This window comes from Streptomyces sp. NPDC052701 (genome assembly GCF_040678355.1).
GTDB lineage: Bacteria > Actinomycetota > Actinomycetes > Streptomycetales > Streptomycetaceae > Streptomyces.
Window position 1 is genome coordinate 111,802 of record NZ_JBFATO010000012.1, and the last position, 55,825, is coordinate 167,626.

At 74.4% G+C, this 55,825-nt stretch carries 50 protein-coding genes, 2 pseudogenes and 1 riboswitch (2 of these 53 running past the window's edge); of the genes and pseudogenes, 21 read left to right on the top strand and 31 right to left on the bottom strand.

Annotation, left to right across the window (positions count from 1 at the left end; genetic code table 11):
- On the top strand, nt 1-321 hold the 3' portion of the coding sequence (locus tag AB0L29_RS16395) for an ATP-binding protein (RefSeq protein WP_365827596.1). It extends 138 nt beyond the left edge of the window; 321 of the gene's 459 nt are visible here — the last part of the coding sequence; its start codon lies beyond the left edge, outside the window; the stop codon is at nt 319-321.
- 708 nt (nt 322-1,029) lie between these two features.
- Here AB0L29_RS16395 and AB0L29_RS16400 read toward each other — a convergent pair.
- Nucleotides 1,030-1,503: a C40 family peptidase gene (locus AB0L29_RS16400; protein ID WP_365827598.1), complete on the bottom strand. Its 474-nt coding sequence runs from the start codon at nt 1,501-1,503 to the stop codon at nt 1,030-1,032.
- Between the two features lie 3 nt (nt 1,504-1,506).
- A riboswitch (cyclic di-AMP (ydaO/yuaA leader) is annotated at nt 1,507-1,713 on the bottom strand.
- Nucleotides 1,714-2,204: 491 nt separating this feature from the next.
- On the opposite strand from AB0L29_RS16400, the pseudogene AB0L29_RS16405 reads away from it, so the two are divergent.
- Nucleotides 2,205-2,940, top strand: a pseudogene (locus AB0L29_RS16405) (urease accessory protein UreD).
- 130 nt (nt 2,941-3,070) lie between these two features.
- Entirely contained in the window at nt 3,071-4,672 is a 1,602-nt protein-coding gene (locus AB0L29_RS16410) for an alpha/beta hydrolase (RefSeq protein ID WP_365827600.1), read from the top strand.
- Between the two features lie 163 nt (nt 4,673-4,835).
- Here the strand turns inward: AB0L29_RS16410 and AB0L29_RS16415 are convergent, their stop codons facing one another.
- Complete coding sequence (locus AB0L29_RS16415) at nt 4,836-5,561, bottom strand: lysophospholipid acyltransferase family protein (protein ID WP_365827602.1); 726 nt, start codon at nt 5,559-5,561, stop codon at nt 4,836-4,838.
- Nucleotides 5,562-5,873: 312 nt separating this feature from the next.
- Here AB0L29_RS16415 and AB0L29_RS16420 point away from each other — a divergent pair, with 312 nt between their 5' ends.
- Nucleotides 5,874-6,329, top strand: a complete 456-nt coding sequence (locus AB0L29_RS16420; protein ID WP_365827604.1) for an RpiB/LacA/LacB family sugar-phosphate isomerase — start codon at nt 5,874-5,876, stop codon at nt 6,327-6,329.
- 250 nt (nt 6,330-6,579) lie between these two features.
- On the opposite strand, the gene AB0L29_RS16425 is transcribed toward AB0L29_RS16420, so the two are convergent.
- The 4 genes from AB0L29_RS16425 to AB0L29_RS16440 all read right to left on the bottom strand — a co-directional run bounded on the left by AB0L29_RS16425 (nt 6,580) and on the right by AB0L29_RS16440 (nt 11,966).
- Nucleotides 6,580-9,033, bottom strand: coding sequence for a SpoIIE family protein phosphatase (locus AB0L29_RS16425; protein WP_365827606.1), 2,454 nt, complete (start codon nt 9,031-9,033; stop codon nt 6,580-6,582).
- Between the two features lie 249 nt (nt 9,034-9,282).
- A complete protein-coding gene (gene rocD, locus AB0L29_RS16430; protein WP_365827608.1) occupies nt 9,283-10,509 on the bottom strand; it encodes an ornithine--oxo-acid transaminase in 1,227 nt (408 codons plus the stop codon).
- Nucleotides 10,506-11,414, bottom strand: a complete 909-nt coding sequence (gene ddaH / locus AB0L29_RS16435; protein WP_365827610.1) for a dimethylargininase — start codon at nt 11,412-11,414, stop codon at nt 10,506-10,508. Before ddaH ends, rocD begins: the two co-directional genes overlap by 4 nt.
- 48 nt (nt 11,415-11,462) lie before the next feature.
- Entirely contained in the window at nt 11,463-11,966 is a 504-nt protein-coding gene (locus AB0L29_RS16440) for an Lrp/AsnC family transcriptional regulator (RefSeq protein WP_365827612.1), read from the bottom strand.
- A gap of 122 nt (nt 11,967-12,088) precedes the next feature.
- On the opposite strand from AB0L29_RS16440, the gene AB0L29_RS16445 reads away from it, so the two are divergent.
- The 4 genes from AB0L29_RS16445 to AB0L29_RS16460 are packed head-to-tail and all read left to right on the top strand — an operon-like array spanning nt 12,089 to nt 16,168.
- Nucleotides 12,089-12,859: a LytTR family DNA-binding domain-containing protein gene (locus AB0L29_RS16445; protein WP_365827614.1), complete on the top strand. Its 771-nt coding sequence runs from the start codon at nt 12,089-12,091 to the stop codon at nt 12,857-12,859.
- 11 nt (nt 12,860-12,870) lie between these two features.
- Nucleotides 12,871-13,230, top strand: coding sequence for a hypothetical protein (locus AB0L29_RS16450; protein WP_365827616.1), 360 nt, complete (start codon nt 12,871-12,873; stop codon nt 13,228-13,230).
- Nucleotides 13,231-13,253: 23 nt separating this feature from the next.
- Complete coding sequence (locus AB0L29_RS16455) at nt 13,254-14,966, top strand: cation acetate symporter (RefSeq protein ID WP_365827618.1); 1,713 nt, start codon at nt 13,254-13,256, stop codon at nt 14,964-14,966.
- Nucleotides 14,963-16,168 carry a histidine kinase gene (locus AB0L29_RS16460; protein ID WP_365827620.1) on the top strand — a complete coding sequence of 402 codons (1,206 nt, stop codon included), beginning with the start codon at nt 14,963-14,965 and terminating at the stop codon, nt 16,166-16,168. Before AB0L29_RS16455 ends, AB0L29_RS16460 begins: the two co-directional genes overlap by 4 nt.
- A gap of 3 nt (nt 16,169-16,171) precedes the next feature.
- Here the strand turns inward: AB0L29_RS16460 and AB0L29_RS16465 are convergent, their stop codons facing one another.
- The 5 genes from AB0L29_RS16465 to AB0L29_RS16485 all read right to left on the bottom strand — a co-directional run bounded on the left by AB0L29_RS16465 (nt 16,172) and on the right by AB0L29_RS16485 (nt 20,780).
- Nucleotides 16,172-16,339: a hypothetical protein gene (locus tag AB0L29_RS16465; protein WP_365827622.1), complete on the bottom strand. Its 168-nt coding sequence runs from the start codon at nt 16,337-16,339 to the stop codon at nt 16,172-16,174.
- Nucleotides 16,340-16,418: 79 nt separating this feature from the next.
- Nucleotides 16,419-17,369 (bottom strand): cytochrome c oxidase assembly protein, encoded by a 951-nt coding sequence (locus AB0L29_RS16470; RefSeq protein ID WP_365827624.1) that lies wholly within the window; start codon nt 17,367-17,369, stop codon nt 16,419-16,421.
- A gap of 155 nt (nt 17,370-17,524) precedes the next feature.
- A complete protein-coding gene (locus AB0L29_RS16475) occupies nt 17,525-18,550 on the bottom strand; it encodes a 6-phosphofructokinase (protein WP_365827626.1) in 1,026 nt (341 codons plus the stop codon).
- Between the two features lie 242 nt (nt 18,551-18,792).
- Nucleotides 18,793-19,521, bottom strand: coding sequence for a glutamine amidotransferase (locus AB0L29_RS16480; RefSeq protein ID WP_365827628.1), 729 nt, complete (start codon nt 19,519-19,521; stop codon nt 18,793-18,795).
- A gap of 20 nt (nt 19,522-19,541) precedes the next feature.
- Nucleotides 19,542-20,780 carry a MurT ligase domain-containing protein gene (locus tag AB0L29_RS16485; RefSeq protein ID WP_365827630.1) on the bottom strand — a complete coding sequence of 413 codons (1,239 nt, stop codon included), beginning with the start codon at nt 20,778-20,780 and terminating at the stop codon, nt 19,542-19,544.
- A gap of 152 nt (nt 20,781-20,932) precedes the next feature.
- On the opposite strand from AB0L29_RS16485, the gene def reads away from it, so the two are divergent.
- Nucleotides 20,933-21,472, top strand: coding sequence for a peptide deformylase (def, locus tag AB0L29_RS16490; RefSeq protein ID WP_365827632.1), 540 nt, complete (start codon nt 20,933-20,935; stop codon nt 21,470-21,472).
- 70 nt (nt 21,473-21,542) lie between these two features.
- Here def and AB0L29_RS16495 read toward each other — a convergent pair whose 3' ends face one another.
- Complete coding sequence (locus AB0L29_RS16495) at nt 21,543-22,184, bottom strand: TetR family transcriptional regulator (protein ID WP_365827634.1); 642 nt, start codon at nt 22,182-22,184, stop codon at nt 21,543-21,545.
- A 174-nt stretch (nt 22,185-22,358) separates the two neighbouring features.
- Between AB0L29_RS16495 and AB0L29_RS16500 the strand changes: the two genes are divergently transcribed.
- Together AB0L29_RS16500 and AB0L29_RS16505 are read left to right on the top strand one after the other, a co-directional pair.
- Nucleotides 22,359-23,585 carry an acyl-CoA dehydrogenase family protein gene (locus AB0L29_RS16500; RefSeq protein ID WP_365827636.1) on the top strand — a complete coding sequence of 409 codons (1,227 nt, stop codon included), beginning with the start codon at nt 22,359-22,361 and terminating at the stop codon, nt 23,583-23,585.
- 51 nt (nt 23,586-23,636) lie between these two features.
- The gene (locus AB0L29_RS16505; protein ID WP_365827638.1) at nt 23,637-24,302 is read left to right on the top strand and encodes a transcriptional regulator; all 666 of its coding nucleotides are present in this window, start codon (nt 23,637-23,639) and stop codon (nt 24,300-24,302) included.
- A 62-nt stretch (nt 24,303-24,364) separates the two neighbouring features.
- Here AB0L29_RS16505 and AB0L29_RS16510 read toward each other — a convergent pair whose 3' ends face one another.
- From AB0L29_RS16510 to AB0L29_RS16530, 5 genes are all read right to left on the bottom strand, one after another.
- Nucleotides 24,365-24,601 carry a DUF6213 family protein gene (locus AB0L29_RS16510; RefSeq protein ID WP_365827640.1) on the bottom strand — a complete coding sequence of 79 codons (237 nt, stop codon included), beginning with the start codon at nt 24,599-24,601 and terminating at the stop codon, nt 24,365-24,367.
- 25 nt (nt 24,602-24,626) lie between these two features.
- Nucleotides 24,627-26,012 carry an NADP-dependent succinic semialdehyde dehydrogenase gene (locus AB0L29_RS16515; protein ID WP_365827642.1) on the bottom strand — a complete coding sequence of 462 codons (1,386 nt, stop codon included), beginning with the start codon at nt 26,010-26,012 and terminating at the stop codon, nt 24,627-24,629.
- A gap of 76 nt (nt 26,013-26,088) precedes the next feature.
- Entirely contained in the window at nt 26,089-26,553 is a 465-nt protein-coding gene (locus AB0L29_RS16520; RefSeq protein ID WP_365827644.1) for an NUDIX domain-containing protein, read from the bottom strand.
- Between the two features lie 10 nt (nt 26,554-26,563).
- Nucleotides 26,564-28,102, bottom strand: coding sequence for an ATP-dependent DNA ligase (locus AB0L29_RS16525; RefSeq protein WP_365827646.1), 1,539 nt, complete (start codon nt 28,100-28,102; stop codon nt 26,564-26,566).
- 28 nt (nt 28,103-28,130) lie between these two features.
- Complete coding sequence (locus AB0L29_RS16530; protein ID WP_365827747.1) at nt 28,131-29,066, bottom strand: NAD(P)/FAD-dependent oxidoreductase; 936 nt, start codon at nt 29,064-29,066, stop codon at nt 28,131-28,133.
- 100 nt (nt 29,067-29,166) lie between these two features.
- Here AB0L29_RS16530 and AB0L29_RS16535 point away from each other — a divergent pair, with 100 nt between their 5' ends.
- The 6 genes from AB0L29_RS16535 (at nt 29,167) to AB0L29_RS16560 (ending at nt 34,416) form a co-directional block, all read left to right on the top strand.
- Nucleotides 29,167-29,739 carry an XRE family transcriptional regulator gene (locus AB0L29_RS16535; RefSeq protein WP_365827648.1) on the top strand — a complete coding sequence of 191 codons (573 nt, stop codon included), beginning with the start codon at nt 29,167-29,169 and terminating at the stop codon, nt 29,737-29,739.
- Between the two features lie 99 nt (nt 29,740-29,838).
- Nucleotides 29,839-30,807 (top strand): NADPH:quinone oxidoreductase family protein, encoded by a 969-nt coding sequence (locus AB0L29_RS16540; protein WP_365827650.1) that lies wholly within the window; start codon nt 29,839-29,841, stop codon nt 30,805-30,807.
- Nucleotides 30,804-31,985, top strand: a complete 1,182-nt coding sequence (locus tag AB0L29_RS16545) for an acyl-CoA dehydrogenase family protein (protein ID WP_365827652.1) — start codon at nt 30,804-30,806, stop codon at nt 31,983-31,985. The genes AB0L29_RS16540 and AB0L29_RS16545 overlap by 4 nt, the downstream gene beginning before the upstream one ends.
- Complete coding sequence (locus AB0L29_RS16550) at nt 31,982-33,073, top strand: acyl-CoA dehydrogenase family protein (protein WP_365827654.1); 1,092 nt, start codon at nt 31,982-31,984, stop codon at nt 33,071-33,073. The genes AB0L29_RS16545 and AB0L29_RS16550 overlap by 4 nt, the downstream gene beginning before the upstream one ends.
- Nucleotides 33,074-33,245: 172 nt before the next feature.
- Nucleotides 33,246-34,109, top strand: coding sequence for a phosphatidylinositol-specific phospholipase C/glycerophosphodiester phosphodiesterase family protein (locus tag AB0L29_RS16555; protein WP_365827656.1), 864 nt, complete (start codon nt 33,246-33,248; stop codon nt 34,107-34,109).
- A 112-nt stretch (nt 34,110-34,221) separates the two neighbouring features.
- Nucleotides 34,222-34,416, top strand: coding sequence for a hypothetical protein (locus tag AB0L29_RS16560; protein ID WP_365827658.1), 195 nt, complete (start codon nt 34,222-34,224; stop codon nt 34,414-34,416).
- A gap of 2 nt (nt 34,417-34,418) precedes the next feature.
- Here AB0L29_RS16560 and AB0L29_RS16565 read toward each other — a convergent pair whose 3' ends face one another.
- The 5 genes from AB0L29_RS16565 to xylB all read right to left on the bottom strand — a co-directional run bounded on the left by AB0L29_RS16565 (nt 34,419) and on the right by xylB (nt 39,600).
- The gene (locus AB0L29_RS16565) at nt 34,419-35,603 is read right to left on the bottom strand and encodes a phosphodiester glycosidase family protein (protein WP_365827660.1); all 1,185 of its coding nucleotides are present in this window, start codon (nt 35,601-35,603) and stop codon (nt 34,419-34,421) included.
- 380 nt (nt 35,604-35,983) lie between these two features.
- Entirely contained in the window at nt 35,984-36,124 is a 141-nt protein-coding gene (locus AB0L29_RS16570; protein WP_365827749.1) for an NUDIX domain-containing protein, read from the bottom strand.
- Between the two features lie 51 nt (nt 36,125-36,175).
- Entirely contained in the window at nt 36,176-36,565 is a 390-nt protein-coding gene (locus tag AB0L29_RS16575) for a luciferase family protein (RefSeq protein WP_365827662.1), read from the bottom strand.
- A 237-nt stretch (nt 36,566-36,802) separates the two neighbouring features.
- Nucleotides 36,803-38,011 carry an ROK family transcriptional regulator gene (locus AB0L29_RS16580; protein ID WP_365827664.1) on the bottom strand — a complete coding sequence of 403 codons (1,209 nt, stop codon included), beginning with the start codon at nt 38,009-38,011 and terminating at the stop codon, nt 36,803-36,805.
- Nucleotides 38,012-38,154: 143 nt separating this feature from the next.
- On the bottom strand, nt 38,155-39,600 hold the full coding sequence (gene xylB, locus AB0L29_RS16585) for a xylulokinase (protein WP_365827666.1): 1,446 nt from the start codon (nt 39,598-39,600) through the stop codon (nt 38,155-38,157).
- Nucleotides 39,601-39,741: 141 nt separating this feature from the next.
- Here xylB and xylA point away from each other — a divergent pair, with 141 nt between their 5' ends.
- Nucleotides 39,742-40,908 carry a xylose isomerase gene (xylA, locus tag AB0L29_RS16590; protein WP_365827668.1) on the top strand — a complete coding sequence of 389 codons (1,167 nt, stop codon included), beginning with the start codon at nt 39,742-39,744 and terminating at the stop codon, nt 40,906-40,908.
- Between the two features lie 620 nt (nt 40,909-41,528).
- On the opposite strand, the gene AB0L29_RS16595 is transcribed toward xylA, so the two are convergent.
- Both AB0L29_RS16595 and AB0L29_RS16600 read right to left on the bottom strand, forming a co-directional pair.
- Nucleotides 41,529-42,824 (bottom strand): SWF or SNF family helicase, encoded by a 1,296-nt coding sequence (locus AB0L29_RS16595; RefSeq protein ID WP_365827670.1) that lies wholly within the window; start codon nt 42,822-42,824, stop codon nt 41,529-41,531.
- Nucleotides 42,821-45,703 (bottom strand): SNF2-related protein, encoded by a 2,883-nt coding sequence (locus AB0L29_RS16600; RefSeq protein ID WP_365827672.1) that lies wholly within the window; start codon nt 45,701-45,703, stop codon nt 42,821-42,823. The genes AB0L29_RS16595 and AB0L29_RS16600 overlap by 4 nt, the downstream gene beginning before the upstream one ends.
- Nucleotides 45,704-45,984: 281 nt before the next feature.
- Between AB0L29_RS16600 and AB0L29_RS16605 the strand changes: the two genes are divergently transcribed.
- A complete protein-coding gene (locus AB0L29_RS16605) occupies nt 45,985-46,167 on the top strand; it encodes a hypothetical protein (protein WP_365827674.1) in 183 nt (60 codons plus the stop codon).
- Nucleotides 46,168-46,171: 4 nt separating this feature from the next.
- Here the strand turns inward: AB0L29_RS16605 and AB0L29_RS16610 are convergent, their stop codons facing one another.
- The 3 genes from AB0L29_RS16610 to AB0L29_RS16620 form a co-directional block, all read right to left on the bottom strand.
- Nucleotides 46,172-47,563, bottom strand: a complete 1,392-nt coding sequence (locus AB0L29_RS16610) for a tannase/feruloyl esterase family alpha/beta hydrolase (protein ID WP_365827676.1) — start codon at nt 47,561-47,563, stop codon at nt 46,172-46,174.
- 457 nt (nt 47,564-48,020) lie between these two features.
- Nucleotides 48,021-48,905: a hypothetical protein gene (locus tag AB0L29_RS16615; protein ID WP_365827678.1), complete on the bottom strand. Its 885-nt coding sequence runs from the start codon at nt 48,903-48,905 to the stop codon at nt 48,021-48,023.
- 136 nt (nt 48,906-49,041) lie between these two features.
- Nucleotides 49,042-49,338 carry a hypothetical protein gene (locus AB0L29_RS16620; RefSeq protein WP_365827680.1) on the bottom strand — a complete coding sequence of 99 codons (297 nt, stop codon included), beginning with the start codon at nt 49,336-49,338 and terminating at the stop codon, nt 49,042-49,044.
- 96 nt (nt 49,339-49,434) lie between these two features.
- Between AB0L29_RS16620 and AB0L29_RS16625 the strand changes: the two genes are divergently transcribed.
- Nucleotides 49,435-50,331 (top strand): oxygenase MpaB family protein, encoded by an 897-nt coding sequence (locus AB0L29_RS16625; protein ID WP_365827682.1) that lies wholly within the window; start codon nt 49,435-49,437, stop codon nt 50,329-50,331.
- A gap of 360 nt (nt 50,332-50,691) precedes the next feature.
- On the opposite strand, the pseudogene AB0L29_RS16630 reads toward AB0L29_RS16625, so the two are convergent.
- A pseudogene (locus tag AB0L29_RS16630) lies at nt 50,692-51,285 on the bottom strand (class I SAM-dependent methyltransferase); the annotation flags it as partial.
- Nucleotides 51,286-51,379: 94 nt separating this feature from the next.
- A complete protein-coding gene (locus AB0L29_RS16635) occupies nt 51,380-51,808 on the bottom strand; it encodes a PPOX class F420-dependent oxidoreductase (protein ID WP_365827684.1) in 429 nt (142 codons plus the stop codon).
- Between the two features lie 104 nt (nt 51,809-51,912).
- On the opposite strand from AB0L29_RS16635, the gene AB0L29_RS16640 reads away from it, so the two are divergent.
- Nucleotides 51,913-52,326, top strand: a complete 414-nt coding sequence (locus AB0L29_RS16640; RefSeq protein ID WP_365827686.1) for a roadblock/LC7 domain-containing protein — start codon at nt 51,913-51,915, stop codon at nt 52,324-52,326.
- A 414-nt stretch (nt 52,327-52,740) separates the two neighbouring features.
- On the opposite strand, the gene AB0L29_RS16645 is transcribed toward AB0L29_RS16640, so the two are convergent.
- Nucleotides 52,741-53,610 (bottom strand): acyl-CoA thioesterase II, encoded by an 870-nt coding sequence (locus AB0L29_RS16645; protein ID WP_365827688.1) that lies wholly within the window; start codon nt 53,608-53,610, stop codon nt 52,741-52,743.
- Between the two features lie 37 nt (nt 53,611-53,647).
- Nucleotides 53,648-55,825 carry the 3' portion of a DUF3516 domain-containing protein gene (locus tag AB0L29_RS16650; protein ID WP_365827690.1) on the bottom strand. 336 nt of this gene lie beyond the right edge of the window, so only the last 2,178 of its 2,514 coding nucleotides appear in the window; the start codon falls outside the window, past its right edge; it ends in the stop codon at nt 53,648-53,650.

Consider the following 55,825-nt stretch of genomic DNA (forward strand, 5'->3'; position numbering starts at 1 on the left):
ATCGTCTCCGAACTCGCCACCAACGCCGTCCAGCACACCCTCGGCCAGTCGCCGACCTTCACGGTGGACGTCGAACTGAGCCGTGACGAGCGGCTGCGCATCGGTGTCACCGACAGCCACCCGCGCTTCCCCAGGCGGCTGCCCGCCGCCGTCCAGCAGGACAACGGCCGCGGCATGGTGATCATCCGGTGGCTGGCCGCGGAGTGCGGCGGCAGTCTGCGCGTCCGCCCCACCCGCGAGGGCGGCAAGACGGTCTCCATCGAACTGCCGTGGGCCGTTCCGGCCCGGCCGGTGCCCGCGGCGGGGCGGCGGGAGGCGTAGGCCTCGGTCCCGCCGTGACCGCCGGGCCGGGCCGGGGCGGCGGGGTGATGCCCAGGGCGGGGCAATGCCCGCGGCGGGGCGTGCCCCGAGGGGTACCGGCGCCGGTCCGGGACCGCCCCCGCGGCAGCCGCTGCCGGCGCCAGCCGTGGCCGTGCCCGCCCCGGTGGGCTTCCCGGCCGTGGCGCTGCGGGCGGGCCGCCCCGGCAGGGCGCCGCGCGGCCCGCGCGGCCCGCGTCGGCGGTGGCGCACCGACGCCTCACGGCGCGGCTTCCCTCCCGGAACCACCGGTCCGGGCACCACCGTCGGCGGCAGCCCGACGGCGGCAGCCCGACGGCGGCGCGGGCCGGCTCCGTGCCCGGCCCGGTGCCGCGCGCCTCGCGGGCCGGCTCCACGCGGCGCGTAGGACGGCCCGCGAGGCGCGCGGCCGCGTACGTGGTGCGCCGGACCGCGCCGAAGGGCTCGAAGCCCGAGGTGAGGGCGGGCTGTAGCAGGAAGGCGAAGAGGATCTGTACGTCCGTCCGGGTGCCGCGCGGATCCCGCAGGAACTCCACGAAGCCGCGGCCGGCGGGTCCCAGCGGTGTCCCGTTGCGCGCGGTGCGGGGACACCGCTGGGACGCGCCGGTCACGGGGGCACAGGCAACCGCCTGAGCCCGTGTCACGCCCCGGCGGGGCGGCGGCCGCCCGGCGCGCCGCCGCCCCGCCAGGGGATCACTTCACCCGGCCGTACCAGACGCTCTTGGTCCAGATCTTCTGCAGCCGCACGACGTCACCGGTCTTCGGGGCGTGCCATATCTTGTCCTTACCCGCGTAGATGCCGACGTGGTACACGTTGCTCCCCGAGTGGAAGAACACCAAGTCGCCCGCCTTGCGGCTCCTGGCGGAGATGTGGCGGGTCTTGTTGTACTGCTGGGCCGCCGTCCGGGGCAGCTTCTTGCCGGCCTTCTTGAACGAGTACAGCGTGAGCCCCGAGCAGTCGAACCTGCGCGGCCCCGTGGCACCCCACTTGTAGGGCGAACCCTTCTTGCTGGCCGCGACTTGCAGTGCCTTGGTCGCAGGCGAGGCGGCTTCTGCCTCCGAGACGAAGCCGGGCGCCACGATCGAGCCGCCCACGGCGGCGATGGTCAGGGCCGAGGCCGTACCGGCCCGGGCCATGAGCGACGGGACACGATTGAGCGCAGTCATGCGCAACCCTTCGTCAGCCGCCTGTGAAGGATGACCTGTCGGATTCGGGCTGGCGAAGTAGCCCGGCCGCGAGCGAACTCGCGGCTTCACCCCAAGGGCCGCTCGGAACTGGCGCTCCGGCGACCCGTCGTGCTTGGGTCCTCCACTCCTGCCGATCCACTCCTGTCGACCGGTCATCCGGGCGGCGGCAGGACTCGGCGTCCGCCCGGACCGCCCCGCCGCGGTGGCGGGGGCTTGTCGTCAGACACGGATCTTCACCCATGGATGTCCGAAAAACCCAACGCAACCGGGAATTTGTGTTGTTACTCACCACTCATCCGTTCGGGTGGACACCTCGGCGTTCGAGACATCGTCCAGGGGACCGAGGAGCCCCGGACCAGCGGCGGAATACCTCATTCCGGCGTGGGACCGCGCGTCTCGCGCAACCGCGAGGGGTCAAAAACAGTAGGTGTGGCTAGTCCGGAAGGGGGTAAGCCGTTTGGTCCGTTTCGTCGCCGCCCCGAACTCCTCGCCGACGCGGCAGGTGACCGCAGGGATGGGGGAGCGTCAGATTCCGGTGTCCGGGGGCAGGGTGACCCGGGCGGTGCGCCGCTCGCCGCCCTGGCCCGCGCAGCGCGCGGCGCGCGGGTCAGGGCGGCGGCGCGCATGTCGTCCCGCCCCGCTGGTGCATCGGGGTGAGCGCGTCGCGCGGGGCGGTCGCCGTGCCGGCCGGCGCCTGCGCGGCCCGCGGCCCGCGGCAGGCGTCGCCGGGCGACGCGGATCGATGCGGCCCAGCAGGCCGACGACGTCCAGGCGACGGCCGGTCACCCGGCCCGGCGCGGGCCGTGCTGGTCGGCGCCGCGAGCGGACCGCTCCGCGGTGGCGGCCGACGTGGCGGAGGGGGCCCGGCCGCGCGTCGGGCCGTCCGCCGCCGCCATCGCCCTGCCGGGGCAGGGCGGGGCGCGGGCCCGTCACGGCGTTCGGCTCACCGTCGCCGGCGCGGCCGAACCGCACCGGCTTCCCGAGCAGCCGGTCTCCCGCCGGCGGCAGCGACCTGTCCGTCACGACGCGCGTGGCCCTGACGGGCCACGGCCCGTCTCGTGCCGCGCGAGGAGCCGGTACTGGGACGGACCGGGCAGCGGCCCGGCCGGCCGGGCACCCGGCTGACCGCCGGGCGCACCGTCCTCGACCAGAACCGGCCCGCGGGCCCGGCGCCCCGGGCGGCTGGGACGGGCCCGCCGTGCTCGCGGGACACCGGGCCGTCGGCCAACTCGTCCTTGCCCGGACGGAGTTCACCGGGGAACCGGCGCCGGCACGGGTGCTGGGGAGGGCACCGCCGTGGTGCCGCCGGCCGGTCCGGCGGCGCCGGTGACCGCGGTGGCGCCGGTGACCGCGGTGGCGCCGGACGGCCCGCGGCTGCGCCGCCTGCCGTGCGAGGCGCTCACGGTGCTCGGCTGAGCTTCCGGCGAGCGAACGAGCCGATCCGTTTATCGGATTGGCAAAGAAGGGCGTCCCCCTCTGTTCCCGGGAGCCCCGCAGCAGAAAGGATCCCCCGGTACTCATCGAACAGTCCAGGGGGAGGCCCCACTTGAGGGATTCAGGACCCAAGAGACGTGCGACGGCGCTCGGTTCGGCCGGCGTGCTCGTCACGACCGCGCTCGTGGCCGGCGCGATGTCCGCGCCCACGGCGAGCGCGAGCGCGGACACCCGCCACGGCCGGGACCGCGAGGCACGGGGCGTGGCGATCGCCGCCGCCCGGGCCGCGCAGACCGGCATCGACTGGCGGGACTGCCCCGCCGACTGGGGGCTGGAGAAGCCGATCCAGTGCGGCTGGGTCACCGTGCCGCTCGACTACGCCAAGCCCTACGGCAAGCAGATCAAGCTCGCCGTCGACCGCGTCGGCAACACCGGCACCGAGGCGGAGCGCCAGGGCGCGCTCGTCTACAACCCCGGCGGCCCGGGCGGCTCCGGCCTGCGCTTCCCGCGCCGGGTCACCACCAAGAACCCGCTCTGGACGAACGTGGCCAAGGCGTACGACTTCGTGGGCTTCGACCCGCGCGGCGTCGGCAAGTCCACGCCCATCTCCTGCGTGGACCCGCAGGAGTTCGTCAAGGCGCCCAAGATGGACCCGGTGCCCGACTCCGAGGCCGACAAGCGCGCCCAGCGCAAGCTGGCCCGCGAGTACGCCGAGGGCTGCCAGGAGCGCAGCGGCGCGATGCTGCCGCACATGACCACGCCGAACACCGCGCGCGACCTCGACGTCATCCGCGCCGCGCTCGGCGAGCGGAAGCTCAACTTCCTCGGCGTCTCCTACGGCACCTACCTCGGCGCCGTCTACGGCACCCTCTTCCCGGGCCACGTGCGCCGCATGGTCGTCGACAGCGTCGTCAACCCGTCCCGCGACAAGATCTGGTACCAGGCCAACCTCGACCAGGACGTCGCCTTCGAGACGCGCTGGAAGGACTGGCAGGACTGGGTCGCCGCGAACGACGCGACCTTCCACCTCGGCACCACCCGCGACGCCGTCCAGGCCCAGTGGCTCCGGCTGCGCGCCACCGCCAAGAAGAACCCCCTCGGCGGGGTCGTCGGCCCGGCCGAGCTGACCTCCTTCTTCCAGAGCGCCCCGTACTACGACTCCTCCTGGGTGCCGGTCGCGACGGTCTTCAGCAAGTACGTCGCCGGCGACACCCAGGCGCTCGTCGACGCGGCCGCCCCCGACCTGTCCGACACGGCGGGCAACGCCGCCGCGGAGAACGGCAACGCCGTCTACACCGCCGTCGAGTGCACCGACGCCAAGTGGCCCACCAGCTGGCAGAAGTGGGACCGCGACAACACCCGGCTGCACCGGGACCACCCGTTCATGACGTGGGCCAACGCCTGGATGAACCTGCCGTGCGCCACCTGGCCGGCCAAGCAGCACACGCCGCTGGACGTCAGGACCGGCAAGGGGCTTCCGCCCGTGCTGATCGTCCAGGCGGAGCGTGACGCGGCCACCCCGTACGAGGGCGCCGTCGAGCTGCACAAGCGGTTCAAGGGCTCCCGCCTGATCACCGAGAAGGACGCGGGCTCCCACGGCGTCACCAGCCTGGCCAACCCGTGCGTCAACACCCGGGTGGACGCCTACCTGCTCGGCGGCGAGCTGGACGGCACGGACGTGACGTGCGCCCCGCACGCCACGCCGAAGCCGTAGCGGCACCTCCGTACGACGGTGAGGGGCGGCCGGTCACTCCGGCCGCCCCTCACCCGTGTCCGGGGACCCGGGCCGTCCTCGCGGCCGAGCCGCACCGCCCCTGCCCCGCCGGGCGGGGTCCTCACCCCGGCCACCGCCGCGCGGCGGTGGCCGGCACCGGGCGTCAGCTCAGCGGCATCCGGGGGAAGCGCCGCTCCCGCTCCGCCTTCTTGGCGGCTTCCTCCGCCTTGACGTCGGCCGCGTACCGGTCGACGTACTCCTGCTCGGACAGGGACATGATCGCGTACATGATCTCGTCGGTGACGGCGCGCAGGACGGCCTTCTCGTTCTCCATGCCGGCGTAGCGGGAGAAGTCCAGGGGCTCGCCGAAGCGGATCACCACGGGATGGATGCGGGGGACGACCTTGCCCGGGGGCTGGGCCTCGAAGGTGCCGATCATCGCGCAGGGGACGACCGGGACCCCCGCCTTGAGCGCCATCACGGCGACGCCGACCTTGCCCTTGTAGAGCCGGCCGTCGTGCGAGCGCGTGCCCTCCGGGTAGACGCCGAGCAGTTCGCCCCTGCCCAGGACGCCGAGGCCCTCGCGGATCGCGGCCTGGCCCGCGTCCTTGCCGGAGCGGTCGACCGGGATCTGCCCGGCGCTGCGGAAGAAGGCCGCGGTCAGCCGGCCCTTGATGCCGGGCCCCGTGAAGTACTCGGCCTTGGCGAGGAAGGTGATGCGCCGCTTGAGGACCGCGGGCATCAGGAAGTGGTCGGAGAACGACAGGTGGTTGCCCGCGACGATGGCCGGGCCCGACTCCGGCACGTGCTCCAGGCCCTCTATGCGGGGCCGGAAGACCAGCCTCAGCAGCGGACCGAGCAGCACGTATTTGAGCAGGTGGTAGAACAAGGGCGCTCCTCGACTCTGACGGGTGGGCGGGGTCGCCGCGTTCCAGCAGGTCGACCGGCATGTCGTGGGGTGCCAGTGTAGGTGCAGGCGCGGCCGCCCGACACCCTGTCCGACCGGACCGCGCCCCCGCCGTGCCGGGTGGTTGACGGATCGTCAGGCCGGTGCGGCGGACGGTGCCGGCGCGGCCGGGGAGAACCGCGCGCTCGGCCTGCCGCCCCCGTCGGTGAACGGCCGGCCGGCCCGCACGGCGCGATCACGCGGGGCACCGGCGCACGGGTGGCTCCCGGGGGCGCGCCGAGTAGGCTCCGCACCATGCGCATCTCAGTTTCCTCGGACATGGACGAACCCGTGGCCCGCTTTCTCGTCGCCGAGCTGCGCGACCGCGGCCACGAGGTGCTGCCGCACGGTGCCCTGCGCCCCGGGGACGACCCGCGGTGGGCGGTCTGCTCGGAGGCCGCGGCCCGCGAGGTCGCCGACGGGGCGGCGGACCAGGCGGTGGTGTGCTGCTGGACCGGCACCGGCGCCTCGATCGCCGCCAACAAGGTGCCGGGCGTCCGGGCCGCGCTGTGCACGGACGCCTACACGGCGGACGGGGCCCGCCGCTGGAACGACGCCAACGTACTGGCGCTGAGCCTGCGGCTGACGTCGGAGCCGCTGCTGAGGGAGATCCTCGACGCCTGGTTCGCGGGTGAGCCCAGCGCGGACGCGGAGGACCGGGAGAACGTGGACCGCGTCGGGCGCCTCGACCGGGAAGGGACCAGCGGGTAGCCGAACGCCCACGCCGGACAGCCGGACAGCCGCACAGCGCTCGGCGCGGTGCCCCCGCCGGCGGCCGCGTGACCGGGCCGGGCTCGGACCGCGCCACCGCGCCGGGCGGGCACCGGACACCGCCGTGCGGCCGCCCGCCGCCTCCGTTCCCGGCCACCGCCGCAGCGCCGGACCGCGCCGGTTCCGCACGGCGGGTACGGACCGGGCAGGAGCCGGGCACGTCCCGGAACGCGGCCCGCGGGCGCCCCCGTCACTCCCCGGGCCCGGTGAGCGGCTGCTCGGCCCAGATGATCTTCCCCTCGGGAACGAAGCGGGTACCCCACCGCTGGGTGAGCTGGGAGACCAGCAGCAGCCCGCGCCCGCCCTCGTCCGTGGTGCGCGGATGGCGCAGGTGGGGCGCGGTGGCGCCGCCGTCGAACACCTCGCAGACCAGCGCGCGCTCCCGGATCAGCCGGAGCCGGATGGGCCCCGAGGCGTACCGGATGGCGTTGGTGACCAGTTCGCTGACGACCAGCTCCGTGGTGAAGACCAGCTCCTCCAGGCCCCAGTGCGCCAGCTGCCGGGTCACCGCCTTGCGGGCGTCGGCCACGACGGCCGGATCGGCGGACAGCTCCCAGTCGGCGACCTGGTCCGCGCCGAGCCGCCGGGTGCGCGCCATCAGCAGGGCCACGTCGTCGTACGGACGGGCGGGGACCAGCGCGTCGATCACGGCCCGGCAGCGCAGGTCGAGCGAGGACCCGGCCTCCTCCAGCGCCCGGCGCAACCGGCCCCGGTCCGCGTCGACGGCCCAGGTCTCCCCGCGGGCCAGCAGTCCGTCGGTGTGCAGGGCCAGCGTGCTGCCCTCCCGCAGGGACAGTTCGACCGCCTCGAAGGGCGGGCCGCCCACCCCGAGCGGCGGCCCCTGGGGGAGTTCGGCGAAGGTGACCGTGCCGTCGGGTCCGACGACGGCGGGCGCGGGGTGCCCCGCGGCGGCCATCGCGCACCGCCCCTCGACGGGGTCGTAGACGACGTACAGGCAGCCCGCGCCCACCGCCTGGGTGTCGGCGCCCGCGTCCGCCTCGAAGCCCTCCTCCCGAGCCGACCGGGCCACCAGGTCGTCGAGGTGGGCGAGCACCTCCTCGGGCGACAGGTCCAGGGCCGCGAGGGTCCGTACGGCGGTCCGCAGCCGCCCCATGGCCGCGGCGGCGTCGATGCCGTGCCCGGGCACCTCGCCCACGACGAGCGCGACACGCGCCCCGGACAGCGGGATGAGGTCGTACCAGTCGCCGCCGAGCCCGGTCAGCTCGTCGGCGGGCCGGTAGCAGGCGGCCACCTCCACCGCGTCCTGCTCGGGCAGCCGGCGGGGGAGCAGGCTGCGCTGCAGGACGAGGGCGGCGTCGCGTTCGCGGGTGTAGCGGCGCGCGTTGTCCACGCAGACGGCCGCGCGCGAGACGAGGTCCTCGGCCAGGTTCAGGTCGTTCTCGTCGAAGGGCTCGTGGCGGCGGCGCCGGAAGAACGTCGTGACGCCCAGGCTGGTGCCCCGGGCCCGCAGCGGCACGATCATCGCGCTGTGCAGGCCCAGCTCCAGGAAGGTGGCCTCCTGGCGGCCCGGAGTGCCGGTGGCCCAGTGCCGGCCGAGCGGATCGAGCTGCTCCCGGCGCCAGGAACGGCCCGTGGTGAGGCAGCGGACCGGGGGCGCCCCGGCCAGGTAGGCCGCCACCGCGCCGATCTCGACGACGGCCTCCGGCACGCTCGCGTCGATCGACCGGTGACCGGCGCGGCGCAGCGCCACGGTCCCGGTGTCCGGGAGCGGCCCGGGCGGCAGCTCGGCCCCCCGCAGCACCGTCTCCAGGAGGTCCACGGTGACGAAGTCGGCCAGTCCCGGCACGGCCACGTCGGCCAGCTCCTGAGCGGTCCGCATGACGTCCAGGCTGCGGCCGATGTGCTCGCCGGCCCGGTCGAGCAGGGCCAGCCGCTGCCGGGCGCGGTGCCACTCGGTGATCTCCACGACGGTGTAGTACACGCCCATCGGGTGGCCGTGGTCGTCCTCGAGCCGGGTGAACGACATCATGTACGCCGTCTCCCGCAGCGGCGCCGACCGGGCGCGGCCCACGTGCTCATAGCCGGTCACCGGCTCGCCGGTCTCCAGCACCCGCCGCATCTGCGCCTCGATGGCGGCGGCGTCCAGCCCCGGCTGGACGTCCGCCAGACGCAGCCCCAGCCGCCGGTGCGCCGGTCCGCCGCCGAACTGCTCCAAGGCGGCGTTCGACCACACGAACCGCAGATCGGTGTCCACGATCGCTATCCCGACGGGCGATCCGGCGACCATCTGCTGCAGCACGGTGCGGCTCATGTCCCAGCCGGGGGCGTCCGCCAGCTCCGACATCAGCATCACCCACCGGGAGCGGCCGCTCGCCTCCACGGCGACGGCGATCCGCACCATGATCCCGACGGGCCGCCCGTCCCGGCTGCGGGCCGTCAGCAGCCCCGCCCAGCCCTCGTCCCTGCGACAGCGCTCGACCAGGTCCGGCACCCGCGCCGCGTCCTCGTCGGTCAGCAGGTCGGCCAGCTTCCTGCCCACCGCCTCGGAGGCCGGGTACGCCAGCAGGCGCTGCGCGTCCCGGCTCCAGCTCGTCACCACACCCTGGGCGTCGAGCAGCAGGGGCGCGGCGTCGGCCGCGTCGAACCGCTGCCGGGCGACGTCGCGCTCGTCGTATGTGCCCACGGCCGACCTCTCTGTCGCTGAGAGTGGTCTACCACCACCTGCCTCAATCTTCACCCTTCCGGCGGGGAGAGGGCGGGTCGAACGTGCTTGCGCCGGTCCGGGCGGGGCCGCACGGGCGGGGTGACGCGTTCGGGGCGGTGGGGCACGGGCGGGTGCGGGTGGCCGCGCGGGGCGGCCACCGGACCGCCGGCGAACCGGCCGGCAGGCCGCCACCCGGCGAGCCGGCCGCACCCGCCCGTGCCCCCGGCGTCACGCCCCCTGCGCCAGTACCTTCTCCAGCACCCCGAGCGCCCCCTGGAGCTCCTCCCCGGTGACGGTCAGCGGCGGTGCGATGCGGATCGTGGAGCCGTGGGTGTCCTTGACCAGGATCCCCTCCCGCATGAGGCGCTCGCTGATCTCGCGGCCGGTGCCGAGGGCCGGGTCGACGTCGACGCCCGCCCACAGCCCGCGCGAGCGGAACCCGACGACACCCCTGCCGACCAGCCCTTCCAGGCCCTCGCGCAGGAGCCCGCCCAGCTCGGCCGCCCGGCGCTGGAACTCGCCGGTCTCCAGCAGCTCGATCACGGCCGTGCCGACCGCGGCGGCCAGCGGGTTGCCGCCGAACGTGGAACCGTGCTCTCCCGAGTGCAGCACGGAGAGCACCTCGCGCCGGGCGACCACCGCGGACACCGGGACGATCCCGCCCCCGAGCGCCTTGCCGAGCAGCACCACGTCCGGCACCACCGACTCGTGCTCGACGGCGAGGGTGCGGCCCGTCCGGCCGAGCCCCGACTGGATCTCGTCCGCGACGAACAGGCAGCCCGCCCGGCGGGTCAGCTCCCGTACGCCGGTCAGGTAGCCGTCGTCGGGGATCAGGACGCCCGCCTCGCCCTGGATGGGCTCGATCAGCACCGCGGCGGTCGTCTCGTCGACGGCCTCCTCCAGCGCGGCCAGGTCGTTGTAGGGCACGATCCGGAAGCCCGGCGCGAAGGGGCCGAAGCCCGAGCGCGCCGTCTCGTCCGTGGAGAAGCCGACGATCGTCGTCGTCCGGCCGTGGAAGTTGTCCGCCGCGACCACGATCGTCGCCCGGTCGGCCGGAACGCCCTTGACGTCGTACGCCCACTTGCGGGCCACCTTGATGCCGCTCTCCACCGCCTCCGCGCCGGTGTTCATGGGCAGCACCATGTCCTGCCCGGTCAGCGCGGCCAGCCGCTCGGCGAACTCCGCGAGCCGGTCGTTGTGGAAGGCGCGCGAGGTGAGGGTGAGCCGGTCCAGCTGGCGGTGGGCGGCCTCGATCAGCGCGGGATGGCGGTGACCGAAGTTGAGGGCCGAGTAGCCGGCCAGCATGTCCAGGTAGCGGCGGCCCTCCACGTCCTCCACCCAGGCACCCTCCGCCCGGGCGACGACCACGGGCAGCGGGTGGTAGTTGTGCGCGAGCACCGGCTCCTCGGCGCGGATCAGCTCCTCGGAACCACGGGTGCGGGCGGGTGCGGTCATGAGCGGGTCTCCCGGATCTCCTGGGTGCAGCACTTGATGCCGCCGCCGGCCTTGTGGAACTCGGACAGGTCGACGGGGACGGGCACGTAGCCGCGGTCGGCGAGCTGGTCGGTGAGGGCCGTGGCCCCCGGGGGGACGAAGACGTGGCGGCCGTCGCAGACGGAGTTCAGACCGAACGCCATCGCGTCCTCGCGGGTGGCGATCACCGCGTCCGGGTAGAGCCGCGCGAGCACCTCGCGGCTGCCGGGCGAGAACGCCTCCGGGTAGTACGCGATGTTCCCGTCCCCCTGATCGTCCAGGACGAACAGCGCCGTGTCCAGGTGGTAGAAGTACGGGTCCACCAGCGTCAGGCCGATCACCGGGACGCCGAAGAACTCCTGCGCCTCGCGATGGGCCTCGCGGGTGGTGCGGAAGCCGGTGCCGGCCAGGATCCAGCGGCCGGCCGGGACGAGGTCGCCCTCGCCCTCGCACACCGACTCGGGGTGGTACACCTCGAAGCCCTCCGCCTTGAACCACGCCTCGTACGGCACGGACTCGGGACGGCGCTCGGGCGCGTGGAAGAGGGAGCCGAAGACGCGGCCCTCGACGACGACCGCCGCGTTCGCGGCGAACACCATGTCGGGCAGGCCGGGGACCGGGTTCACGCTCTCGACGGTGTGGCCGTGGGCGCGGTAGGTGTCGACCAGCGCCTGCCACTGGTCCAGGGCGCGGATGACGTCGACGGGTTCACCGGGACGCATCCAGGGGTTGATCGCGTACTGCACGGCGAAGTGTCTGGGTTCGCAGACGAGGAAGCGCCGCCGGCGCGGCACACGGGAGTCGGGCACAGAGGGGTTCCTCCGCTTCCTGACGGTGCGTGACTGAGGGTTGACACCACGGTAGGAAGCGGCGGATACGGGCGACAAGCGAGGAAGGCTGCGTGTTGACGCAGGAACGCTGCGTCCTGACCTGCCTCAACGCATGTCTGCTGCGCCTTCGGGGGCGGGATGGCTGGCTCCCGCCTCCGGACTGTCCGGTATCAGGTGCGACAGCACCATCACGCTGATCGTCTTGCGGATGAACGGCTCCGCGCGGATCCGCTCCAGCACCTCCTCGAAGTGCTCCACGTCCCGCGCCCGCACGTGCAGCAGCGCGTCCGCGCCGCCGGTCACCGTCATCGCCGCGGCGATTTCCGGATGGTTGCGCACCACCGCCGCCAGCCGCCGCGGCGGGGCGGCGCCCTCGCAGTACACCTCGACGTACGCCTCCGTGCGCCAGCCCAGCGCCGACGGCTTCACCGTGGCCGTGAAACCGGTGATCACCCCCGTCTCACGCAGCCGGTCCACCCGGCGCTTGACCGCCGTCGACGACAGCCCGACGGCCGCGCCTATCTCGGCGAAGGACGTCCTGGCGTTCGCCATCAGCGCGGTGACGATCTTGCGGTCGAGCTCGTCGAACGGCGCGGGCCTGCTGTTCATGCGGGCACTGTAAGCCAGCCGGTCCCGCGCCGTGGACGCGGAGCGGGGGGCCGCCGCACGCGGGGGAACCTCCACGGCCGGCACGTGTCCAGACGTGCGAATTGCACCTACACTCCACGTTCATGCTGCGCGCCCTCGCCGTCGACGACGAACGCCCCTCGCTGGAGGAACTGCTCTACCTGCTGCAGGCGGACCCCCGCGTCGGCAGTGCGGAGGGCGCGGGCGACGCCACCGAGGCGCTGCGCCGCATCAACCGCGCGCTGGAGTCCGGGCCCGACGGGCCGGAGGCGATCGACGTCGTCTTCCTGGACATCCAGATGCCCGGCCTGGACGGGCTCGACCTCGCCCGCCTGCTCACCGGTTTCGCCCAGCCGCCGCTGGTCGTGTTCGTCACCGCCCACGAGGACTTCGCCGTGCAGGCCTTCGACCTCAAGGCCGTCGACTACGTGCTCAAACCGGTCCGCAGGGAACGGCTCGCCGAGGCGGTCCGCCGCGTCGTCGAACTGCGCGCCGCCGAACCGCGCGGTGCCGCCCCGCGCATCCCCGTGCACGAGCCCGACCCCGACCACATCCCCGTCGAGCTCGGCGGCGTGACCCGCTTCGTCGCCGTCGACGACATCACCCACGTCGAGGCCCGGGGCGACTACGCCCGGCTGCACACCGGCAAGGGCAGCCACCTGGTCCGCATCCCGCTGTCCACGCTGGAGGAGCGCTGGCGCTCGCGCGGTTTCGTCCGCATCCACCGCCGCCACCTGGTCGCCCTGCGCCACATCGGCGAACTGCGCCTCGACGCGGGTACCGTCAGCGTCCTGGTCGGCTCCGAGGAACTCCAGGTCAGCAGGCGCCACGCGCGCGAACTGCGGGACCTGCTGATGCGCCGCACCACGAGCTAGGGGAAGAACGCATGCCCCAGGACCCGACCGAACGCCGCGTCGTCGTCACCGGCCCGCCCCGCCGGGCCCGCCGGACCTCCGGCTACTACCGGCCGCGCACCGAGATCGACGAGCAGACCACCCTCGGCCACACCTACGTCCGCTCCCTGATGCGCACCCAGCTGCGCGCCGCCCTCACCGTCTTCGCGGTGCTCGTGCTGCTGGTCGGCCCCCTGCCGCTGGCCTTCGCGGCCGCCCCGGACGCCCGCCGCCTGGAGTGGGCGGTCCTCGGCTTCGGCCTGTACGCCCCGCTGGTCCTGCTCGCCCGCTGGTACGTGCGGCGCGCGGAACGCAACGAACGCGACTTCGTGCGGCTCGTCGAGGACCGCTGAGCGGAACCGAGGACGCCGAACCCGTGAACCCCAGCTACGCCGTCCCCGCCGTCGCCCTCGTCGTCGTCGCCACCGTCCTCGTCGGCGCGTTCGGCCTGCGCATCTCCCGCACGACCTCCGACTTCTACGTCGCCTCCCGCACCGTCGGCCCCCGTCTGAACGCGGCCGCCATCAGCGGCGAGTACCTCTCCGCCGCCTCCTTCCTCGGCATCGCCGGACTGGTCCTCGTCCAGGGCCCCGACATGCTCTGGTACCCGGTCGGCTACACCGCCGGCTACCTGGTCCTGCTCCTCTTCGTCGCCGCCCCGCTGCGCCGCTCCGGCGCCTACACCCTCCCCGACTTCGCCGAGGCCCGCCTCGCCTCCCAGGCGGTCCGGCGGCTGGCCGGCGCCTTCGTCGTCGGCGTCGGCTGGCTGTACCTGCTGCCCCAGCTCCAGGGCGCGGGCCTGACGCTGACCGTGCTGACCGGGGCGCCCGACTGGCTCGGCGGGATGATCGTCGCCGTCGTGGTGACCGCGATCGTCGCCGCGGGCGGCATGCGCAGCATCACCTTCGTGCAGGCCTTCCAGTACTGGCTCAAACTCACCGCCCTGCTCGTCCCCGCCCTCTTCCTCGTCCTGGCCTGGCAGGGCGACGGCGCCCCGCGCCACGCCTTCGACGAACCGGCCACCTTCCGCGAGCGGCGGGCCGTCCGCGTCGAGGACAGCCTCCACCTGACGCTCGACGCGCCGCTGACCGTCACCGTCGACGGCACCGTCGACGGCCGCACCCACGCCGGCACCCGGCTCGAGCTGCCCGCCGGCACCCACCACATCGCACGCGGCACCCGCCTCGCCTTCGCCGACGGCGCCCCCGTTCCCGAGGCCGAGCGGACCGGCGGCGGCGCCCTGTCGCCCTCCCGGGCCGAGAGCCGCGAGGAACGCCCGCTGTACGCCACGTACGGGCTGATCCTCGCCACCTTCCTCGGCACCATGGGCCTGCCGCACGTCGTCGTCCGCTTCTACACCAGCCCGCACGGCGTCGCCGCCCGCCGCACCACGGTCGCCGTCCTCGGCCTGATCGGTGCCTTCTACCTCCTGCCCCCGCTCTACGGCGCCCTCGGCCGCCTGTACGCCCCCGAGCTCACCCTCACCGGCGACGCGGACGCCGCCGTCCTGCTGCTGCCCGAGCGCGTGATCGGGGGAGCGGGCGGCGACCTGCTGGGCGCGCTGGTCGCCGGGGGCGCCTTCGCCGCGTTCCTGTCCACGGCCTCCGGACTGACCATGGCCGTGGCGGGCGTGCTCACCCAGGACGTACTGCCCTCGCGCGGCGTGCGGCACTTCCGGCTCGGCACGGTCCTCGCCATGGCCGTCCCGCTGGCGGCCAGCGTCCTGGTGGGCGGACTGCCGGTCGCCGACGCCGTGGGACTGGCCTTCGCCGTGTCGGCCTCGTCCTTCTGCCCGCTGCTGGTGCTCGGCATCTGGTGGCGGCGGCTGACCCCGCCCGGCGCGGCCGCCGGCATGCTGGTGGGCGGCGGCTCCGCCCTGCTCGCCGTCGCCGCGACCATGGCCGGCCTGCCCGGGAGCGGAGCGGTGCACGCCCTGCTCGCCTGGCCCGCGCTGTGGACCGTGCCGCTGGGCTTCCTCACCATGATCCTGGTGTCCCTGGCCACCCCGAACCGGGTGCCGGCCGGCACGGCGGCGGTCCTGGCCCGCTTCCACCTGCCCGAGGAGCTGCGCACGGAGGTGCCGGCGTGAGCGGATTCCTGGCGGGCCTGTGCGTGGCCGTGCTCCCGCTGCTGGCCGCCGGGTTCTGGCTGGGCCGCCGCACCGCCCGCCCCAGCAGCCTGGCCGGTCTCGGCACGCCCGTCGAGCACGCGACCTTCGAGACCCTGCACACCGCCTCCCTCGCCGCGCCCCCGCTGCGGGCGGGCCTGACCGAGGAGACCGCCCGCAAGTCGGCCCGCAAACTGCGCCTGCTGCTCGGCACGGACGCCCTGTGCCTGACCGACCGCAAGCAGGTCCTGGTCTGGGAGGGCGCCGGCGCCCACCACCGCACCGAGATCATGGAACGCCTCGCCGGCCCCCTGGACACCGGCCGCGGCGAGGCCTTCCGCCTGACCTGCGACCTCCCCGACTGCGCGGTGCGCTGGGCGGTCGTCACCCCGCTCACCGTCGACGACCGGGTGCACGGCACCCTCGTCGCCTGCGCGCCCCGCGAGTCCGCCGTCCTGGTCCGGGCGGCCGGGGAGGTCGCCCGCTGGGTCTCCGTGCAACTGGAACTGGCCGACCTCGACCAGTCCCGCACCCGCCTCATCGAGGCCGAGCTCAAGGCCCTGCGCGCCCAGATCTCCCCGCACTTCGTCTTCAACTCGCTCGCGGTCATCGCCTCGTTCGTGCGCACCGACCCCGAGCGCGCCCGCGAGCTGCTCCTGGAGTTCGCCGACTTCACCCGCTACTCGTTCCGCCGGCACGGCGACTTCACCACCCTCGCCGACGAACTGCACGCCATCGACCACTACCTGGCGCTGGTCCGGGCACGCTTCGGCGACCGCCTCTCCGTCACCCTCCAGATCGCACCGGAGGTGCTGCCGGTCGCCCTGCCCTTCCTCTGCCTCCAGCCGCTCGTCGAGAACGCCGTCAAGCACGGACTGGAGGGCAAGGCCGACAAGTGCCGCATCCAGATCACCGCGCAGGACGCCGGCGCCGAGGCGCTGGTCGTCATCGAGGACGACGGCGCCGGAATGGACCCCGCCCTGTTGCGCCGCATCCTGGCCCGCGAGGTCAGCCCGTCGGGCGGCATCGGCCTGTCCAACGTCGACGACCGGCTCCGCCAGGTCTACGGCGACGACCACGGCCTCGTCATCGAGACCGCCCCGGGGGCGGGCATGAAGATCACCGTCCGGCTGCCCAAGTACCAGCCGGGCGTGCACTCGGCGGGGCGGCTGGCCCGGGAGTGAACGTCACGCGCGGCTGGCCACCATGCCGAGGGTGATCAGGCCCAGGACGACCCAGCCGAACCACAGCCAGCCGTTGCTGCCGAGCGCCACCGTGTAGGCCGTCACCACGACGAGTCCGCCGACGGTGAGCACCCCCATCGTCCTGGTGGAACCATCCGTAGAACCGGGCATCGCGACACCCTCCTCGTGGTTCGGTCCCCTCCATGGTGCCCTGTTCCGCCCGATCGCGGTGCCCCCGGGGACGAGGTCCTCAGCGGCCCCGTGCGTTCAGCGAGGCCAGATAGGCGTTGTACGCCTCCAGCTCCTTGTCCCCGTCACGGTCGGCGGCCCGGTCCTTGCGCTTGGCCTGCCGCTGCTCCGAGGCGTACCACTGGAACAGCAGCGCCAGCAGCACCAGCACCGACGGGATCTCGCTGAACGCCCAGGCGATGCCGCCGGCGGCGTTCTGGTCGGAGAGCGCGTCGATGCCGAGCGAGGCGGGCGGGTTCTCGAACGTCTCGACCATCGGGGTGGTCGCCATCATCAGCGCGATGCCGAAGAAGGCGTGGAACGGCATGCCCGCGAACAGCTCCAGCATCCGCATCAGGTGGCCCGGCCGGTGCGGCCCCGGGTCCACGCCCATGATCGGCCAGAAGAAGACCAGACCGACGGCGAGGAAGTGCACCATCATCGCGATGTGCCCCGTCGAGGAACCCATCAGGAAGTCGAACAGCGGGGTGAAGTACAGGGCGTACAGGCTCGCGATGAACAGCGGGATCGTGAACGCGGGGTGCGTGACGATCCGCAGGTACCGGCTGTGCAGCAGCATCAGCAGCACCTCGCGCGGCCCCTTGCGGCCGCGGCCCGCGGTGGGCAGCGCGCGCAGCGCCAGGGTGACCGGGGCGCCGAGCAGGATCAGGATCGGCGACACCATGCTGATCACCATGTGCTGCACCATGTGCACGCTGAACATGACCATGCCGTAGTCGTTCAGCCGGGTGCACATCATGAGCCCGATGCTCAGCACACCGGCCGCGTACGCGACCGTCCGCCCCGCCGGCCACCTGTCACCGCGCCGGACCAGCCGTGCGACCCCCCAGCCGTACAGCGCGAGCCCCAGCAGGCAGGCGATGAGGAAGAACGGGTTCGCGGACCACTCCAGGCCTCGTCCCAGCGTGAACGGCGGCAGATCCATGGTCGTGCCGTGCCCGCTGTGATCCATCCGCCGGCTCCTGATTCGTGGGGGTGTGTGCCGATGTGTCCGCAGCTGTCTGCCGACAGCTGTTTGTCCGCACCAGAGTAGAACCGCCCCCGGCGACCCATGTCACCGGGGGCGGCCGAAGCCCTCGCGCACCTTGCGGGACGGGCCCTCGCGCCCTACAGCACGCACTCCGCTTCGGCGTACCGCTCCTGCGGCACCGTCTTCAGCGTCTCCACCGCCTCCGCCAGCGACACCATCACGATGTCCGTCCCGCGCAGCGCGGTCATCCTGCCGAACTCCCCGCGGTGCACGGCCTCCACCGCGTGCCACCCGAAGCGGGTGGCCAGGACCCGGTCGTACGCCGTCGGCGTCCCGCCGCGCTGCACGTGCCCGAGGATCACCGGCCGGGCCTCCTTGCCCAGGCGGCGCTCCAGCTCGACGGAGAGCTGGCGGGCGATCCCGGCGAACCGCTCGTGGCCGTAGACGTCCTTGCCGCCCTCGTCGAACTCCATGGTCCCGGGCTTCGGCTTGGCGCCCTCCGCGGCGACGACTATGGCGAACCGCTTGCCCGCCTCGAACCGCGCGCCGACCTTCGCGGTCAGCTCCTCGATGTCGAAGGGCCGCTCCGGGACGACGACGGCGTGCGCGCCGGCCGCCATGCCGGAGTGCAGCGCGATCCAGCCGGTGTGGCGGCCCATGACCTCCACGATCAGCACGCGCTGGTGGGACTCGGCGGTGGTCTTCAGCCGGTCCAGGGCCTCGGTCGCGACACCGACGGCCGTGTCGAAGCCGAAGGTCACGTCCGTGACCGCGATGTCGTTGTCGATGGTCTTCGGCACGCCGACGATCGGCAGGCCGTTGTCCGACAGCAGCCGGGCGGCCTTCAGCGTGCCCTCGCCGCCGATCGGGATGATCGCGTCGAGGCCGAGCTCCTCGACATGGCCCTTGGCCCGCTGCACGCCGTCCCGCAGGTGCTCGGGACGGACCCGGGAGGAGCCGAGGATGGTGCCGCCGCGGGCGAGGATGCCGCCCACCGCGTCGAGGTCGAGCTTGAGGTAGTCGCACTCCAGCAGGCCCTTCCAGCCGTCCCGGAAGCCGATGACCTCGTCGCCGTGGTCGGCGACGGCACGGTGCACGACGGACCGGATGACGGCGTTCAGGCCGGGGCAGTCGCCACCGGACGTGAGGACACCAATGCGCATAGCCCGAACAACCTTCTCCACGTGGGCACGGGACCGGACCGCGCTGTCCGGCTCGATCCCCGCCACCCTAGCGGCACCGGGGGGCGGGGCCGAACCGTGTGTCCGCCTGATGGACGACCCCGCTCACCTGTGCGAATGAGGTGTCAGGTGGGCTCCCGGCGAGGACGGTGCCCACCGGCGACGGAGCAGCCCGCACAGGCTGCTCCGCAACGGCGCCCGCGCAGGCTGCTCCGCGGCGGTGTCTACGCGGGCTGCTCCGCAGCGGCGATGCGCTCGTTGCGGAGCGCCTCGTACCAGCGGTCGTCGACCGGCGGCAGCGCGTTGACGTCGAGCGCCAGCTTCAGCAGCAGGTCCGCGATGAGCGGGTTGCGGGCGAGCACCGGGCCGTGCATGTACGTGCCGAAGACGGTGCCGTTGTACGCGCCCTCGGTGCCGTCGCCCGTGCCGTTGCCGTTGCCGAAGCGCACCTGGGCGAGCGGGCGGGCGGTGGGGCCGAGGTGGGTGACGCCCTGGTGGTTCTCGAAGCCGGTCAGCGCGGGCAGGCCGAGCCGCGGATCGATGTCGGCGAGCACGTCGCCGACGCACCGGGCGCCCTCGCCGCGCACCGACACCACGTCCAGCAGGCCGAGCCCCGGCTCGCGCTGGCCGAGGTCGTTGATGAACTCGTGGCCGAGGATCTGGTAGCCGGCGCACACGGAGAAGACGATCGCGCCGTTGTCCACCGCCCGGTGCAGACCGGCGTCCCGGCGCAGCCGCTCGGCCGCGAGCCGCTGCGGGCGGTCCTCGCCGCCGCCGATCAGGTAGATGTCGCCGGAGGTCGGGATCGGCTGGTCGCTGCGCACGTCGAGCCGGGCCACGTCCAGGCCGCGCTGCCGCGCCCGGCGCTCCACGACGAGGACGTTGCCCTGGTCGCCGTACGTGCTGAGCAGGTCCGGGTAGATCCAGACGACCCGCAGCTGGTTGTCGCTCACAAAAGTCCCCTGAGTGCTTGTCAGTTGCCGACGCGGCGGCGCAGGTCCTGGAACGCGGTGTAGTTGGCGATGACCTCGATCCGGCCGGGCGGGCACAGCTGCACGGCCTGGTCGAGGTCGTCGCACACCTGGAACTGCTGGTTCGCGACCTCCAGGCGCACCGCGAGGTCCAGCTTCCGGTCGCCGATCACGCAGATCGGGTGGCCCGCCAGGCGCGTGTAGTCGACGTCCCACAGCCAGGAGGTGTCGGTGCCGTCGGCCGAGCGCGCGTTCACCGACAGGATCACCGGGGTCGGCGGCGGGTCGATCAGCGAGAACGTCTCCAGCCAGCCGGCCGGGTTCTTCGCCAGCAGCAGCCTGAGGTCCCGGCCCTCGAACTGGACGACGTCGTAGCGCCCGGCCACCGCCTGCACCTGGTACATGCGCTCCAGGGCGACCTGCGGCGGCACGCCGAAGACGGCGGCGACGGCCGCGGAGGTGGCGGCGTTGGCCTTGTTGGCGCGGCCCGGCAGCTGGAGGTGGATCGGCCAGGCCGAGCCGTGCGGGTCCAGGACGTGGTCGCCGGACAGCGCCCAGCTCGGCGTCGGCCGCCGGAAGCCGCACTCGCCGCAGAACCAGTCGTCGCCCGGGCGCTGCATCACGCCACCGCACGACGGGCAGGACCAGGCGTCGTCCTTCCACATCTGTCCCGCGGCGACCCAGATCACATTGGGGGAGGAGGAGGCGGCCCACACCACCAGCGGGTCGTCGGCGTTGGCGACGATCACGGCCTTGGAGCCGGTCAGGCCCTCGCGCCAGTTCTCGGCGAGCATGCGGGTCTCGGCGGCGCGGTCGAGCTGGTCGCGCGAGAGGTTCAGCAACGCGATGCACTTGGGGTCGGTGTCCCGGGCGACTCCGGCGAGGTACTTCTCGTCGACCTCGATGACACCGAACTTCGCGTCGGAGCCGCCCGCGAGCGCCGAGGTGATGCCGGCGGGCATGTTGGCGCCGAGCGCGTTGGAGACGACCGGGCCCGCCGCGCGCAGGGCCTCGGCGATGAGCCGGGTGGTGGTGGTCTTGCCGTTCGTCGCCGAGACCAGGACGCAGTCCAGGTTCTGGGCGAGCCGGCCGAGGAGGTCGGGGTCGAGCTTGAGCGCCACCCGTCCGCCGATCACCGAACCGCTGCCGCGCCCCGCGGCACGGGATGCCGCTGCGACCGCCTTGCCCGCGGTCACGGCCAGCTTGGCCCGCGGCGTGAGCGGGTCCGAGTTGCCTGCCATCAGTTCTCGATCCTCCTTGCGTACGCGCCGCGCCTTGAAGCCTGACGGCCACGTGGTGTGGACCTCAGCCTATCGAGATCCCTTCGCACTCCCGAACCGCGGTCCACGCCTGCGCGGCGGGCGGGGACCGAAGGAACCGTACCCTTACGGCCATGCGACACGGTTCGATCCCGGGCGCCCGCGGGCGCGTCCGGCCCCTCACCCTGCTCGGCGACCCGGTCCTGCACGCACCGTGCGGGGAGGTCACCGACTTCGGCCCGGAACTGGCCCGCCTCGTGGAGGACTTGTTCGCGACCATGTACGCAGCACGGGGCGTGGGTCTGGCCGCCAACCAGATCGGCGTACCGCTGCGGGTCTTCGTGTACGACTGCCCGGACGACGAGGACGTCCGGCATCTCGGACATGTCGTGAACCCGCGGCTGGTCGAGACGGACGGCGTGGTGGTGCGGGGCCCGGAGGGCTGTCTGTCGCTGCCGGGCCTGGAGGCGGGCACGGAGCGCCACGACCACGCGGTGGTCGAGGGGCGGACGATGACGGGCGAGCCGGTCACCGTCCACGGCACCGGCTTCTTCGCGCGGTGCCTGCAGCACGAGTGCGACCACCTGGAGGGCGGGATCTACGCGGACCGCCTGACCGGCTGGCGCCGCCGCCGGCTGATGCGGCAGGCGGCGCGCGCCCCCTGGCGCCGGTGAGGGCGTCCGCCCGGCAAGCGCGGGGAACCGGGTGACCGGCCCCCGCCGGTCCGCACGCGGCGTACCGCCGTCAGAACCCCGGACCCCCCGTCCGGTCCCCGGCCGCGGCCAGCCGCCCCCACAGCAGGTCGGCGAGGCTGCGCACCAACTCGGCCCGCGAACAGGGCCGTTCCCCCAGCCACCAGTCCCCGGCGGCATGCATCATGCCGACGATCCCGTGCCCCCACACCCGCGCCAGCCGCTGGCTCTCCGGCCCGAGGTCCAGCCGTTCCCCGATGACCTGGGCCAGCTCCTCGCCCATCCGCCGCAGCAGCGGCGCGGAGTGCTTGCCGACGTCGAACCCCTGGTCGCTCTGCGAGCCCTCCGCGGGATGCATCAGGAAGCGGTACACCTGGGGCCGTGCCTCGATCGCGGCGAGGTAGGTGTCCAGGGTGGACTCCACGCGCTCGCGCCGGTCCGCCGGAGCGTCCAGCGCCGCCCGCAGCGAGTCCAGGAGGGCGTCGGTGTGCCGCTTGGCGAGGGCGGCGTACAGTCCGCCCTTGTCACCGAAGTGCCGGTACAGGATCGGCTTGGTGATGCCGGCCTCCGCCGCGATCGCGTTCATCGAGGCCTGCGGCCCGTCGCGCAGCACCACCCGGTCGGCGGCCTCCAGCAGCTCGCGCCGTCGGCGGTCGGCGGACCGCTGCTGATCGGTCCGCTGCGTGGTGTTCATGTGCTCTCCCCACCCGTGCTGATTCGGTGACGCCTGCGCAAACTAACACTCAGGCGGCCCCCGGGCATCGAACGGGCTGCCGGGGGGACGTCGGGAGTTGACTTTTCCTACCCACCGGTAACAGACTGCGCGTTACCGTAAGTAACATGCAGGTGCGTCGCCGCTGGAGGGGACATGGCCGAGTTCACCATGGAGCTCAACGACGAACAGAAGGAGGTCCGGGACTGGCTCCATGGCTTCGCCGCCGACGTGATCCGCCCCGCGGCCGCCGAATGGGACGAGCGTGAGGAGACTCCCTGGCCGGTCATCCAGGAGGCCGCCAAGGTCGGCATCTACTCCCTCGACTTCTACGCCCAGCAGTACTTCGACGCCACCGGCCTCGGCATCCCCATGACCATGGAGGAGCTGTTCTGGGGGGACGCGGGCATCGCCCTGTCCATCGTCGGCACCGGCCTCGCCGCCGTCGGCGTCCTCGCCAACGGCACCGAGGAGCAGATCGGCACCTGGATCCCCCAGATGTACGGCGACGCCAACGACGTCAAGGTCGCCGCGTTCTGCTCCTCCGAGCCCGACGCCGGCTCGGACGTGGCCTCCATGCGCACGCGTGCCGTGTACGACGAGGCCAGGGACGAGTGGGTGATCAACGGCACCAAGACCTGGGCGACCAACGGCGGCATCGCCAACGTCCACGTGGTGGTCGCGGTCGTCGACCCCGACCTCGGCTCCAAGGGCCACGCCTCCTTCATCGTCCCGCCGAACACGCCGGGGCTGTCCCAGGGCCAGAAGTTCAAGAAGCACGGCATCCGCGCCTCGCACACCGCCGAGGTGATTCTCGACGACGTGCGGGTGCCCGGCTCCTGCCTGCTCGGCGGCAAGGAGAAGCTGGACGAGCGCCTCGCCCGCGCCCGCGAGAAGGCGAGGAAGGGCGGCGAGCGGGTCAAGAACGCCGCCATGGCCACGTTCGAGGCGTCCCGCCCGGCGGTCGGCGCGATGGCCGTGGGCACCGCCCGCGCCGCCTACGAGGTCGCCCTCGAGTACGCCCGGACCCGGGAGCAGTTCGGCCGCCCGATCATCGACAACCAGGGCGTCGCCTTCCAGCTCGCGGACATGCGCACCCGGATCGACGCCGCCCGCCTGCTGGTGTGGCGCGCCTCCTGGATGGCCGTCAACGGCAAGCCGTTCACGGCCGCCGAGGGCTCGATGTCCAAGCTGTTCGCGAGCGAGACGGCGAAGGAGGTCACCGCCCAGGCCGTCCAGATCCTCGGCGGCAACGGCTACACCCGGGAGTACCCGGTGGAGCGCATGCACAGGGACGCGGCCATCTACACCATCTTCGAGGGGACGAGCGAGATCCAGCGGCTGGTGATCGCGCGGACGCTTTCGGGTATGCCGATCCGGTAGGCGCCGCAGGGGCGCGCAGGGGCGCGCCCCTGGCAACCGACGGAGGACGCGATGACGCGCACGGCCCGGGAACTGCTGGAGACCACCACCGGGGAACTGGCCCCGGACCCGCAGGCCAACCGCCTGGTCCCGCTGATCGCGCGGGGCGCGGCGAGCCGTGGGACGCTCGCCGCGCTCGCCCTCGAACAGCGCGAGGTCATCGCCGCCGACCACCGGTCGTTCCTGCATCTGGCGGAGCGCGCCGCCGACGGCGCCCCGGAGTCCGCCGCCTTCTTCCGCGCGCTCGCCGACGGGGAGGCGGTGGCCGGGGAGCGACTGGCGTCCTTCGCCGCGGCCTGCGGCGTGGACGAGGAGCGGACGGCGGCGTACGCCCCGCTCCCGGGCTGCCAGGCCTACCCCGCCTACGTCGCCTGGCTCGCCCTCAACGCCGAACCGTCCGACGCCGTACTCGCCCTGACGGCCAACTTCTCGGCCTGGGGCGGCTACTGCGCGACGATCGCGCAGGCCCTGCGCAGCCGCTACGGCTTCACCGACGAGGCCTGCGCCTTCTTCGACTTCTTCGCCGAGCCGGCGCCCGAGCTGGACGAGCGGGCGACGGCGGCGGTGCAGGAGGGACTGGACACCGGGCGCCTGACCGAGGACCTGTCGCACCGCTACGGCAGGCTGCTCCAAAGCTACGAGGCGATGTTCTGGAGGACGCTGGAGCAGCGGCCCTGAAGGGAGGCGGGGGAACCGCGCGAGCAGCCACGGGCGACCCGCGCCCGGCGTCGGGCGGCACCCTACGGCGCGCCCCCGCTGCTGTGCGCGATGCACGCCACGTCGATCCGGTCGGCCAGCTTCGCCAGCTCGATGGTCAGGGCGGCCACCGTGTCCTCGTCGAGCCCCTCCTGCCCGGCCTCCACGAGGCGCAGCCACCGCCCGCCCACCGTGCGGAGCAGCTTGCTCACGTCGGCCGCGGCCACCTGCAAGGTACCGCGGTCGTCGACGATCAGAGGCAGGGTCACTTCGCGGTTCACAGACGGGATCGTAGCCGCGGAAGCCTCACGCACCGTGCCAAACCGTCGTGATGTTGCAGAACTCGCGGATTCCGTGCCCGGACAGCTCACGCCCGTACCCGGAGCGCTTCACACCGCCGAACGGGAACGCCGGATGGGAGGCCGTCATCCCGTTGACGTACACCCCGCCCGCCTCCAGGTCCCGCACGAAGCGGTCCACCTCGGCCTCGTCGCGCGTCCAGACGTTGGAGCTCAGCCCGAACGGCGAGTCGTTGGCGACGAGCACGGCCTCGTCCAGGTCGCCCGCGCGGTACAGCGTGGCGACCGGGCCGAAGGTCTCCTCGCGGTGGACGCGCATCTCGCGGGTGATGCCGGCCAGCACGGTCGGCGGGTAGTACCAGCCCGGCCCGTCGGGGCGCTCGCCGCCGCACAGCACCTTCGCGCCGCCGCGCACGGCGTCGTCGACCAGTTCCTCCAGGTCGGCGCGCCCCCGCTCGCTGGAGAGCGGCCCCACCTGCGTCTCCTCGTCCATCGGGTCGCCGGTCCGCAGCGCCCTCATGCCCTGCACGAACCGCTCGGCGAAGGCGTCGTACACGTCCGTGTGCACGATGAACCGCTTGGCCGCGATGCACGACTGCCCGGCGTTCTGGCACCGCGCGTTCACCGCGACCTCGGCGGCCCGGTCCAGGTCGGCCGACGGCATGACGACGAACGGGTCGCTGCCGCCCAGTTCCAGCACCGTCTTCTTGACCATCTCCCCGGCGGTGGAGGCCACCGCGCGGCCCGCCGGTTCGCTGCCGGTGAGGGTCGCGGCCCTGACCCGCTCGTCGCGCAGGATGTCGTCGACCTGCGCCGAGCCGACGAGCAGGGTCTGGAAGCAGCCCTCGGTGAAGCCCGCCCGGTGGAAGAGGTCCTCCAGGTACAGCGCGGTCTGCGGCACGTTGGAGGCGTGCTTGAGCAGGCCCACGTTGCCCGCCATCAGCGCGGGCGCGGCGAAGCGGACCACCTGCCACAGCGGGAAGTTCCACGGCATCACGGCGAGGACCGGGCCGAGCGGCCGGTAGCGCACCCGCACGCGGGAGGCGCCGGAGTCCTTCACGTCGGCGTCGGCGGGTTCCTCGTCGGCGAGCAGTTCCCCGGCGTGGTCGGCGTACCAGCGCATCGCCTTGGCGCACTTCGCGGCCTCGGCACGGGCCTGCCTGATCGGCTTGCCCATCTCGGTGGTGACCACGCGGCCGATCTCCTGCTGGTCCTCCTCCAGGAGGCCGGCGGCCTTCCTCATGAGGCGGGCGCGCTCGTCGAAGGAGGTCGTCCGGTAGGTGCGGAACGTGGCCTGCGCGAGCCGGAGCCGGCGCTCGACCTCCTCCTCGCCCATGGCCTCGTACGTCTTGAGCGTCTCGCCGTTCGCCGGGTTCACCGTTGCGATGGGCATGGCCGACCTCCCTGGGGACGGGCTGTGCTTCGACCTTCCCGCGCGGTACGGGGGACCGCAACGCGAAGGCGGGTGCTCAGGGCGAGTGCTCCGCCAGGCGGTCGAGAAACGCCGTCTGGCCCTTGACGATCACCTCGCGCGCCCGGTCCGGGCCGAACCACGCCACCCGGTCCAGCTCGGGGAACTCCTGGACGCGGCCCGACCCCGGGGGCCACTCCATGCGGAAGGTGCCGGGGCGGATCGAGGCCGGGTCGAGGTCGGCCTCGATCGCCCAGACGGTGACGATCTTGCCGTTGGCCTGCCGCGCCTCCCCGAGCGCCACGGCCCGCCCGTCCGGCGGCGGCAGTCCCAGCTCCTCCCGGAACTCGCGGCGGGCCGCCTCCCAGGCGGGCTCGCCGGGGCCGTACTCGCCCTTGGGCACCGTCCACGCCCCGGCGTCGCGCCGGGCGAAGTACGGGCCGCCCATGTGGCCGAGCAGCACCTCCGTGCCGTTCCCGGTCCGCCGGAACAGCAGCAGGCCCGCGCTGCGGGTCCCCTTCACGGCATCTCCTTCACCGGGTCACCTCCGGATGCGCGGCCAGCAGGGTCTCCACCGTGTCGGCCTCCTCCGGGCGCTTGTCCTCGCGGTAGCGGACGACGCGGGCGAAGCGCAGGGTGACGCCGGCCGGGTAGCGGGTGGACCGCTGCAGACCGTCGTAGGCGATCTCGACGACCAGTTCCGGGCGTACGGTCACCCCCCAGCCGGTCTCCCGCACCGCCAGCTCCTGCAGGCGCCCGGTCTGCCAGGCCAGCATCGCGTCGGTCATGCCCTTGAAGGTCTTGCCCAGCATGGCGAAGCCGCCGTCGGCGGTGCGGGCGCCCAGGTGGAGGTTGGAGAGCCTGCCGGCGCGGCGGCCGTGGCCCCACTCGGCGGCCAGGACGACCAGGTCGAGGGTGTGCACGGGTTTGACCTTCAGCCAGGAGGCGCCCCGGCGGCCCGCGCTGTAGGGGGCGTCGAGCGCCTTGAGCACGACGCCCTCGTGGCCGCGCCGCAGTGTCCCGGCGAGGAACTCCTCCGCCTCGGGGACGCCCCGCGGGCCGTCCACGACCGTGCGCCGCACCCGCATCGGCTCCGGGACCAGCCGTGCCAGCCGCGCGTGCCGTTCGGCGAAGGGCAGGTCGAGCAGGTCGTGGCCGTCGACGGACAGCGCGTCGAAGAAGACGGGGGAGACGGGTACGGCCCGGGCGGCCGCGGCCACGTCCACGCGGGAGCCGACGCGCCCCGCGGTCTCCTGGAACGAACGGGGCCGCCCGCCGTCGTCGAGGGAGATCACCTCGCCGTCCAGGACGAACCGCCCGCCCGGCAGGGCGAGCGCGGCCGCGGTCACCTCGGGCAGGCGGTCGGTGATGTCGTCCAGGGTGCGGGTGTGGATCCGTACGAGGCCGCCGTCCCGGTGGACCTGGACGCGGATGCCGTCCAGCTTCTCCTCGACCGCGCAGGCGCCGAGCCTGTCGACCGCCTCGGCGACCGAGGGGGCGCTGTGCGCCAGCATCGGCAGCACCGGACGGCCGACGGTGAGCCGGAAGCGGTCCAGGGCGGCGGGCCCGTCGGTGAGCAGGGCCTCGGCCACCGTCTGCAGGGAGCCCGCGAGCATCACCGCCCGCCGTACGTCCGCCGCAGGCGCCCCGGTCGCCCGGGCCAGGCCTTCGACGGCCACGGCGTCCAGGGCGCCCTGCCGGACCTCGCCGGTGATCAGCCCGAGCAGGAAGCGCTGCTCGTCCTCCGTCACCGAGCCCATCAACTCGCCCACCAGACGGGCCCGTTCGGCCTGTGAGCCGGGGCCGGAGACCTTGCCGAGCTCCGTCAGGCGCGCGTCCACCTCGCGCACCGTTAGACGCGGCTCGGCGGCCGGGGGCACGGGGCGGCCCAGCGCCTTCCAGCCGACGCCGAGCCGCCCCTGCGGCAGCCGCCCCGCCAGGTAGGGGATGACGATCGGTACGTCGTCCGCCTCCGCGTCCCGGAACAGCTCGGCGAGCAGGGCGATCTTCCGGGACCGCGCCGAGGCGGCGGCGACCTCCCGGGACACACGGGCCAACCGGTGCAGCAGCATGCAGTCAGGGTGCACCCCAGGCGCCGGCCTACACCTGCGGAAGGCCCTGCACGGCCGCGTCGAGGTCGGCCGTCAGCAGGTCCCCGACGATGGCGGTCGCGGCCCGGTACCCGCCGCTCGCCGCGTGCACGACCTGCTCGGCGAACCCGACCGCGTTGCCCGCCGCCCACACCCCGGGCACGGTCGTCAGTCCGGTCTGGTCGACCACGGGGTAGGTGCCGAACGGGGTCTCGTGCAGTTCGGCGCCCAGCCGCCGCAGCAGACCGGTCTGCGGGACCGGGCGCGGGCCGACGAACAGCACCGAGCGGGCGTGGGCCGTGCCGTCCGCGAGCCGGACGCCGGTGAGCCGGTCGTCCTCGACCACCAGGGCGGCGACCTCCCCGGGCACCACGTCGACCCCGGCCGCCGCCAGGCGCCGCAGGTCCTGGTCCGACAGTTCCTCCTCGGCGACCGTGTGCAGGAAGAGGCGCACGTCCTTGGACCACTGGGACACCATCAGGGCCTGGTGCACGCTCGCCGCGCCGGACGCCAGCACGCCGAACGGCTCGTCGCGCACCTCCCAGCCGTGGCAGAACGGGCAGTGCAGCACGTCCCGGCCGAACCGCTCGGCGACCCCGGGAACCGCCGGCAGCTCGTCCTTCAGCCCGGTCGCGATCACCAGCCGCCTGGCCCGCACGGTCCGCCCGCCCGCCAGCGTCACGGCGAAGCCCTCGGCGACGTCCACCACCCGGTCCCGGACCAGCTCCACGCCGTACCGGGCGATCTCCTCCCGGCCGGCGGCCAGGAACTTCGCGGGCGGCATGCCGTCCCGCGACAGGTACCCCTGCATGTGCGCCGAGGGCGCGTTGCGCGGCTCGCCCGCGTCGACGACCAGCGTGCGGCGCCGGGCCCGGCCGAGGACCAGCGCGGCGGACAGGCCCGCCGCGCCGCCTCCCACGATGACGACTTCGTACTGCCCGGTCATGTCGGTCATGGTGACCACCTCCACGTGAACCGTCGCCCGAACACCACCGGATCGACAAACACCTTTGCCGTTTCGGCAAGTGGTCGGCGACAATGCGCCCATGACCACGGACGAAGTCCTCGCGGGCGTCGGCCCCCGGCTGCGCCGCATCCGCAAGGAGCGGGAGGTGACCCTCGCCGCGCTCTCCGAGGCGACCGGCATCTCCGTCAGCACCCTCTCCCGGCTGGAGTCCGGCCTGCGCAGACCCAGCCTGGAACTGCTGCTGCCGATCGCGCAGGCCCACCAGGTGCCGCTGGACGAGCTGGTCGGCGCGCCCCCCACCGGCGATCCGCGGGTGCGGTCCAAGCCGATCGTGCGGCACGGCCGCACCTACTGGCCGCTCACCCGCCAGCCCGGCGGACTCCAGGCCTACAAGGTGGTCGTGCCGCGGGGCGCGGAGGCGCCGGAACCGCGCACCCACGAGGGGTACGAGTGGCTGTACGTGCTGTCCGGGAAGCTGCGGGTGGTGCTCGGCGAGCACGACGTGGTGCTCGCCGCGGGGGAGGCCGCCGAGTTCGACACGCGCGTCCCGCACTGGTTCGGGTCGACGGGGGAGGGCCCCGTGGAGTTCCTCAGCCTGTTCGGACCGCAGGGCGAGCGGATGCACGTACGGGCCCGGCCCAAGCGGTCGTGACGCCCGCGGGGGATCTGGCGGCGACTGTTCCCCGATCGGCAAGCGACTGCTTAGTATGCGGTGGACCCGGTCCGACGACGCAGTCCGTGGAGGCCCCGCATGCAGGCATGGCAAGTGCACGAGAACGGCGAGCCGAGCGAGGTGATGCGGCTGCGGGAGGTGGAGCGGCCCACGCCCGGTGACGGCCAGGTCCTGCTGCGGGTGCGCGCCGCGAACGTCAACTTCCCGGACGCCCTGCTGTGCAGGGGCCAGTACCAGGTCAGGCCGCCGCTGCCCTTCACGCCCGGCGTGGAGGTCTGCGGCGAGACCGAGGACGGCCGCCGCGTGATCGCCAACCCGGCGCTGCCCCACGGCGGTTTCGCCGAGTACGCCGTCGTGGACGCCGCCGCGCTCCTGCCCGCACCGCGGGCGCTGGACGACGCCGAGGCCGCCGCCCTGCACATCGGCTACCAGACGGGCTGGTTCGGCCTGCACCGCCGGGCCGCCCTGGAAGCCGGCGAGACACTGCTGGTCCACGCTGCCGCGGGAGGGGTCGGCAGCGCGGCCGTGCAGCTCGGGAAGGCGGCGGGCGCCACGGTCATCGGGGTCGTCGGCGGCGCCGAGAAGGCCGCCGTCGCCCGGGAACTGGGGTGCGACGTGGTGATCGACCGGCGTTCCGAGGACGTCGTCACCGCCGTGAAGGAGGCGACGGGCGGCCGGGGCGCCGACGTGATCTACGACCCCGTCGGCGGCGCGGCCTACGCCCAGTCCGCCAAGGCCGTCGCCTTCGAGGGCCGGATCGTGGTCGTCGGCTTCGCGAGCGGGACCATCCCCAGCCCGGCGCTGAACCACGCCCTGGTGAAGAACTACTCGATCCTCGGCCTGCACTGGGGCCTGTACAACACCAAGAACCCCCGACTGGTCCGGCACTGCCACGAACAGCTCACCGACCTGGCCGCCCGGGGCGCGATCAAGCCGCTGGTGAGCGAGCGGGTGCCGCTGAGCGGGGCCGCGGCGGCCGTGCAGAAGGTCGCCGACGGCGTGAGCACCGGCCGGATCGCCGTCCTGACCGGGGAGGCGGCCGCATGACCGACGCCGCCGCGCTGCGCCGCCGTACGCGGGAGTTCCTGGCCGCGCACCCGCCGGCCGCCACGGACCGCCTGGACTTCCTGCGGGCCCGCTTCGACGCGGGACTGGCCTGGGTGCACTTCCCGCAGGGGCTCGGCGGACTCGGTGCCCCGCGCTCGCTGCAGGCCGTCGTGGACGCCGAGCTGGAGGCCGCCGGGGCACCCGACAACGACCCGCGGCGCATCGGCATCGGACTCGGGATGGCCGCGCCGACCATCCTGCAGTTCGGCACCGAGGAGCAGAAGCGCCGGTACCTGAGGCCGCTGTGGACGGGCGAGGAGGTGTGGTGCCAGCTGTTCAGCGAGCCCGGTGCCGGATCCGACCTCGCCGCACTCGGCACGCGCGCGGTCCGGGAGGGCGAGGACTGGGTCGTCGACGGGCAGAAGGTGTGGACCTCCAGCGCCCATCTGGCCCGCTGGGCGATCCTCATCGCCCGCACCGACCCGGACGTGCCCAAGCACCGGGGCATCACGTACTTCGTCTGCGACATGACCGACCCGGGCGTCGAGGTGCGGCCGCTGCGCCAGATCACCGGCGAGGCCGAGTTCAACGAGGTGTTCCTCACCGGCGTCCGCATCCCCGACACCCGCCGCCTCGGTGAGGTCGGCGACGGCTGGCGGGTGGCGCAGACCACGCTGAACAACGAGCGCGTCGCCATCGGCGGCATGCGGCTGCCCCGCGAGGGCGGCATGATCGGCCCCGTGGCGAAGGCCTGGCGCGAACGCCCCGAGCTGCGCACCCACGACCTGCACCAGCGGCTGCTGCGGTTGTGGGTGGAGGCCGAGGTCGCCCGCCTCACCGGCGAACGCCTGCGCCAACAGCTCGTCGCGGGCCAGCCCGGCCCCGAGGGCGCCGGCATGAAGCTCGCCTTCGCCCGCCTCAACCAGGAGATCAGCGGCCTGGAGGTGGAACTCCTCGGCGAGGAGGGCCTGCTCTACGACGACTGGACCATGCGCCGCCCGGAACTGGTCGACTTCACCGGCCGGGAGGCGGGCTACCGCTACCTGCGCTCCAAGGGCAACAGCATCGAGGGCGGCACCAGCGAGATCCTGCTGAACATCGTCGCCGAGCGGGTCCTCGGCCTGCCCGCCGAGCCGCGCACCGACAAGGACGTCGCCTGGAAGGACCTGGCCCGATGACAACGCAGCGCCCACAGCCCGACCTGCTCTACTCCGAGGAGGAGGAGGCGCTGCGCGCCGCCGTGCGGGACCTGCTCACCGACCACTGCGACGCGGCCGCCGTCCTCGCCCGCGCCGAGTCGGACGCCCCGCACGACGTGCGGCTGTGGAAGACCCTCACCGAGGGGATGGGCCTCGCCGGCCTGCTGGTACCTGAAGAGCTGGACGGCCAGGGCGCCACGCACCGCGAGGTGGCCGTCGTGCTGGAGGAACTGGGGCGGGCGGTCGCGCCCGTGCCGTTCCTGACGAGCGCCGTCGTCGCCACCGAGGCGCTGCTGGCCTGCGGGGACGAGGACCTGCTCCGGCGGCTGGCGTCCGCGACGGCGGTCGGCGGGCTCGCCGTCGGGCTGCACACCGCTCCGGACGCCGCCTACCGGACCGTACGGGTCGAGGGCGGGACCCTGCACGGGGAGCTGACCGGTGTCGCCGACGCGGCCGTCGCCGACGTGCTGCTCGTGCCCGCGGACGACGGCGGGCTGTACGCGGTCGACGCCCCGGCGGTGACCGTCACCCCGCAGGTGTCCCTCGACCTGACCCGGCCGCTGGCGACCGTCACCCTCTCCGGGGCGAAGGGCCGTCGGCTCGGCGACGCCGAGCCCGCCGTCCGCCGCGCCCTGCGGGCCGGGGCCGGTCTGCTCGCCTGCGAGCAACTCGGCCTCGCCGAATGGGCGTTGACCGAGACGGTGCGTTACCTCAAGGAACGCAAGCAGTTCAACCGGCCCGTCGGCGGCTTCCAGGCGCTCAAGCACCGGCTCGCCCAGCTGTGGCTGGACGTCGTCCACCTGCGGGCCGCGGCCCGCAACGCGGCGGACGCGCTGGCCACGGGCGACGACGTGGACACGGCGGTCGCGGTCGTCCAGGCCTACGCCGCACCGGTCGCCGTCCGCGCCGCCGAGGAGGCGCTGCAACTGCACGGCGGCATCGGCATGACCTGGGAGCACCCGGTCCACCTGTACCTGAAGCGGGCCAAGGCCGACTCGATCGCCTACGGCACGGCGGGCGCGCACCGGGAGGCACTGGCCGAACTGGTCGGCCTGCGCGCACCCTGACGTCCACCCGGCGAAAGCCCGCCCCGTCCGGGGCGGGCTTTCGCGTGCGCCGTCCACCGGGTGGTGAACACGGGGCGGCAGTCCGGCCAACTCCTCTCATGTGCAGGTCTTTTCGGGGTGTGCGCGTCCCATACTCGCTGGGGTTCCCCACCGCACTCCAGGGAGGCAGCGCATGGCCCTCACCACCCGTCGCAGAGCCCTCACCACCCTCGGCGCCGCCCTCGCGGGCACGGTCGCCCTGCCCGCCGGCCGCGCGCTGGCCGGTGAACACCCGCATCACCCGCGGCCCTTGTGGCGCGCCCACGCCCACAACGACTACGAGCACCCGCGTCCCCTCCTCGACGCCCTCGGCCACCGCTTCGGCAGCGTCGAGGCCGACATCTTCCTCGTCGGCGGCCAACTCCTCGTCGCCCACGACCCGGAGGACCTCGACCCGGCGCGCACCCTCGAATCCCTCTACCTCGACCCGCTCGCCGCCCGCGTGAAGGCCCACCGCGGCCGGGTGTACCGCGGTCACCGCGGGCCGCTGCAGCTGCTCGTCGACATCAAGACCGAGGGCGCCTCGACGTACCTCGAACTCGACCGCCGCCTCAGGCGCTACCGCCACCTGTTCACCACGTACGTCCACGGCCGGGTCCTGTCCGGCCCGGTCACCGTCGTCGTCTCCGGGGACCGCGCGGCCCGCGCGCCCCTGGCGGCCCAGAGCGTCCGGCGCGCCTTCTACGACGGCCGGCTCGCCGACCTCGGCGGCCCGGCGCCGGCCTCCTTGATCCCGCTGATCAGCGACAACTGGACGCTGAACTTCACCTGGCGGGGCGTGGGGGCCTTCCCGGACGCCGAGCGGGAGAAGCTGCGGAACATCGTGGAGGCGGCGCACGCGCGCGGGCAGAGGGTGCGCTTCTGGGCCACCCCGGACGCGGCCGGGCCCGCCCGCGACGCGCTCTGGTCGGAACTGCTCGCCGCGGGCGTCGACCACCTCAACACCGACGACCTCGCCGGGCTGGAGGCCTTCCTGGACGCGCGTCCGGCGACGTAGGACACCACACGTTCGGCGGACAGGTCAGCCGCACGGACGAACCCTCCGCTACGCCACACTTACGGCCGAACGCCGTGAAAGGGACGTGGCGGCGTGGCGGAGGAGGTTGACGATGGCCATTTCCATCTCTGTGGTGCTGTTGCTGGCGATCCTGGCGGTGATCTTCCTGCGCAACGGAGGACTGAAGTTCTCCCACGCGCTGGTCTGCCTGCTGCTGGGCTTCTACCTGGCGAGCAGCAGCATCGCGCCGACCATCCACAGCGGCCTCACGGCGACGGCCGACATCGTCGGCAGCCTGAGACCCTGACGTCAGGGCACCGGGAACACGCCGATGCCGTTCGGCACGGCCCGCTCGGTGCCGCCGCTGGGGTGGTTGCGCACGGTGACCGCGGCCGTGCCCGGGTCGCGGGCGACGAGTGTCGTCGACCCGCCGCCGTCCAGGTTGAAGGCGTCGGCCGAGCCCAGCCGGCGCATGGCGTCGGCGACTTCGGCGACGGTCAGGCCGCTGCGGTGGGCGGGCGCGCCGTCCAGTGCGAACAGCACCAGGCGCCGACCGCCGTCCGCGACGCCGGCGGCGGTGCGCACGGCGGAGGTCCGGGTGTCGAGACCCGGCAGGGGCCGCCCGCCGACGAGGACCGGGTAGCCGCCGAGGGCGAAACGGAACGGGACGCGGGACGCGGCGGAGACCAGCCGGTGCCGTACCGCCACCGGCTCACCCGGCCCCAATTCCCGTAACCGCCGGGCTCCTTCCTCGCGGCCGACCAGCACGGTGGTCCCCGGGGCGATGGGTCCGCCGCCGGGTGCGTCGGCGGTGGAAACGACCCGGCCCCCGCGGACCGTCACCTCGTGGGTGTCCGTGCTGCACGGAGCGGCCCGGTCGGTGTCCGTGCCGCAGGTGGCGCGCACCCGGGAGGCACTGCCCCAGTTGGCGGTGAAGGCGCCGACGGAACCCACCGGCAGCGCGTACTGGTTGAGCCCTTCGAGCGGCAGCCGCCCCCGCGGGGTGCGGACCGAGCCGTCGAGGGCCAGGCGGTCCAGCCGGGCCCGCCGGTCGGCCCCCACGCCGATGACGGCCTCGGTGGTGGTGCCGGGCGGCAGCGCGGGACCGAAGCGCTGGCCGTTCGGCACGGCCGCCTTCAGCGCCCGGCCGCGCGCGATCGCCGGGCCCACGCTCGCCCCGGTCGCCTCGACGCCCGGGTGCTGGGTCTCGGTGATGTGGAAGAAGTCGCCGTTGACGCCCGCGACGGCACCGCGGTCGGCGGCCATCCGCGAGACGGGCGCCCGCGCAGCCACCGCCCCCGGGTGCAGCAGCCCGACCCGTACCCGCGGGTCGCGCAGGTCGACGGTGAGCACGTGGGCGTGCGCCACACCGGCGGCCGCCGGGAGGTCGAACTCCTCGTACGTGACACCGGGCGCGAGGGTGACGGCCTCCTGTCCGGCGCCGGCCGGCGCCGCCCCCACCAGGGCCGCACCGGCCAGTGTGCCGAACGCCACGAGAACCGTCAGTACCGCTCTGCCCGATCCGGACCGCCGCCGACGAAGCGTCACAATCCCCCCTGATGTCCCGCCAACTGTCCCAGGGTTCGGGGGATGCGCACCAGACGGCCGGGCCCGAGGGGGGAGGGCGGCGCTGCGCCGGCCGCGCGGGAACAGGCCGGGAAACGCACTCCGCCGGGCGCCGGGGGAACCGGTCCGGGTCACCCGTTCGCCGCCGGCCCCGCTCCCGTCGCGTGCGGGGTGAAGCGGGCGGACGGGGGGCCGGTCGGGAGGCCGGGCCGCCGGGCGGCGAGGGTCTGGGCGCCGCACACGGAGGACCGCTCGGGCAGCCGGTCCGGGGCGAACCACCGCCGGCGCCCCACGCGCTCGCCGGGTCGTCAGGCCGGGTCGTCAGGCCGGGTCGTCAGGCCGGTCTCCCCGGCGAGTTCCCGTACGACCACCCCCCGCGGGCCCTCCCCGGGCTCGACCGTCCCGCCGGGCAGTTCCCGGCGTCCGTGGCGGTGGCGGCCCGGCGGCAGGTCCCGGGGCGCGTGCCGTCCCGGCCGGTGGCGGGCGCCGGCAAGGGCGGCTCAGCTCTCCGCCGCGGCGTTGCGCGCCAGCACCGTGATCCGGTGGAAGTTGCACCCGCCGGGCGCCGGGGAGGAGGGCCGTGTCTGGTGGGCCTTGAGGGCGATGCTCACCAGACTGAGCAGCAGGTCCACATCGGCGTCGCAGTCCAGATGGACCGTCACCCAGCCGGAGCCGGGCACCAGGTGGATCGCGCTGGAGTCGTCGAGGTCGTAGTGCAGGCGCTGGACGGCCCGGTGGGTGAGGTGGAGGTCCACGTCCCGCCCCGAGTGGAAGTGGGCTATCTCGGCACGGCCGGAACGGAGCGCCCGTCCGGCCCCGCAACTGGCCGGTCCCGCCGTCAGGTCGGGCCAGGCCGTCAGTCGGTCCAAGGCACGCTGGGCCAAAGTCATGTGTTCATCGTCGCTCCCTCACCGCCTCGCAACCAGAGGTTGAGCGATTTGTAACCGGGACGTGAGTTTTGTCCGGAGCATCGGACACGCGGTCCGCGCGAACCGTTCCGGAGGCGGCTCGCGAACTCGCCCCGGGCGTCGGCCGGCCGGGGCGATGACCGGCCCGGGTGATGACCGGGGCGGGCGATGAACGGTCGCAGCGTCGGCCGGTCGCGGCCGTGGCGCGCCGTGCCGGGCTCAGGCCCGTCCGGCCACCGCCGCCGGATCGTCCAGCACCGCCCGCACCACCGCGTGCGCCGCCCCGAGCAGCGGCCCCTGCGGCCCCAGCCGGGAGACGGTCACGGGGCAGGCCGGTCCCGCCGTACGCCGGGCCAGCTCGGCCCGCAGCGACGGCAGCAGCCACGGCGCGAGCCCGGCCAGCGCCCCGCCCAGCACGACGCCCTCCGGGTCCAGCAGGTTGACCGCCCCGGTCAGGGCGATGCCGAGCGCCTCCCCCGCCTCGTGCAGGGCGCGGCGTACGGCCTCGTCGCCCGCCTCGGCGCGCCCGGCGAGCAGCCCCACCCGGTCCTCGCCGGGCTCCAGGCCGGCCGCGCGCAGCACCGCCTCCTCGCCGGCGTACTGCTCCAGGCACCCGCGTCCGCCGCACGCGCACTCCGGTCCGTCCGGGCGGACCGGTACGTGCCCCAGCTCGCCCGCGAAGCCGCGGGTTCCGCGCAGCAGCCGCCCGTCCACGACCACCGCCGCGCCGATGCCGATCTCCGCCGAGACGTGCAGGAAGTCGCGCGGGGCGTCCTCGCCGAGCCAGAGCTCGGCGAGCGCACCGAAGTTGGCCTCGTTGCCCACGGTCAGCGGGACGTCTGCCGCGAGCAGCTCCCCGAGGTCCGTGTCGTGCCAGTCGAGGTTCGGGGCGCGCACGACGGTCCGGGCGTCACGCGCCACCAGGCCCGGGACGGCCACGGCGAGTCCCGCCGGCCACAGGCCCTCGCCCTCCGCCTCGGCCACGACCCGGCGTATCAGCCCGGTGAGCTCCCCGGCCACCGGCTCGGGCGGGCGGCCCCGGTTGGTCGCGTGCCGCACGGCCCGCGACCGCACCCGGCCGCGCAGGTCGACCGCGCAGACCGCGAGGTGGTCGACGCCGATCTCCGCGCCGATCCCGGCGGGACCGCGCCCGCTGACGGCGAGCGCCGACCCGGGGCGGCCGACCCGGCCGGGCCGCTCGGGACCCAGTTCCTCCAGCAGCCCCGAGCGGATCAGCTCGTCGACGAGGGTCGACACCGCCGCGCGGGTCAGCCCGATGCGCGAGGCGACGGCCGCCCGGGACAGCGGCCCTTCGGCGCTGACGGCGTGCATCACCCGGGCGAGGTTGCGGCGGCGCATGCCCTGCTGGGTGTCGGGCGTGGCGCGCCCGGGACCGGCGGGGTGGGCCGCGTGCGGTGGTGCGGTCATGCCTCCCTCAGTCCTCACAGTCCGTGCTCGGTCGTGTCCGTGGGCCGGTGCCGCCGCCCGCGGGAGCCGGCCCGGCCGTGCGGCCGCGCCCGCGGGCGGGGCCCGCCGTGCGTGGCGCGGGCCGCTGCCCGTGGGCGGGGCCGTCAGCGCCCGGCCGGGCGCCGTTGAAGCAGCGGGGCCGCGTCGGAGAGTACCCCGGAGATCCTGGCCAGCGTCTCCTCGTCCCGCTCCACCGCCTCCAGCACCGGTCCCGCCGTCGTGTTCCAGCGCCGGGCCACCGCGGCCGGGTCCTCCCCGGTCAGCAGCCCGGCCGCCTGCGCGGCGGCGCCGAGCGCCACCAGCTCTCCGGCCTCGGGCACCTGGACCGGCCGCCCCGACAGCCGCCGTACGGTCTGCTGCCAGGCCGTGCCCCGGGCGCCGCCGCCGATCAGCAGCAGGGGCGCCGAGGGGTCGGCGTCCTCGTCCAGGACCAGGTCGAGGGCGCCGAGCAGGGCGTGGACGGCGCCGTCGTAGGCGGCCTGCAGCAGCTGGCCGCCGGTCGTGTCGTGGCGCAGGCCGTGCAGCAGCCCGGAGGCGTGGGGGAGGTTCGGGGTGCGCTCGCCGTCCAGGTAGGGCAGCAGGGTGGTGGTGCCGCCGGGCTCGACGGCCTCGCGGTCCAGGCCCAGCAGGGCCGCCACCCGGTCGACGGCGAGGGTGCAGTTCAGGGTGCAGGCCAGCGGCAGCCAGTCGCCGTGCGCGTCGGCGAAGCCCGCCACCGTGCCGGTCGGGTCGGCGGGCCGCCGCCGGGAGACCGCGTACACCGTGCCGGACGTGCCGAGGCTCATCACGGGCATGCCCGGGCGCAGCCCGAGGCCCAGCGCGGCGGCGGCGTTGTCGCCGGTGCCCGGCGCGACCAGGGTGCCCCTGGAGAACGGCAGGTCGTGGCCGTCGCGCACGGTGCCGGCCACCTCGCCGGGCCGGACCACGCGGGGCAGCAGGGCGGGGTCGAGCCCCACATGGGCCAGGATCTCCTCGTCGTACGACTCCGTCCCCGACGCCCACCAGCCGGTGCCGGAGGCGTCGCCGCGGTCGGTCGTGCCCTGCCCGGTGAGCCGCTCGGTGAGGTAGTCGTGGGGGAGGCGCACGGCCCTGGTGGCGCGGACCGCCTCCGGCTCGTGCTCGGCCAGCCAGGCCCACTTGGTGACCGTGAAGGAGGCCGTGGGGACGCTTCCGGTGCGCTCCGCCCAGAACTTCGCGCCGCCCAGCTCCTCGGTCAGCCGGCGGGCCTGCGGCGCCGAGCGCACGTCGTTCCACAGCAGGGCCGGGCGCACCGGCTCGCCCCGCCCGTCCAGCGTGACCAGGCCGTGCTGCTGCCCGCCCACCGCCACCGCGGCGGCCTCGTGCGCCGCCTCGCCGCACTGGCGCAGTGCCTCGCACAGGGCCTCCCACCACTGGCGCGGGTCGCTCTCGCGGCCCGCCCCGGAGGAGACGGCGTGCGGGGCCTGGCCGCTCGCGACGACCCGGCCGGTGGCCGCGTCGACGACCAGCGCCTTGGTGGACTGGGTGGACGAGTCCACCCCGACGACGAACGGACCCTCGGCTGCTGACATCGGGTTTCTCCCTCTTCCGCGGCTCGGCGGGATGTGGTCCCCAGGGGTTTCGAGGCATGTCGTCTCTTCCCAGGGATGCGCTCGCATACTAATTTGTAAATCGCCATGACGAAATAGTCCCAGCGAGCGAGGAGCCGCGGCATGAGTTACCAGCCCACCCCCGAGGACAGGTTCACCTTCGGCCTGTGGACCGTCGGCTGGCAGGGCCGGGATCCCTTCGGCGACGCCACCCGGCGTGCCCTGGACCCGGTGGAGACGGTGCAGCGCCTGGCCGAGCTGGGCGCCTACGGCGTCACCTTCCACGACGACGACCTGATCCCCTTCGGGGCCGGCGACAGCGAGCGCGAGGCGCACGTCAAGCGGTTCCGGCAGGCGCTGGACGCCACCGGCATGAAGGTGCCGATGGCCACCACCAACCTGTTCACCCACCCGGTGTTCAAGGACGGCGCGTTCACGGCCAACGACCGTGACGTGCGCCGCTACGCCCTGCGCAAGACCATCCGCAACATCGACCTCGCCGTCGAACTCGGCGCCCGGGTGTACGTGGCCTGGGGCGGCCGGGAGGGCGCCGAGTCCGGGGCGGCCAAGGACGTCCGCGCGGCCCTGGACCGGATGAAGGAGGCCTTCGACCTGCTCGGCGAGTACGTCACCGACCAGGGCTACGACCTGCGGTTCGCGATCGAGCCGAAGCCCAACGAGCCGCGCGGCGACATCCTGCTGCCCACGGTGGGCCACGCGCTGGCCTTCATCGAGCGCCTGGAGCGCCCGGAGCTGTACGGCGTGAACCCCGAGGTCGGACACGAGCAGATGGCGGGCCTGAACTTCCCGCACGGCATCGCGCAGGCGCTGTGGGCGGGCAAGCTGTTCCACATCGACCTCAACGGCCAGTCAGGCATCAAGTACGACCAGGACCTGCGGTTCGGCGCCGGCGACCTGCGCGCCGCGTTCTGGCTGGTCGACCTGCTGGAGTCGGCCGGGTACGACGGCCCGCGGCACTTCGACTTCAAGCCGCCGCGGACCGAGGACCTGGACGGGGTGTGGGCCTCGGCCGCGGGCTGCATGCGCAACTACCTGATCCTCAAGGAGCGGGCGGCGGCCTTCCGCGCCGACCCGGAGGTGCAGGAGGCGCTGCGCGCGGCGCGCCTGGACGAGCTCGCCCGGCCGACGGCCGCCGACGGGCTCCAGGCCCTGCTCGACGACCGGAGCGCCTTCGAGGAGTTCGACGTCGAGGCCGCCGCCGCGCGCGGCATGGCGTTCGAACACCTCGACCAGCTCGCGATGGACCACCTGCTGGGGGCGCGGGGCTGAGCGTCACGCGCGCGTGCGGCCCGCTTCCTCCGGGACCGGGCCGCACCGCGCGCGTCGTCGCTTCGGCCCGTCCCCAGTCCCCCGTCCCGCATCCCGCATCCCGTCCTCCGCCCCGGGCTTCGTCCGGTGTCTCCCGCCGTGCTCCGTCTCGCGGACCGAGAACTGCGCGGAAGCCGGGCGGGATCCGCGCGGAAGCCGAGAGCTTTCCGCGCGGACCGTGCCGCACTCACGCGATCCGCGCCCCCGGCCGGTACCGACCGCCGCACGGCCGTACCGGCCGGCACGCCGGGGCCACGGCGGGCGGCGCCGGCCGGTACGGCCGTGCGGCCCCCGCCGCCCCGGCCGCCCGATCCGCGCCGCCGATCCGCCGAGACCGCCGCCGGTCTTCTCATCGCCCGCCGAGCACCGCCGCCGGTCTCCTCGTGGCCCGCTGAGCACCGCCGTCGGTCTCGTCACCGGCTGTCAAGCGCCGTCGCCGTCCCCGTCGGCTCCGTCACGGGCTGTCGAGACCGCCGTCTCCGTCATGCCGTCGAGATCGCCGCTGGTCTCCTCGTGGCCCGCTGAGCACCGCCGCCGGTCTCGTCACCGGCTGCCGAGCACCGCCGCCCCCGCCGGCCCCGTCACCGGCCGTCGAGACCGCCGCCGGTCTCACCCTCGGGCCCGCGCTCCGCCGCGGCCAGCGCCGTCGCCGGGTCCCGCGCGGGGTCTCCGGCGGGCACCCAGCGGCCGTGTTCCCGGCGGTACGGCCACCAACGGCCGTCCCGGCCCAGGCGCAGTTGGCGCGGCGCGCCGACGACGGTCCACCGGTTGCCCCGCGCCCGCAGGGCCGGCCGCTCGTCGGCGTCCCAGGCCGACTCCAGAGCGGCACGTGCGCGCGCGAGCGCCTCGCCCCGCACCGTCCACTCCTCGTCGAGCACGGCCAGCGCGTCCGCGCCCCCGTGGCGCCAGGCGCGTACGGCCACGGCCAGCCCCTCCCGGCCACGCCCCGAGCCGTCGGCCAGCCGGTCCGCCACCGCCCGCTCCGGCCCGCCCGCGGCCAGCCGCACCGCGTCCTCGGCGACCGTCGGCTCCGCCTCGGGCGGCCGCCGGTGGTGTCCCTCCCGGAGGGCCTCGGCGAGCAGGCGGTGGGCGTGCGCGGCGGTCCGGGCGGCCAGGAACTCCAGGGCGGCCGGGTCGACGCCGGGGGCGGGCGCCGCCCCGGTGTCCAGCGACGGCGGCACGCCGGGCTCCTCGGGAAGCCCCGGCAGGGCGGGCAGCGGCGGCAGGATGCCGCCGGCCGCGTACGCCTCGGCCGCGTCCACGCCCTCCCCCCGGGCGGGCTCCCCGGACCTCCCGGCGGACGCGCCGGCGGGTGCCTGCAGGGCGTCCAGCACGGCGCGTCCGTCGCGTCCCCGCATCAGCAGCAGCACGAACGGGTCCTGGTCCAGCAGCCGCGCCACCTGGTAGCAGAGCGCCGCGGTGTGCCCGCAGTGGTCCCAGGCGCCGCAGTCGCACTCCGGTTCCAGGTCGCCCAGGCCCGGCAGCAGCTCGACACCGGCGGCCGCCGCGTCCTCCACCAGGTGCGGCGGCATCTCCCGGTCCAGCAGGGCCGCGACGTGCCCGGCCCGCTCGACGGCCATGCCGGTGAAACGGTCCCACTGTTCACCCGACAGCTCCTCCAGCAGGACGTCCGCCCGGTGCGTCGTACCGTCGCGGTCCTGGACGACCGCGGTGACACGGCCGGGGCGGACCGTGACCGCGCCGACCGCTCCCGCCCGGGCCAGCCGGCGGCCCGTCCTCACCTGCTCGGAGTCCAGCGCCGCGTCCTCCAGGGACGTCAGCCAGGCCCGGCCCCACCACGTCCGCGCGAAACCCCGCCCCCGCGCGGGCGGCAGCGCGGCGAACGTGCGCTCCACATCACTGCTGCGGCCGCTCACCGAAGGCCCCCTCGCAGCTCCACCAGATCCGCCAGCTCCGCGTCCGTCAGCTCCGTGAGCGCCGCCTCGCCGGCGCCCAGCACCGCGTCGGCCAGCTCCCGCTTGCGGGTCAGCAGCTCGGCGATGCGGTCCTCGACGGTCCCCTCGGCGACGATCCGGTGCACCTGCACGGGCCGCGTCTGGCCGATGCGGTACGCGCGGTCCGTGGCCTGCGCCTCGACGGCCGGGTTCCACCAGCGGTCGTAGTGCACGACGTGCTCGGCCCGGGTGAGGTTCAGCCCGGTGCCGGCCGCCTTCAGCGACAGCAGGAAGACCGGGACCTCGCCGTCCTGGAAGCGCCCGACCATCGCCTCCCGCTCGGGGACCGGCGTCCCGCCGTGCAGGAACAGCGAGGGGACGCCGCGAGCGGCCAGGTGCCGTTCGAGGAGCCGGGCCATCGCCACGTACTGCGTGAAGACCAGCACGCCCGCCCGCTCGGCGAGGACGGTGTCGAGCAGTTCGTCCAGCAGCTCCAGCTTCCCGGACCGCCCGGCGATCACCGGCCGCTCCTCCTTGAGGAACTGCGCCGGATGGTTGCAGATCTGCTTCAGCCCGGTCAGCAGCCTCACGATCAGCCCGCGCCGCGCCATGCCGCCGGCACCGGAGATCTCGGCGAGCGCCTCGCGCACCACGGCCTCGTACAGGGCCGTCTGCTCCGCGGTGAGCGACACGGGGTGATCGGTCTCCGTCTTCGGCGGCAGCTCGGGCGCGATCCCCGGGTCCGATTTGCGGCGGCGCAGCAGGAACGGCCCCACGAGCCGGGCGAGGCGGTCCGCGGCGGCCGGGTCCCGGCCGCTCTCGACGGCCTCCGCGTACCGCCGGCGGAAGGTGCCGAGCCGGCCCAGCAGCCCGGGGGTCGTCCAGTCGAGGATCGCCCACAGCTCCGACAGGTTGTTCTCCACCGGGGTCCCGGTGAGCGCCACCCGCGCGCGTGCGCCGAGGGAGCGCAGCCGCCGTGCCGTCGAGGAGTACGGGTTCTTCACGTGCTGGGCCTCGTCCGCGACGACCAGGCCCCACGGGACCGCCGCGAGCCGGGCCGCGTCCAGGCGCATCGTGCCGTACGTGGTGAGCACGACCTCCCCGTCGGCCAGGCCGTCCAGGCCGCGTCGCGTGCCGTGGAAGCGGCGCACGCGCGTACCGGGCGCGAACCTCTCGATCTCCCGCTGCCAGTTGCCCATCAGGGACGTCGGGCAGACCACGAGGGTGGGGCCCGCGGACGACGGGTCCCGCTGCCGGTGCAGATGCAGCGCGATGAGCGTGACGGTCTTGCCGAGCCCCATGTCGTCCGCGAGGCAGCAGCCGAGACCCAGGGAGGTCATGCGGGCCAGCCAGTCCAGGCCGCGCCGCTGGTAGTCCCGCAGGGTGGCCGCGAGGGCCGGCGGCTGCTCGACGGGCTCCTGCGCCTCGGGGTCGCACAGCCGGTCCCGCAGCGCCGCCAGCCACCCGGTGGGCCGCACCTCGACCCGGTGACCGTCGACCTCCACCGATCCCGTCAGCGCGGCGCCCAGCGCGTCCACGGGCGTCACCCGGTGGCCCTGCCGGGCGCGCGCCCGGCGCGCCTGCCGAGGGTCGACCAGCACCCACTGGTCGCGCAGCCGCACGACGGGACGCTTGGCCTCGGCGAGCCGGTCCAGCTCCTCCCGTGTCAGCCGCCGGCCGCCCAGCGCGAACCACCAGTCGAACGCGAGCAGTGTGTCCGGGGACAGGGGGGACAGGAGCGACGGGCCGTCCGCGGGGGCCGTTCCGCCGGGCCCCGGCTCGTCGTCGGGCGGGCCGACCTCCGCGCACGTGGTGAGGTCACGGGTCAGCTCCTTGGGCCAGTGCACGTCGACTCCGGCGCCGGCCAGCGCCCGGGTGCCCTCGGAGAGGAGCTCGGTGACCTCCTCGTCGGCGAGTTCGACGGCGTCCGGCACGGCCGCCGACAGCAGGGGCGTCAGAGGCGGCCAGGCCCGGGCGGCGCGGCGCAGGGCCAGCAGGGCGTCCATCCGCGCGCGGGGCCCGAAGGCCGGGTCCGGATCGCCGGCCCACACCTCGGCGGCGTCCGCGACGAGCGCCGGGTCGCTCATGCTGTGCACCTGCGGCACGGCCCGGAACGTCACGTCCGACTCGTCGGCCGCCCCGCCCGCCGGGCCGTCCGCCAGGCCGTGCACCTCGATCCGCAGCGACAGCCGTACGCCCGCGTCGTGGCCCGCGGCGACGCCGGCGGCCCAGGCCCGCTGTTCGGGCAGGCGCAGCGGCTCCGGCGCCGCGTAGGCCGGGCCGCCCGTCACCAGGGGCGCGGCGGGGGAGCGGGGCAGCGTGTCGGCGACCGCGTCCAGGAAGGCGCGCAGCAGCCGTTCCGGGTCGGGCAGCCGCAGCGGTCCGGCGCCGTCCAGCGGCACGGCGTGCGCCTCGGGCGGCATCGCGGCGGCGAGGCGGCGCACCGTCTCGGCGTCCTGCGCGCGCAGCGGGCCCGCACGCCAGGCGTCGTGGTCCTCCGGGGACAGGCCGGGCAGCAGCAGTCCGCGCGCCAGGAGGTGCAGGGCGTGCACGGCCGCCGCGCCCCAGAAGGCGGCGGCCCGGTCGCCCTGTCCGCCGGCACGCGCGCGGGTGAGGACCGGCAGGGCCGCCCGCACGGGCAGCACGGCGGCGGGCACGCTCACCGCCTCGGCCCCGCCCTCACCGGGGACCACGACGGTCAGGTCCGCGAGGGACGCCGGCGAGACGGCCGGAGGGGGCGTGCCGTCCGGGAGCCAGAAGGCGACCCTGCCCGTCCGGGCCGGGTCACCGGGTAGGAACACCGCACGGCACCGGGCCAGTCGGGCGATGTCGGACGGGGCGGGTGGAGGAGACGTCTGCACAGGAATGGCGGATTCCTCAAATTTGACTAGTGGGATCGGAGTCGCCGAGGTTACCGCACCGCCGGACTCGCCGGGTTGGACTGTGCCGTGATCCGGGTCACCATGCAGGGGTGGTGGTCTCCTGTCCGGGCGGAGCCGGCGGCGGGCTCCCGGGCGTTCCCGCTCTCGGGGATTTCCGGGGGCGGACGTCAGGGTCGTCTCAGGGTCGCGGTCCGGAACCGCCGAAGACGCGGGCCCGTTTTCACTACAGAGAGCGGCAATGGCCGCGAAGGAGGCGACACATGTCGAAGAACGCCAAGATCGCCGCAGGGGGTGTGGCGGTCGGGCTCCTTCTGTGGATCTGGCTGCCCTGGTGGGCCGCGTTGCTGATCGTCCTGGGAGTCCCGGCCGCCGCCTACCTCGCGCTGGACCCCTCGCAGCGGCGCAGACTGCGCCGCGCCGGCCGCAAGGAGCTCGGCCGCTGAGGAGCTAACGCCCCGACGCGGTCCGGCCGTCCAGCGCGCAGGAGTCGACCACGTCGCCGTCCGCGGGCCTGCCGACCGTCCGGTCCGCGGGCGGCCGCACCCCTCGCTCCACCCACGCGGTCAGGGCGTCGAACGCCGACCGGTGGCAGGGCAGGATCGGACGCAGCCGGTCCGGATACATGTCGTACAGACCGTCGGCATGGGTGCCGCCCCGGATCGTGTAGGAGCGGTGCAGCGGTCCGCGCCCACTGGCGTCGACCATGCGCGCGTACACGTCGGAGTCCGCGGCCTTGGGCAGCAGCGCGTCCAGGTCGCCGTGCAGCGTGATCAGCGGCCTGCCGACGCGTCCGGTCAGCGCCACCCGGGCCACGGCCCGGTGGACGGAGGCGGGACGGGAGGCGTAGTCGTAGAACGCGTCGGAGGGGCACGGCGCGAGGATCTGCTCCGTGGTCGTCCCGGCCGAGGGGCCCGGGCACGCGGGGTCGTAGGAAGGGTCGAACTCGGCGCGGTAGATCTTCTGCGTCAGACCCCAGTACGCCTTCTCGTGGTAGGGCCACAGGAACTCCGAACCACGCGCGAAACCCGCCGCGTACAGGTCCTCGTCCCGTGCCGCGCCGGACATCCGCGCCACCGCCGGCGGCAGGAAGGTGAGCAGGTGCGGGCCGCCGGCGGTCCACAGCGCGCCCTCCCAGTCCACGCCGCCGTCGTACAGCTCCGGGTGGTTCTCCAGCTGCCAGCGGGTGAGGTAGCCGCCGTTGGAGATGCCGGTGATGTACGTGCGGCGCGGGGCGTGCCCGTAGTGCCGGGCGACCGCCCGCCGGGCCGCCCGGGTGAGCTGCGTGGTCCGCGTGTTCCACTCGGCGACCGCGTCACCGGGGCGGCGCCCGTCGCGGTGGAAGTCGACACCGTTGTTGCCCTTGTCGGTCGCGGCGTACGCGAAGCCCCGGGCCAGCACCTGGTCGGAGATCGCCTTGTCGGTCGCGTACTGCTTGCGGGTGCCCGGCGCGCCGGTGACGACGAGACCGCCGTTCCAGCGGTCGGGCAGCCGGATCACGAACTGCGCGTCGTGCCGCCAGCCGTGCGTGGCGTTGAAGCGGGAGGAGTCCGGGAAGTAGCCGTCGATCTGCACCCCGGGAACCCCGGACGGCGTACGGGTGGCCGCAGCGGTCAGCCCGGCCTGGTCGGCCAGGTCCGTGTACGGGGTGCCGGCCAGACCCGTGGTGGTCAGATCGGCCAGACAGGCACTGCGCTGGAAGGCCGCGCCGGGCACCCGTACGTGCTCTCGGCGGGCACAGGGGCGGTCGTCGGCCGCCGTGGCGGTGGCGGGCGTCGGCCCGGTGAGAGCCGCCGCCGTGAGGGCGGCGGCGAGCAGCGGAACGGCACGGCAGGGACGCACGACGGCCTCCGGTTCTGGGGGGCGGGGGAGACGGGAAGGAAGGCGGAGCTGGGGGCGGCTGCCTCATGGTGGGGCTCTGCCCGCGTCTCATCCATGGGTTGGCGCCACATGGAATGACGGTCCCGTGTAGGGAACGGCGCCCCCGCGGAGGGCGAGGACAGGCCGGGGAGGGTGGACGCCGTGACCGCCGAGGAAGGCGGGGCCCGGCTCGACGCCGGCCGGAGGAGGGCGGCCGTGTGTCACCGGGGCGGGGGTACGCCTCGCCGGGGGCGCGCCGGACGCCCCCGGCCCGTCACCCGCGCGCCGGTGCCGCTCGTCGCGCGGCCGCTGCGCCCGCTCCGTCCGCGCCGCGGACACCGCGGCGGGTTCCGCACCGCCCGGGGACCCGCGGCGGGTTCGTCGCCCGGACCGCAGCCGCGCAGCGGATCCCGCCGGAGCCGGGCGCCCGCCGCCGGCCTCAGAGGGGGCGTACGGCCATCTTGTCGAGGGCCTCCAGGAGACCCGGCAGCTCGGGGCCACGGCCCACCGGCAGGACCTCGCCCGGTTCCTCGTCGAGCAGCACGAACGCGATGTCGTCGGTCCTGGCCACGAGCGACCAGCCGGGGCCGTCGGCGCGCAGGGTCCGCGCGTCGCCCGGCGCGAAGGACGACCGGACCCGGCCCAGGGGCGGCGGTGTGTCCAGGTAGGCGCGGGCCTCGGCGAGAACGCGCCGGATCCCGCCGTGGCCGTGCTTCACACCCTGCGCGGCACCACTGTCCTGCGCGGCACCCTCGTCTTGCGCGGCACCACTGTCCTGCGCGGCACCCCTGGCCGTCCGGCCGGCAGTGTCCGGCCGCACGAACGCCGCGTCGTCGACCTGCTCGCGCCACACGGCCCACTGCGACGCGATCTCGTCGGCTCCCAGGCGCCGCTGCGCCGGCCCCCAGACGGTGGTGTCCGGCGGCGACAGCGGGGGCATGCCGGCATCCTCGGGATCGGGGTCGTGCGGCGCGGGCACGCCCGGGGCCGCGACGGCGACCGCAAGGGGCCAGCCGGGCAGGGCGGTGACGACCGTGCGCGCGTCGGGCGACAGCTCGTGCTCCATACCGCAGTCCCAGGACGCGATCGCGACGGCGACCAGGGAGACGTCGTCGACGACGACGGTCCAGCGCGCGCCCTCGCCGTCCTGACCGAGCACCAGCCCGTACCCCTCGGCGAGCGGCGGGAGCCCGAGCGCCGCGCACGCCTGCGGATAGTCGTCGCCCAGCACACTCGGGAACTTCGCCGGCGTCAGCAGCACCGCCGTGAGCACGTAGAGCGCGTCGTCCGCGGCGGCGACGGCTCCCTCGTCCGTCCCGGCCATCCCAGCCTCCCCGTCGGTTCGTCCAACGGCGCGCACCCTAGTGTGCCCCGGAGCCGGTTGTCACGACCTCGCGAACGCACCGGAGCTGCAGTTTCCCGACTCGGCGGGGCGAATCGACCACCGCCGGCGGGCGGTGTCAGGCCGCGGGAAGACCCAGCAGCGCGCGGGCCACGGTCCGCGGCGGCTCGCCGCGTTCCCGTGCCAGCGCGATCACGGCCCGGCACGCCAGCTCGTTCACTCCGAAGGACAGCGCTTCCGGCGACACCCAGCCCGCCGCCTCGTCGATCCGCTCCTGGTCGTTCTCCGCGCAGGCCGAGACATAGGCCGCGGCGGCCTCGAAGAGGTTGTGCGGACGTCCGTCGCGACGGCTGTCCGGCTCCGTGCGCAGGGCGTCACGGAGCCTGACGCCGGACTTGCGGACCCTGGCCCACATGCTGACCACCTTCCCCGCGGGGTTCGTCCTGTCGAGCGTCCATCCCGCCTCCGCCACCGTAGAGTTGGAGCTCGGGCGGCAGAAGGGGGCGGCGCGGTGAAGCGCTTCGCACGGCTGGAACAGATCCGGCGGATGGACCCGTACCGGCAGGCCACGGAGATCCACCGGCTCATGGTGGCGTACGAGTTCCCCTGGGACTTCACCCGAGCCCTGGAACTGGCCCTCTACCGCACGTACGCCGTCCCGGGCATCGGGCGGCTGCTCGCCGGGACGGCGGAGCTCACGGACCGCACGCAGAAGCGGTACGACGACACCTCGCTGCTCCTGGACGCCGTCGTCGAGCACGGCTTCGGCAGCGACCGGGGCCGCACCGCGATCCGCCGCATCAACCAGATGCACCGCAGCTACGACATCCACGACGACGACATGCGGTACGTGCTCTGCACGTTCGTCGTGATGCCGAAACGGTGGATCGACGCCTACGGATGGCGCAGGATGTCCCGGCACGAGACCGTCGCCGGCGCGGTCCACTACCGCACACTCGGGCGGCACATGGGCATCAAGGACATCCCCGAGACGTACGAGGACTTCGAGGAGTACCTCGACGCCTACGAGGAGGCGCACTTCGCCTGGGACGAGGAGGCACGGCGGGTCTCGGACGCCACGCTCGCCCTGATGGCCTCCTGGTACCCGCGCCCGCTGGCGCCCCTGCTGCGCACCGCGACCCTCGCCCTGCTCGACGACCCCCTCCTGGCCGCCTTCCGCTACACCCCGCCGAGCGCCGCCACACGCGCGTGCGTGCGCCGCGCGCTACGGCTGCGCGGACGGGTGGTCCGGCTGCTGCCGCCGCGGCGTGCCCCGCACTTCGCGCGGCAGAACCGGGAGATCAAGAGCTACCCGGACGGCTACCGGCTGGCGGACCTGGGCACCCGTCCGGTCCCGGGCGTCCGGGGCTGCCCCGTACGGCACGTGGACGTGTCGGCCGCCGAGTGAGGTGAGCGAAGTGAGGGCGCCCCGCAGCCAGGCGGGTTCCGCCCGGGACTCGACGCGGCGCGGCCACGGACCCGGGCTCCGCGGCGCGGTCGCGGACCCGGGCTCCGGGTCGCGGGCCGGGGGCCCGCCTTCTCCGGCCGTTCGGCCGCGGGGTACGGCGTGCTCCCGGCGACCGGCTTCACGTGACCGGTCAGCGCCGTGACGCGTTCGTGCGGCTCGTAGCCGTGCGGCGGGGGTGACCGTGCCGGGCGCCGGGCACCCCGTCATGCCGGGCACCCCGTCATGTCCGACGGCCCCGGCGCCTCGCCGCGGCAGTCGCGCGGGACGGGGCCGAGGGGCCGATCGGCCGGCGGGTCGGTCCTCGCGGACGGCCAGGGCCAGGAACCGGGCGTCCTCGTCGACGTACGACGTCATGCGCCACCCGGCCCCGGCCAGCAGCGGCCGCAGATTGGGTTCGGCGCGCAGGTCGTCCGGGGTGACACGGCGCCCCTGGCGGGCGGCGAGCGCCGCCCTGCCGACGGGATGGAACAACGCCAGCAGCCCGCCGGGACGCACCACGCGCGCCAGCTCCCGCAGACCTTCGGCCGGATGCGGCAGGTGCGCGACGAGGCCCGCCGCGAACACCGCGTCCAGCGACCGGGAGCGCAGCGGCAGTGCGGACACGTCGGCGAGCAGCAGCCGCCCGTCCCGGTCCCGTCCGGCCCGTACGGCGGCCTGGAGCATGGCGGGGGTCAGGTCGGCTCCGAGGACCACTCCCGAGGGTCCCACCGCCGCCCGCAGCGGCGGCAGGGCCCGTCCGGTGCCGCAGCCCGCGTCGAGCACCCGGTCGCCCCGGCGCAGTCCGAGTTCGGCGACCGCGGCCGCGTAGACGGGGCCGTCGTCGGGGAACCGGCTGTCCCAGTCGGCCGCGCGGGCGGTGAAGAACTCCTGCACCTGTGTGTGGTCGTCGCTCATGTCCCGCATGATCCCGCATCGGCGCGCAGGGCGCGGTGCCCGCGATCGACGGGCGTCGCGGGTGCGGGTGTGCGGGCACGGCTCCGGCCCGGTCTCAGTCGGCCACGGACTTCTCGCCGAAAACCTTGTCGATCGTGATGCGGACGAGGAGCTCACCCGGAACGCCGTTGCGGGCGCCGAACTGCTCGGCGCGCTCCTCGCCCATGTACCGGGCTCCGATCCGGGTGGCCCAGTGCCGGAGCTCGCCGAGGTCCTCCGAGATCCGGGCGCGGCCCCGCAGCACCACGTGGTCGAACGGCGGCCGGTCGTCGTCCACGCACAGTGCGACACGGCCGTCGCGGGCCAGGTTGCGGCCCTTCACGCTCCGACCGCCGGTGGTGAACACCACCTCGTCCCCGTCGAGCAGGAACCAGACGGGCGTCACATGCGGACTGCCGTCGGAGCGCACGGTGGCGAGTTTTCCGGTGCGGGTGCCGTACGAGACGAACTCCCGCCATTCGGTGTCGGTCATCTTCTGTGCCATGACTCCATCCTGCTTGCCCGTCGTGCGGTCCTGGGGAAGGCTGGCGTGGAGATCCTCCTGCCAGGGGGAGACAACACACGGGGATGACACGGGGAGACCGCGACATGACGCAGAACCGGGGACTCGGCTGGTTACTGGACGATCTGACCGAGCGTGTCGAACACGTACGGCACGCCCTGGTCCTGTCCAACGACGGCCTGGTGACGGGGGCGAGCACGGGACTGCGGCGCGAGGACGCCGAACACCTGGCCGCGGTGTCGTCCGGGCTGCACAGCCTGGCCAAAGGCTCGGGACGCCACTTCGGCGCGGGCCGGGTGCGCCAGACGATGGTGGAGTTCGACGACGCGTGGCTCTTCGTCACCGCCGCAGGCACCGGCAGCTGTCTGTGCGTCCTCAGCGGCGCCGAGGCCGACATCGGGCAGATCGGGTACGAGATGGCGCTGCTGGTCAACCGGGTCGGCGAACACCTCGACGTGGACACCCGGCAGCCCGACCGGAGCCCTGCCACAGACCTTTGACCTGGAGGTTTTCGTCCCTCCGTGGAGTTTTCCACAGGCCCGCCGCCGAATCCGCCGAAGCGGCTACGGTTTTTCCCGGGGCCGACGCGGACGGCGCGGGCCACTCACTCCACGGGGAGACGACCATGTCCGGCCACACCATCACGCCACCCGACCGCCGCTCCCGCGCACCCGGCCGCGCGGCCCGGCCCGCGCGGCCCGCTGTCACAGGAACCACAGAAAACGCGCGTCAGTGGCCCGGCCCGTGCCCGCGCGGCCCGCTGAGCCGGCTCGGGCGCGCAGGCTCATGATCCGGGGGGCACGGCACGCCGCCCGCGGGAGGGACGGGGCCGCCGACGGCCCGCCCGGGCCGGGCCCACGGCGGGCCCGCCGCGCCCGGCGGGACCGCGACGCCCGGTGCGCCCCGGGGCCGGGTCACCCCAGCGCGCGGAAGAGGCCCTCCTGCACGACCGACACGACCAGCCGGCCCTCGCGGTCGTAGATCCGGCCCCGGGCCAGGCCGCGACCGCCGACCGCGATGGGGGACTCCTGGTCGTACAGGAGCCACTCGTCCGCGCGGAACGGCCGGTGGAACCACATCGCGTGGTCCAGCGACGCCATGTCGAAGCCCCGCGGGCCCCACAGGGCTTCCACGGGAATGCGGACGGCGTCCAGGAGGGTCATGTCGCTGGCGTAGGTCAGCGCGCAGGTGTGCACGAGCGGGTCGTCGCCCAGCGGACCCACCGCGCGCATCCACACGGCGCTGCGCGGCTCGGCGTCCTTGACCTCCTCGGGCGTCCAGCGCAACCGGTCCACGTAGCGGATGTCGAAGGGCTGGCGGCGGGCCATCCGCTCCAGCTGCTCGGGCAGCTCGCCCAGGTGCGCCCGGATCTCGTCCGTGACCGTCGGCAGGGACTCCGGGTCCGGGACCTCACGGGCCGGCGGCAGCTGGTGCTCGAAGCTTCCCGGTTCGGGACGGTGGAAGGAGGCGGTGAGATTGAAGATCGTGCGGCCCTGCTGCACGGCGGTGACCCGGCGCGTGGTGAACGACCGCCCGTCCCGGACCCGCTCGACCTGGTACACGATCGGCACCCCCGGCCGGCCGGGGCGCAGGAAGTACGCGTGCAGCGAGTGCACCGGGCGGTCGCCCTCCGTGGTGCGGCCGGCGGCGACCAGCGCCTGGCCCGCCACCTGGCCGCCGAAGACCCGCTGCAGGGACTCCTGCGGGCTGCGGCCACGGAAGATGTTGACCTCGATCTGCTCCAGGTCGAGCAGGTCGACGAGACTCTCGGCCGGATTCGTCATGGATGGGACTCTCCTGTGCTCACGGCTGGCCGTCTGCTCACAGCCGGCCGACATCGGTGACACGGACGACCGCGCGGCCCTCCGCGTCGGAGGCGGCCAGGTCGACCTCCGCGCTGATGCCCCAGTCGTGATCGCCGTTCGGGTCGTCGAAGATCTGGCGGACGCGCCACCGGCCCTTGCCCGGTTCCTCCTCGATGAGCAGCAGCTTCGGGCCGCGGGCGTCGGGACCGGTGCCGAGGTCGTCGTACTCGTCCCAGTACTTGTCCATCGCCTCGCCCCAGGCCTCGGCGTCCCAGCCGGACTCCGCGTCCATCTCGCCCAGCTCCTCGACCCGGTCGAGGGCGGCGAGCTCCACGCGGCGGAACATGGCGTTGCGGACCAGGACGCGGAAGGCGCGCGCGTTGGTGGTGACCGGCTTGACCTCGTCGGCCTTCTCCTGGGCCTCCTCGGCGGTCATCTCCTCCGGGTTGGCGAGCTGCTCCCACTCGTCCAGCAGGCTGGAGTCGACCTGGCGCACCATCTCGCCGAGCCACTCGATCAGGTCCTGCAGATCCTCGGACTTGAGGTCGTCGGGGACGGTGTGGTCGAGCGCCTTGTAGGCGCTGGCGAGGTAGCGCAGCACGATGCCCTCGGTGCGGGCCAGCTCGTAGAACGACACCAACTCCGTGAAGGACAGGGCCCGTTCGTACATGTCCCGGACCACGGACTTCGGCGACAGCGGATGGTCGCCGACCCAGGGGTGGCTCTTGCGGTAGGTGTTGTACGCGTGGAAGAGCAGCTCTTCCAGGGGCTTGGGGTACGTGATGTCCTGGAGGCGCTCCATGCGCTCCTCGTACTCGACGCCGTCCGCCTTCATCGCGGCCACCGCCTCGCCGCGCGCCTTGTTCTGCTGGGCGACCAGGATCTGCCGCGGGTCGTCCAGCGTGGACTCCACTACGGACACCATGTCCAGCGCGTACGACGGCGACTCGGGGTCCAGCAGCTCGAACGCGGCCAGCGCGAACGTGGACAGCGGCTGGTTCAGCGCGAAGTCCTGCTGGAGGTCGACCGTCAGACGGACGATGCGGCCCTCGGCGTCCGGCGCGTCGAGCTTCTCGACGATGCCGCCGTCCAGCAGCGAGCGGTGGATGGCGATGGCCCGCCGGATGTGCCGCAGCTGCTGCCTGCGCGGCTCGTGGTTGTCCTCCAGCAGACGCCGCATCGCCTCGAAGGCGTTGCCGGGCCGGGCGATCACCGACAGCAGCATCGTGTGCGTCACCCGGAAACGGGACGTCAGCGGCTCCGGCTCGGAGTCGATGAGCTTCTCGAAGGTCTTCTCCGTCCACCCGACGAAGCCCTCGGGCGCCTTCTTGCGCACCACCTTGCGCCGCTTCTTCGGGTCCTCGCCCGCCTTGGCCAGCGCCTTCTCGTTCTCGATGACGTGCTCGGGCGCCTGCGCGACGACGAAGCCCTCCGTGTCGAAGCCCGCCCGTCCGGCGCGGCCCGCGATCTGGTGGAATTCACGGGCGCGCAGGGTGCGTACGCGGTTGCCGTCGTACTTGGTCAGGGCGGTGAACAGCACCGTGCGGATCGGGACGTTGACGCCCACGCCGAGCGTGTCCGTGCCGCAGATGACCTTCAGCAGACCGGCCTGCGCGAGCTTCTCTACCAGGCGCCGGTACTTGGGCAGCATGCCGGCGTGGTGGACCCCGATGCCGTGCCGGACGTAACGGGAGAGGTTGCGGCCGAACTTCGTGGTGAAGCGGAAGTTGCCGATCAGCTCGGCGATCCGGTCCTTCTCCTCGCGCGTGCACATGTTGATGCTCATCAGCGCCTGCGCCCGCTCCACGGCCTGCGCCTGGGTGAAGTGCACGATGTAGACCGGTGCCTGCCGGGCCTCCAGCAGGTCGGTGAGCGTCTCCGTGAGCGGGGTGTAGCGGTACTCGTAGGAGAGCGGTACGGGCCGGGTCGCGGAACGGACCACCGCCGTGGGACGGCCCGTGCGGCGGGTGAGGTCCTTCTCGAAGAAGGAGACGTCACCGAGCGTCGCCGACATCAGGACGAACTGCGCCTGCGGCAGTTCCAGCAGCGGGATCTGCCAGGCCCAGCCGCGGTCCGGCTCCGCGTAGAAGTGGAACTCGTCCATGACGACCTGGCCGACGTCCGCGTTCCTGCCGTCGCGCAGCGCGATCGAGGCGAGCACCTCGGCGGTGCAGCAGATGACGGGCGCGTCGGC

Coding starts and splice junctions, on each gene's coding strand:
- AB0L29_RS16400 (WP_365827598.1), bottom strand. CDS start 1,503: ATGACTGCGCTCAATCGTGTCCCGTCGCTCATGGCCCGGGCCGGTACG.
- AB0L29_RS16420 (WP_365827604.1), top strand. CDS start 5,874: ATGCGCATCTCAGTTTCCTCGGACATGGACGAACCCGTGGCCCGCTTT.
- rocD (WP_365827608.1), bottom strand. CDS start 10,509: ATGACCGCACCCGCCCGCACCCGTGGTTCCGAGGAGCTGATCCGCGCC.
- AB0L29_RS16440 (WP_365827612.1), bottom strand. CDS start 11,966: ATGAACAGCAGGCCCGCGCCGTTCGACGAGCTCGACCGCAAGATCGTC.
- AB0L29_RS16445 (WP_365827614.1), top strand. CDS start 12,089: ATGCTGCGCGCCCTCGCCGTCGACGACGAACGCCCCTCGCTGGAGGAA.
- AB0L29_RS16450 (WP_365827616.1), top strand. CDS start 12,871: ATGCCCCAGGACCCGACCGAACGCCGCGTCGTCGTCACCGGCCCGCCC.
- AB0L29_RS16465 (WP_365827622.1), bottom strand. CDS start 16,339: ATGCCCGGTTCTACGGATGGTTCCACCAGGACGATGGGGGTGCTCACC.
- AB0L29_RS16470 (WP_365827624.1), bottom strand. CDS start 17,369: ATGGATCACAGCGGGCACGGCACGACCATGGATCTGCCGCCGTTCACG.
- AB0L29_RS16475 (WP_365827626.1), bottom strand. CDS start 18,550: ATGCGCATTGGTGTCCTCACGTCCGGTGGCGACTGCCCCGGCCTGAAC.
- AB0L29_RS16485 (WP_365827630.1), bottom strand. CDS start 20,780: ATGGCAGGCAACTCGGACCCGCTCACGCCGCGGGCCAAGCTGGCCGTG.
- def (WP_365827632.1), top strand. CDS start 20,933: ATGCGACACGGTTCGATCCCGGGCGCCCGCGGGCGCGTCCGGCCCCTC.
- AB0L29_RS16495 (WP_365827634.1), bottom strand. CDS start 22,184: ATGAACACCACGCAGCGGACCGATCAGCAGCGGTCCGCCGACCGCCGA.
- AB0L29_RS16500 (WP_365827636.1), top strand. CDS start 22,359: ATGGCCGAGTTCACCATGGAGCTCAACGACGAACAGAAGGAGGTCCGG.
- AB0L29_RS16505 (WP_365827638.1), top strand. CDS start 23,637: ATGACGCGCACGGCCCGGGAACTGCTGGAGACCACCACCGGGGAACTG.
- AB0L29_RS16515 (WP_365827642.1), bottom strand. CDS start 26,012: ATGCCCATCGCAACGGTGAACCCGGCGAACGGCGAGACGCTCAAGACG.
- AB0L29_RS16525 (WP_365827646.1), bottom strand. CDS start 28,102: ATGCTGCTGCACCGGTTGGCCCGTGTGTCCCGGGAGGTCGCCGCCGCC.
- AB0L29_RS16530 (WP_365827747.1), bottom strand. CDS start 29,066: ATGACCGGGCAGTACGAAGTCGTCATCGTGGGAGGCGGCGCGGCGGGC.
- AB0L29_RS16535 (WP_365827648.1), top strand. CDS start 29,167: ATGACCACGGACGAAGTCCTCGCGGGCGTCGGCCCCCGGCTGCGCCGC.
- AB0L29_RS16540 (WP_365827650.1), top strand. CDS start 29,839: ATGCAGGCATGGCAAGTGCACGAGAACGGCGAGCCGAGCGAGGTGATG.
- AB0L29_RS16545 (WP_365827652.1), top strand. CDS start 30,804: ATGACCGACGCCGCCGCGCTGCGCCGCCGTACGCGGGAGTTCCTGGCC.
- AB0L29_RS16550 (WP_365827654.1), top strand. CDS start 31,982: ATGACAACGCAGCGCCCACAGCCCGACCTGCTCTACTCCGAGGAGGAG.
- AB0L29_RS16555 (WP_365827656.1), top strand. CDS start 33,246: ATGGCCCTCACCACCCGTCGCAGAGCCCTCACCACCCTCGGCGCCGCC.
- AB0L29_RS16560 (WP_365827658.1), top strand. CDS start 34,222: ATGGCCATTTCCATCTCTGTGGTGCTGTTGCTGGCGATCCTGGCGGTG.
- AB0L29_RS16575 (WP_365827662.1), bottom strand. CDS start 36,565: ATGACTTTGGCCCAGCGTGCCTTGGACCGACTGACGGCCTGGCCCGAC.
- AB0L29_RS16580 (WP_365827664.1), bottom strand. CDS start 38,011: ATGACCGCACCACCGCACGCGGCCCACCCCGCCGGTCCCGGGCGCGCC.
- xylB (WP_365827666.1), bottom strand. CDS start 39,600: ATGTCAGCAGCCGAGGGTCCGTTCGTCGTCGGGGTGGACTCGTCCACC.
- xylA (WP_365827668.1), top strand. CDS start 39,742: ATGAGTTACCAGCCCACCCCCGAGGACAGGTTCACCTTCGGCCTGTGG.
- AB0L29_RS16605 (WP_365827674.1), top strand. CDS start 45,985: ATGTCGAAGAACGCCAAGATCGCCGCAGGGGGTGTGGCGGTCGGGCTC.
- AB0L29_RS16615 (WP_365827678.1), bottom strand. CDS start 48,905: ATGGCCGGGACGGACGAGGGAGCCGTCGCCGCCGCGGACGACGCGCTC.
- AB0L29_RS16620 (WP_365827680.1), bottom strand. CDS start 49,338: ATGTGGGCCAGGGTCCGCAAGTCCGGCGTCAGGCTCCGTGACGCCCTG.
- AB0L29_RS16635 (WP_365827684.1), bottom strand. CDS start 51,808: ATGGCACAGAAGATGACCGACACCGAATGGCGGGAGTTCGTCTCGTAC.
- AB0L29_RS16640 (WP_365827686.1), top strand. CDS start 51,913: ATGACGCAGAACCGGGGACTCGGCTGGTTACTGGACGATCTGACCGAG.
- AB0L29_RS16645 (WP_365827688.1), bottom strand. CDS start 53,610: ATGACGAATCCGGCCGAGAGTCTCGTCGACCTGCTCGACCTGGAGCAG.